The sequence below is a fragment of the Olsenella profusa genome (assembly GCF_016900315.1).
In the GTDB taxonomy this organism is placed as follows: Bacteria; Actinomycetota; Coriobacteriia; order Coriobacteriales; family Atopobiaceae; genus Thermophilibacter; species Thermophilibacter profusus_A.
Genome location: NZ_JACSNQ010000010.1, coordinates 1 through 56,236 on the forward strand (window position 1 = coordinate 1; position 56,236 = coordinate 56,236).

Genomic DNA, 56,236 nt, shown 5'->3' on the forward strand with positions numbered 1-56,236 from the left:
GGACCCGGCAGGCCCCGGCGCCCTCGGAGGCGAGGTCCTTCTCGCCGAGGTCCTTCTCGCCGGGCGCGGAGACGATCCCCGTAGCGCAGCGCCACGCGAGCGAGCGCTCGAGGGCGGCGCAGGAGCGGTCGTAGAGGGCCTCGAGGTCGAGCCCCGAGCCCCAGACCTGCGCGGCGAGCTGGGTCACCTGCGCGATGGAGAAGACCCGCTTGAGCGCGCAGACAAAGACGAGCGACGCCACGTGGCGGCGGGTGTAGCGCTTCTTGCGCGGCGCCGGGATCACGCCCTGCTTGACGTAGTTGTTGACCATCGAGCCGGTGACGAGGGTCTCTCCGGGGACGGCCATGAACTCGAGCTCCTGGGAGACAAGCGTCAGCAGCTGGTCAAGGTAGAGCTCGATCCGCGGCAGCTCGTGGATGCGCGAGAGGTGCACCGCGGAGAGGCGCGCGGCGAGCGTGGCGCGGGCCTCGTCGGTTATGGGTCGGGCCTGGGGGGCACGGTTCTTCTCGGCCATGTTCCTCCTGTGAAGTCGGGCCGCCGCCGGGCTGCCCGGGTGCCGAATACCGAAATCCATGTAATCTAGTATTGAGAACTACATTTAGCGGCTATAGTCATCTCACATGATACCGACCGGGACGCGGGACGTCACGTCAGGTCGGGGCGCCCGGGGCGCAGATCCGCCCGCCGTCACCGACGCCCGCCCGCGCCCGCTGGAGGGAGACCCATGAACGAACAGCGCATCGCCGTCATCACGGACACCGGGACCGACACGCCCGCCGACTTCGTCGCCGCCCACGACGTGCGCGTGGTGCCGCTGCGCATCAACTACTCCGACGGGTCCACCTACGAGAGCGGCGTTGACATCACGCCCGGCGAGCTCGTGGCGCGCCTTGCCGACGAGGTCCCGAGCACGTCTCTGCCCTCGCCGATGCGCATCCAGGAGACCTTCGAGGCCGCACGCCGGGACGGCTACGTGGGCGCGGTGTTCGTGGCCATCTCGTCGGGGCTCTCGGCCACGTACGAGACGGTGGGCATGGTGGCGCGGCAGATGGAGGCCGAGGGCTTCCCCGTCGTGGTGGTGGACACGCGCAGCATCGGCGTGGCTGCGGGCCTCGTGGTGATGGAGGCCGTGCGTCAGGTGGAGGCGGGCATGCCGCTCTCCTCGCTCGGCAGCGTGCTTGCGGCGGTGAGCGAGCGGACGCACGTGTTCTTCTCTGTCCAGAACCTGGACTTCCTGCACAAGGGCGGCCGCATCACGGACGCGGCGTGGCGGCTGGGATCCATGCTCAACATCAAGCCGGTCTTCACCTGCGACGCGTCGGGGAAGTACGTGGTGGCGAAGAAGGCCCGCGGCTGGAAGCGCGCGCTCGACGAGGAGGTGCGCCTGGCCGTGGCGGCCGCGCGCGGGCAGGAGCGGGTGCGCCTGGCCGTCTGCAGCTACGACGACGAGGCCACGCTCGACCGCCTCGAGGAGCGGCTGCGCAGCGAGGTCGGCGCCGTGAGCGAGGTAGTCGAGGTGCTGCGCTCGGGGATCTCCGCGGACCTGCTGGTGCACACCGGGCCGAGCCTTGCCGGCGTGGCCGTGATGGGCTGCTAGGGGGCGGGCTTCTCGCCGGACGCGCGGGGCGGGGCGGTAGCGTGCCAGCGGCCCGCGTGACCGCCGCTGCGCTCCGGCCCCGCCGCTACAGCGTCTCCACCATGCGGGCGACAATCTTGGCGCAGTGGTTGGCGGCGGCGCGCTCGAAGGTGGCGTAGTCGCCGGCCTGGCCCTCGGTGCCGGGCTTGTCGGAGATCGCGCGCACGATGGCGAACGGCACGTCGTTGAGCACGGCCACCTGGGCGATCGCGGCGCCCTCCATCTCGCAGCAGAGCGCGCCGAAGCCCTCCACGATGCGCCGGCGCGTGGACTCGTGGCAGACGAACTGGTCGCCGGACGCCACGCGACCGGGCAGGGCCTTCACCTCGGGCGCCTCCGCCGCGGCCGCCGCGAGCGCCGCCTCGCGCATGTGCTCGTCGGCCACGAACTCCACCGTCTCGCGCCCCGGGATGAGGCCGGGCACGTACCCGAGCGCCTCCACCTCGAAGTCGTGCTGCACGCAGTCGGTGGCCACCACGAGGTCGCCGATGTCGAGGCGCGCCGCATCGAGTGAGCCCGCGATGCCGGTGTTGATGAGGTGCGTGACGCCGAAGCGGTCGGCCAGGGCCTGCGCGCAGACGGCGGCGTTCACCTTGCCGACGCCGCACTTGACCACCACCACGTCCTTCTCGCCAAGGCGGCCGGAGCAGAACTCCATGCCCGACGCATGCGTGACCTGTGCGTCCGCGAGCTGCTCGCGGAGCAGCTCCACCTCGACGTCCATCGCGCCGATGATTCCGATCCTCATGTCTCCTCCTTGCCTCTGACTCCGGCCGCACCGTTCCTGGACGTTTCTGTCAGCCATTCCGTCCGGAAACGGTGTCCCGTTCCCGGCCCGCACCGTTCCCGGACGTTCCGACCGGACAAACCGTCCTAAAACGGTACGCCTCCGCTCGTTGTACCGTTTCTGGACGTTCCGACCGTCTAAACCGTCCGAGAACAGTACCCCGTTCCTCGGTCGCACCGTTCCTGGACGTTTCTGTCAGCCATTCCGTCCGGAAACGGTGTCCCGTTCCCGGCCCGCACCGTTCCCGGACGTTCTCGCGGCCCAAACCGTCCGAAAACGGTACGCCCGCCGCCCGCCAGGAACCCCCTACCCCTGCGGGTAGGCGAGGTGCGCCTCGTCGATGTCCGTCAGCGTGTCCGCCACGTAGCGACGCGCCCACCAGCGCGCCATCGGGAGGTCGGAGTCGTGCCAGTTGCCGCAGTCGCGCGGCGCTGCGCCGGGGACCTCCCCCTCAAAGTCGCGGATGAACTCGAAGCACGCGCGCACGAGCGGCGCCACCTCGGCAGACGTGCGCTCGCCCCAGAGCAGCAGGTAGAAGCCGGTGCGACAGCCCATCGGCCCGAAGTAGACCACCTGGTCGGCCCACTCCGCGCTGTTACGCAGGTAGGTCGCGCCCAGGTGCTCGATGGCGTGGACGGCCGCCGTGTCCATGACCGGCTCGCGGTTGGGCGCGGTGAGGCGCAGGTCAAAGGTGGTGACCGCGGCGCCGGTGGCCGGGTCCACGTCCACGCGGCTCACGTAGACGCCCGGCTCCAGGGCCAGGTGGTTGACGGTGAAGCTGGCAATCTTCTCCATGGGACCTCCGAGGTCGAGGGCTTCGGCGGACCTGCCCGCCTGGTTCTTCTCGCCCCTAGTGTAGCTTCGCACGACGGGAAGAACTTGGGACAAACTGGAGGCAGCCCCGTGTTCTAGGTGAGGGCACAAGGTGGGAGGTGCGATGACTCGGCGGGTGGTGAGGGACGACGCGTTCCTGCGGCGCGCGATGCGCGACCACGGGGCGACGGTGCTGCGGCTGGCGCTTGCGCAGACCGGCTCGCGGGCGGACGCCGAGGACGTCTACCAGGACGTCTTCGTGGCACTCGCGTGCTGCGGGACGAGCTTTGCGGACGACGACCACCTGCGGGCCTGGCTGCTGCGCTCCACCACGAACCGCTGTCGTGACCTCGCGCGCTCCTGGTGGCACCGTCATGCGCAGCCTCTCGACGCGCTCCCGGCCGAGGCGGCGCAGCCCGCGACGGACGAGGGCGCGGCATCCGGCCCCACCTCGGTCGAGCTCTGGGCCGCTGTCCGGCGCCTGCCGGAGCGCTACCGCTCCGTCGTCCACCTGCGCTACGTGGAGCAGCTGCCGACGGACCAGATCGCCACGGCGTGCGGCATCAGCGAGTCCGCCGTGCGCACGCGCCTCTCTCGCGCGACTCGGAAGCTGAGGACCTACCTGGGAGGAACAAGATGAGCGAGAAGAACCTGGAGCAGATGGGCCGCCTCTTCGAGGGAGTCGAGCCCACCGACGAGCTCAACGAGCAGGTCCTTGCCCGCGTGCACGAGCTCAGGGCCGCCGAGGCCGCCCGCGTCCACGAGCGGAGGCCGCACGTGACGCGCCGGGCCGCGCTCGCGGGCGCCGCGGGTTGTGCCGTGGTAGCCGGGTTGGCGCTGGGGCTGCCGGCACTTCTCGGCACGGCGGCGGGCGGCAACTCGTTCGGCCTTGCCATCGCGCAGGCGGCCGAGGGAACGGGGGTCACCGTGACCTCGGGCCCGGACGGCCTCATGCCCTACGAGAACGACACGCGCGCCGCCTTCTCCCTCAAGCTCAACCTGAGCGCGGTCGGCGGGAACATCAGCTCGGTCACGTATCGCATCGAGGGAAGCCCAGTCCTGACCAACGAAGGCCCAGACGCTCGGACGCACTCTGAGTACCCTGCGGTGAGCATGGCGCAGGGGAGCACGCACGCGGCCTCGGGGAGCGGCGTGGGAAATCCGGCCAACGTCATCGGCGAGGCGCGCCAGCAGCTCTCGATTGAGAGGTGCGACGCCGTCACCGTGGACTACGCGCAGCGCGAGGGCACGAGCGACTACCAGCCCACCGACGACGTCCTGAACTTCGTCAGCGTGTACGGCCGCGACGGCGTCTGGGAGGTCGACCCCACGCTCCGCCTCATGCGCGCGTGGCTTGACCTTGTCGTGCTCCCCATCCCCGGCACCGAGGACGGCCCGGCCGAGGGAGAGACTATCGAGGAGTTCCGTGAGCGCGCCCGCGAGCTCGCCGCCGAGGTCCTTCCCGAGCGCGAGGCCGCCCACCAGGCGTTTCTCGACTCCTTCAACGACATCGCCGCGGATGACGCCACGTTCTACGCATGGCTGCGCAACGTCTACGTGTCAGGGTTCGAGCTTGCGGCGGCTCAGCTCGCCGAGGCGCGCCTCGTGGCGGACGTGTCGTTTGACGACGGCTCAGAGGCCACGCGCTCCTACCGCGTCACGCTGGCGGACGGCCACGAGCAGACGCTCGCCGACCGCTTCGACGCGCTCTGCGAGCTCGACGGCAACGCGGGCGTGGAGCAGGCGCGCAGCCAGCAGGTCCCGTGGGTCAGCCTGCCCACCCCCACCGACGAGCAGGTGGCGGCGGACGCCCGCCTGTCCGCGCCGATATTCGTGATCGAGGACGTCACGGAGCCGTAGGCGCCAGGCGACGGTCCAGGACATGGAAGCGCCGTCTGGCTCCTACGCCTGCCCAGCCGACAGTCCGCAGCCCAAAAGTGACGCCTGGATCCTGTGGCAGCGCCCGCCCCCGGCGAGAAGAGCCACGAGCCCCGCGAGCCTCCCCTACAGCGCGCTCGCCAGCCAGCTCGCGCCGGAGAGCGCGCGGACCACCTTGTCCTGCGCCGTCGAGAAGACCACCTCGGGCAGTACGTGGATCTGGACCTCGCCCTGGACACCGTAGGCCGTAAACGACGTGAAGACCACGCCCGTCTCGAAGGCCGGGTCGAGCTCGCCGGCCAGCACGCGCGCCACCGTGGCGCGCACCTCGGCCGCCACGGCGTCGAGGTCCGCCCCCGGCACCACCGCCAGCGGCACCTTGCAGCAGCCGACCGTCCAGTCGATCTCGTGCGTGAGGGCGGTGGAGCTGAGGACGGAGTTGGGGATCACCTGCACGGAGCCGCCGCGCGTGCGCACCGTGGTGGAGCGCCAGTTGACGTCGGTCACCTCGCCGGTGACGCCCCCGACGGTCACCTGGTCGCCCGGCTGGACGGCCTTGCTCACCATGAGGCTGATGCCGCTGACGATATTGGAGATCGTGTCCTGCATGCCAAGGGAGATGGCCAGGGAGACCACGCCGAGGGCGGTGACAAAGCCCGCCGGGTCCACGCCAAAGACGGGCTGCAGCACGCTGAGCAGCGCAAGCACCCAGATGAGCACGCGCACGATGTTGATGAAGATCGAGGCGCTCGGCAGGCTGGAGGCATCGAGCACCCGGTGCATGAGGCGCACCACCACGCGCTGAACCACCAGGGCCACCACCACGGCAACGGCAAGCATGACCGCCTTGCCCACGAGCGCGCCCGCGTTGATCTGCAGCCCAAAGAAGTCCATGGCGTCCCCCTACCCCTCAATCTTCACGATGGGCGCAAAGCCCTTGAGCAGCTTCTTCGTCTTGCCCGTGCGCGTGAAGCGGACCTCGATGGTGTCGCCGGAGGCGGCGAGCACCACGCCCGGGCCGAAGGTCTTGTGGGAGACCTGGTCGCCGGGGGCAAAGCTCGCGGCAGCACGGGCGGCGTCCGGCTTGGGGCCGGCCGGGGCCTCCCGGCGCGGCGTCACGGGGCGAGAAGAACCTCCCGTCGAGCGCGTGCGCGACCCGAAGACGTTGCCGCCGTAGACCGCGGACCCGCGCCCGCTCCCGAAGGTGCCGTGGCGGTCCCCGCGCTTCTCCCAGCCCACGCCGGTGAAGCCCGAGGACCCCACGCCCACGCGCTCCACGTCGGCGTCGGGGATCTCGTTCAGGAAGCGGCTCGGCGGGTTGGCCTGCACGGAGCCGTAGGTGCGCCGCGTGGTGGCGTGCGTGAGGTAGAGCTTCCTGCGGGCGCGCGTGATGGCCACGTAGGCCAGGCGCCGCTCCTCCTCCACGGCCGCCGGGTCGCCCTCGTAGGAGGTGTGCGGGAAGATCCCCTCCTCCATGCCGGCCACAAAGACCACCGGAAACTCCAGGCCCTTGGCCGAGTGGATCGTCATCATCGTCACCGCGTGGCTCTGCCCCGCCAGCGAGTCGAGGTCGCTTCGCAGCGCGAGCCACTCGATGAGCGCCGGCAGCTTCTCGGAGGCCACGGGCGGCCTGAGCGAGGCAGGCGCCGGGCCCCCGTCCCCAGCGGGCGAATCGCCTTGGCGAGCGAGCAAAGCGAGCGCTGAGCCCGCTGGGGACGGGGGCACGGTGCCGGACGGCTCAAGTGCCCCGGTAGCCGCTGCGCTAGCGGCGGACTCGCCGTCGAGCGCCCCCGCCGCCCGCAGCTGCGCCAGGCTCTCGAGCGTCTCCGCCGCGTCGTGCGTCTCGTCGAACTCGGCGGCCACGCCCATAAACTCCTTGATGTTCTCGATGCGCCCGTCGGCCTCCACGCTGTGCTCGGCCTCCAGCGCGCGCACCAGGCCCGAGCGGTCCACGATGGCGTCCACCACGTCGGCAAGCTCGCCGGTAAAGTGGCGCCCGGCCTCGATCACGCCGGTGAACTCCGCGAGCGCCGAGCGCACCTTGGCGCCCAGAAGGCCCGTCTCGGCCACCGCCATCTCGCATGCCGAGAAGAACGAGATCCCCTCGTCGGCCGCGAGCTGGCGGATCTTGTTGATCGAGGTGGTGCCCACGCCGCGCCGCGGGGTGTTGACCACGCGCAGCGCCGCCACGTCGTCGTCCGGGTTCACCACGAGCTTGAGGTAGGCCATGACGTCGCGGACCTCGGCGCGATCGAAGAAGCGCGTGCCGCCCACGATCTTGTAGGGCACGCCCGCGCGCAGGAACATGTCCTCGAGGATGCGCGACTGCGCGTTGGTGCGGTAGAAGACGGCCATGTCATCGTAGCTCGTGCCGCCGTCGTGGAGCCTCTCGATCTCCGAGCCGATCCAGCGGCCCTCGTCGCGCTCGTCGGAGGCCTGGAACACGTGGATCTTCTCGCCGTCCCCGGCGTCAGTGAACAGGCGCTTGGGCTTGCGCCGCGCGTTGTTGGCTACCACGGCGTTGGCCGCGTTAAGGATGTGGCCCGTGGAGCGGTAGTTCTGCTCGAGGCGCACCACGTGGGCGTCGGGATAGTCCTTCTCGAAGTCGAGGATGTTCTGGATGTCCGCGCCGCGCCAGCTGTAGATGGACTGGTCGTCGTCGCCCACCACCATGAGGTTGCGGTAGCGCGCGGCCAGGAGGTTGGTGATCGCGTACTGGACGTGGTTGGTGTCCTGGTACTCGTCCACGCTGATCTGGCGGAAGCGGTCCTGGTAGCGCGCGAGCACGTCCTCGTGGCGGGAGAGCAGCTGGTAGGCCTTGACCAGCAGGTCGTCGAAGTCCAGCGCGTTGGCCTTGGCCAGGCGCGTCTCAAGCGCGCGGTAGACCCGCCCCGCGGCACGGTCGGCCGGGTTCGACGAGCTCTCCAGCTCCTCGGGCCCCACCAGGGCGTTCTTGGCGGCGGAGATCTTGGCGCGGATGCCGTTCAGCGGGAACTGCTTGGCGTCGATGTCGAGGTCCGCCATGATCGACTTCACCAGGCGGCGCGAGTCGTCGTCGTCATAGATCGTGAAGTTGGGGCGGTACCCGGCGAGCTCCGGATCCTCCCGCAGCATCCGCACGCACATGGCGTGGAACGTGCAGACCCACATGCCACGCGTGCCGCCGGCCGGAAGCAGCGCCTCCAGGCGCTCGCGCATCTCCGCGGCGGCCTTGTTGGTGAACGTGATGGCCAGGACCTGCCACGGGCGGACGCCCTCGTCGGCCACCATGTGCGCGATGCGATACGTGAGCACGCGCGTCTTGCCCGAGCCGGCGCCGGCAAGCACCAGCAGCGGCCCGCGCGTGCACTCCGCCGCCTCGCGCTGGGCGGGGTTGAGGCCGTCCAGGCTGATGACGGGCGCGGCCGGGGCCACGGGGGTGCTGGGAAACAGTGACGTCTGCTCAGGGCTCATCTGCACGGGGTTCCTCTCGCTCGTTCTTCTCGCCCTACGAGTGTAGCGGGAGGGGAGGACAAGAGTCCCCGCGCACAGGAAAACACGGCGAGAAGAACCTCGGGGAGCCCGCCGCCTCACGCGCTTAGAAAACAGCGGCCGATGCGCGCCCGGTGCCCGACCTTGCTTTCAAAAGGAGGGCTGACGCACGCCGCAGGCAGACGGCCGCTTTAAAAACGAGGCCCGATGCACACCGGACGCGCCCGCCGCTTACAAAATCACGGCTGACGTACTTCTCGCCCTGCAACGGTCACGACTTTGAAAGCACCTCGGTCACCGGACGCCGCACCGCCCCCAAATTCGTAAGCAGCACCGCGACGTCAGGCCACCTCGTCCCCAAATTCGTAAGCAGCACCGCGACGCCAGGCCACCTCTCCCGCGATTTTCCAAGCAGGAGACAAGGAATGCCCCACGCCCGGCCCTACGAGCTCCGTGCCTTCTTGTCCTCGGCATCGCCGATGGAGATGTCGCGGTCGTAGGTAATGCTGTAGGCGAGCTCGAGGGCGCTGAGCAGCTCGCCGACGTCGTGGTCGCCGAGCTTGCTTAGGCTGTTGGCGAGGTTGGAGACGCCGTTGGAGCTGTGGTCGCGTGCGTAGGCGCGGCCCTGCTCGGTGCAGCTGGCAATCACGCGGCGGCGGTCGGCGGGATCGGGCTCGCGGACGATGAAACCCTTCTCCTCCAGGGAGTCAAGGATACGGGTCATGCGGGGACGGGAGTAACCGAGGGTCTTGGCGAGGTCGGAGGGGTTCATGCCCGCGTCCTGGCGCGAGAGGTACTCGAGGACGGGATCCTCCCCCATCGACATGCCATAGGCGGTGCCGATGGAGCCCTTGGCAATACCGCGGGAGTACATGATGAGCTTCTTGGCTGCGTCCTCGTAGTCCATGCCCGAACGACTCGCCTCCTTCGCCTGACGGGAGGCGGCCGTCGCCTCTACTCCAGCTTGTGATTTGTTAATGGTAGCAATATTTTCCCCCGTCAACAACACGCTCACCTCCCCGAGAGCACCGAGAAGATGGTCTCCGCAAAGCCGTCGTGGTCGTTGTCGCAGGCGGTCACGTGCGCGGCGGCGTCCTTCACCTCGCCGGGCGCGTTGGACATCGCCCAGCTCTCGGGCACGGCGCGCAGCATGTCGATGTCGTTTCTGCCGTCGCCGATGGAGAGGGCGCCGGAGACGTCCACGCCGAGGTAGGTGCAGACGGCACGGATGCCCTCGGTCTTGCTCGCGCGGCCGTCCATGATCTCGCAGAGGATCGGCGAGGAGCGGACCACGGCTAGACTCGGGAAGGCGGCGCCCACCTCGCGCTCCGCACGCTCAATCGCGGCGGGCTCCCCCGCCAGGAGGAACTTGTGGAGGCCGCGCCCCGAGAAGTGCTCCTCGAGCGAGCCCTCGACGGAGCTCACGCCCACGATGCGCTCCTCGCGCATCACGCGCGGGTCGGAGCGGTCGCTCACCACCCAGGTGTGGTAGCCGTAGGCCATGCAGGTCACGTCCGGCACGTCGCAGGCCACGAAGTCGCGCACCTCGAGGGCGCAGCCGAGCGCGATGGGACGGCTCAGGAGCTCGGCACCCGCGGCGTCGAGCACGTAGGCGCCGCTGTAGCAGACCACGGGGCCCGCGCTGCCGAGCCCGCGACGGATCTCGGAGAGGGCCTCGGGCATGCGGGCCGAGACGAGCACCAGCGGAATCCCCGCCTCGGAGAGGGCGCGGGCGGCCGCGGCGGTGCGCGGCGTCACGCGGTGCGCGGCGTCAAGGATGGTGCCGTCGACGTCGGAGAAGACCACCGACGGGCGCCAGGAGGGGGCGCCTGAGGCGACCGGCGCGCCGGGAACGTCAGGGGTGCTCATGAGCGCGTCGCCTCCTTAGAGGGGCCGGCGGCCACGGACGCGGCGGGGTCGCCGCCCTTCTTGCCGGGCACGTCCTTCTCGCCAGACGCGCCCTTCTTATCGGCCGCGGCCTTCTTGCCAGCGGCGGCCTTCTTACCGGTAGATGCCGCGGCCTTCGGCTTCTTGGTGATATCCACGCCCGCGGCCGCCATCAGGGCCTGGACGTTCTTCTTGGCGTTGGTGGTGCCCACCTTGAGCACCAGCGCCACCACGGCCCCCACCACGAGCAGCACCACGCCGAGCACGCCAAAGCCGGTGCCGCCCCCGCCGTAGAAGCCCCAGTAGCCCACGATGAAGCCGGCGGCCACGAGCGAGTAGCCCAGGCGCAGCCAGACGTTGAGGCGCTGGATAGCGTCGGTCTGGAGCTTGGCCTCGCGAATGAGGTCGTCGCGGGTCCATTTGGAGGTGTCGAGCGACTTGAGCGGTGTCATGGCTGCTCCTTAGGTGGGTGAGGCGGAGGCGAGAAGAACCCGGGTGGATGTCTAGCGGAGCGCCCGGGCCGCGAAGGGGGATCCGCGACCCGGGCAGGTACTACGTTGCCGTACGGGACGGCGGGCTGGTCAAGAGCTGGAAGCCCTTAGGCGGCCGTGGCGATCGTGGCGGCACCGAAGAAGCCGCACAGGGCGCCGAGGAAGGCGATCACGAGCAGGATGAGCATCGTGATGATCGGGCTGACCTTCTTCTTGGCCATGAGCCACCAGCAGAAGATCGTGAAGATCAGGGGCAGCAGCTTCGGGTAGATGCCGTCAAGGGTGCCCTGGAGCGTGCCGCCGCCGGGCAGCGTCAGCGCCGTGGAGATGGAGACCCAGGTGGCGTCGACGGCGCCGATGACGATGGTGCCCACCATGACGATGGCCTCACGCAGGGCCTGGGCGTTGGGGCCGACGAGGGCCTCAACGGCGTCGCCGCCGAGCTTGTAGCCGCGGTAGTACGCAAGACGCATGCCGAAGTAGGCAAGGAGGTTCCAGACCACGATGTAGAAGATCGGGCCGAGCACGGAGCCGCCCTGGGACAGGCCCATGGCGATGCCGAGCAGAATCGGGATCAGCGTGCCGACGATGAGGGAGTCGCCGATGCCGGCGAGCGGGCCCATGAGGCCGGCGCGGATGCCGTTGATCGTGTCGTCGTCAACGGGCTGGCCGTTGGCGCGAGCCTCCTCGAGGCCCACGGTGACGCCGACGATCATGGTGCCGATCTGCGGCTCGGTGTTGAAGAACGCCGAGTAGGTCTGGAGGGCCTTGGTCTGGTCCTCCTTGTTGTCATAGAGGTCCTCGACGATCGGGAGCATGGAGACCAAGTAGCCGAAGGTCTGCATGTGCTCCTGCGAGAAGCACGTGAGGTTGCCGTAGTACCAGTTGCGGAAGGACTTGGCGAGTGCCTTCTTGGAGACCTTGCGCTCGCCTCCCTGAGCGGCGGTGGTGTCAGCCATTAGATGTCCTCCTCTTCATCATCGTCGGAGGCCGCGGAGAGCGCGGGACCGGCAGCGGAGACCTTGTCGAGCTTCAGGCGGAGGCTCGTGATCTCATAGTTGATCAGGGCGAAGAAGCAGGCGATCGCGGACGCAGCGATGAGGTTGCAGCCCATGACCGCGGCCAGCGTGAAGCCGAAGAAGAACGGCAGGAAGTCGGTGGCCTTGGTGATGACCTGCTTCAGCAGGATGGCGATACCGACGCAGGGAAGCAGCGAGCCAACGGCGAAGAGGGTCTTCATGGGTACGCCGTCCATCGGCAGGCTGGCGAGCAGGTTGTTCACGGCGTCGCCGCCGAAGTAGACGAGCAGGAAGGTCGGGAGGAACGAGCAGATGATGTGGGAGATCCAGGGCAGGACCATGTCCACGAGGTAGAGCTTGTGGGTGTCGCCCTTCTCGAGCCACTTCCAGCCCATGGCCTGCCAGGCCAGGTTGATCGTGGCGGTGCCGTAGAACAGGATGGCGCCGAGGGTGCCGCAGGTGGCGCCGAGCGACGTGGCCAGGGCCGCGGCCTCAGTGCTGCCCGCGTCGAGGCCCTGGGCCTTGACGGCGATGAGGGCCAGCGGGATGCCGATGTAGCAGGCCGCGCGGACGTCAGCGGAGACGGTGCCGCCGGGGGTCACCAGCGCGATGTAGACGACCTGGATGGCCATGCCGACGAGGATGCCGTCGGTGACGTCGCCCAGGATGATGCCCACCACCAGACCGGCGACGAGCGGGCGTCCGAGCGTGTAGTTGCCGATGGACGTGCCGCCCATGCCCGGCATCGAGGCCAGGCAGGCGAACAGTCCAAGCAACGCAGCCTGGAACATGTTGATTACCATACGTACCACCTTTCCCGTGTCCGTGCCCCTCCCCCGAGGGGCTATCTCACGCGCGCCCTCGGGTTGGGCGCGCGCTGAACGACTGAGTGCCGTGGACTAGGCCGTGAAGCCAAACTGGCCGCGGAACTTGTCCCAGGTGCCGGTCTCCTTGTCGGGGATCAGACGGAAGTCGACGGTGTAGCCCTTCTTGGAGATGGACTCGAGGGCCTCGGCCTCCTCCTGGGTGATCGACTGGTTGTTGCCGATCTTGGTGGTGCCGGGGCGGTCGTTGCAGGGCCCCACGATGACGGTCTTGACGTCATCAGGCACGAAGCCGAAGTTCACGAGGATCTCGGCCATGTCCACCGGGTTCTTGGTGATGAGGAAGTAGCGGGTCTTGGAGTCGCGGACGGTCTGGGCCTTCTCCTTGAAGTGCTCCATGGTCCAGACGAAGGTCTTCTTGTCCGGAGCGGCGCTCTTGTAGGCGCTCTTGAGCACCGGGTTGGACGCCGCGGCGTCGTTGACGGCGATGATGCCGTCGCAGGGATACTCGACCGCCCAGCGGGTGACGGTCTGGCCGTGGATCATGCGGTCGTCGATGCGAACGAACGAAACTGCCATCTTGCGTTTCCTTTCTATCGTCTGCGGGGACCTTCCCCGCCCTACGTGCGTCGTCCTTCTCGGCCCTTGGGGCCTCTGGGCAGCGGGTGCCCGGACTTAGAGGTCCTCGTCCTCGTCGTCGGAGGAGAGGTCAAGCTCCACGGCGCGCTGGGCCGCCTGGCCCTCGGAGACCATCGAGTCGCAGAGGCCGTCGAGGTCCTCGGACTGCAGGTCGAAGGCCGCGGTCAGGGCCATCGGGACGTTCATGCCGCCGAAGGCGCGCGTCTTGGCGAGAAGCCCGTGGGAGGCGAGGGTGTTAAGCGCGTTGGTGAGCGGCGAGCCACCGATGAGGTCGCCAAGGACGAGCACCTCGTCGTCGGCCGTGATCGGAGCGATGACCTGCTCGAGCTCGGAGACGTACTCCTCCGCGCCCTCGCCGTCGCGCAGGCTGCAGCTCAGGATGTCGTCGCGCTTACCCACCAGCATGTCGAGCACGCTGTGCAGCCCCGGCGCGAACGTACCGTGGCTGACCAAGAGCAGATACCTCATGTGGTCTCCTTCCGTTGGGCCACCTGTCCCGCGCGGGCTGCGCGGGCTCTCATCCGCGCGGCGCACCGCACGGCTCGTTGGTTTTGATTGTTGCTGTTAACTATTAACGACACAACAGAAATAGTTGTCAGCGGTAACTAATCATCGGTTAACGGTAGCAACTATTACCGCTGAGCGGATTTGCGCTGGTTGCGAGGGGTGTGTTACGAACGTTCAATCGTAAAGTGACCGGCGCGTTACGGTCGGCTGCACGAGGCATGGTTGTGACGCCGCTGGCGGGGCACAGGGACGCCGTTGGGAATCCCGTTAGGAATCGCCGCACCTTAGCGCTCCGGCCGCCCCTCACGTTAGAAATCGCCGCGTCTTAGCGACTCGCTCATCCGTTCTGTTGGGAATCGCCGCATCTTAGCGCTTCACCCGCCCGTTACGTTAGGAATCTCCGCATCTTTGGTCCGCGCGGGCAAAAGGTGCCGCAATTCCTAACCGAACAGGCACCCAACGACAAAAGGCACCGCAATTCCTAACAGCCACCCGCCAGGACACCGCGGCGCCACCAGGGCACCAAGCTCGCCCGGACACCGCGAAAAACCAGGCGAGCAGAACCTCCCGCCCCGGCCCGCCTCCTACAGCCAGCGGCCCACGAACCCGAGCACGGCGTCCCAGTAGCGACCGGGATCGGCGAAGACCGCGCAGCAGTGGCCGGCGCCCGCAAAGCTCACGAGCTCGTGGCCGCCGCCCGCGGCGGCAAGCTCACGCGCCATGTACGGCGGCACCACGCGGTCGGCCTCCCCGTGGATCAGCAGCACCGGCACTCGCGTGCGCGCAAGCGCGTCGACGGGGCGGGCCAGCATGAGGTCGTAGCCGCCCGGCACGTGCATGAGACGTCGCCGAGCGAGGTCGATCATGGGATGGGCGGCCACGGCGGGCGTGCCGAGCGAGCCTGTCTCCACCACGTTCTCGGCGGCGCGCCAGAAGTCGGTGTAGGCGGAGTCGCTCACGCAGGCGCGGACCTGCTGCGGGAGGTCCTTCTCGCCGCAGGCCATGAGGCAGGAGGCCGCTCCCATGGAGATGCCCGCAAGCAGCACGCGGGCGCCGTCGCCCGCACGGCCCACCACCCAGCGCGCCCAGGCAACGAGGTCGCGGCGGTCGAGCCAGCCGCAGCCAACCCAGTCGCCGGCGCTCTCCCCGTGGGCGCGCAGGTCCACCAAGAGCAGGTTGAAGCCGGCCTCGGCGTAGCGGCGCGCGTAGGTGAGGCCGGCGCGCCAGCTGTCCGTGTAGCCGTGGACGAAGATCACCCAGCGCGGAGAGCCCGAGTTGCACGTCAACGCGCGGCCCACGAGGAGGGCGCCGTCGTCGGAGGTCACCTCCACGCGCTCGAAGCGGCCCTGCCCGCCGGCGCCGACGAGCCAGTGCCAGGTGCGGTCGGCCTCCTCGGCGCGGTCCCACTCAAGGACGCCGGCGGCCTCGCCGGAGAGCCCCGGCGACATCTCGCGCACGCGCACGTCCCCGCCGCCGCCCAGGTACGGGCCAAGCTCCTCCTCGCCCGCGCGGCGCTGCGGGCCCAGGACCACCGGCAGCAGGCGCGGCACCAGCACCGAGGCCGCAAGCCCCCGCGCCCACGAAAACGCGCCGCCGAGCGCGCCACCTCTTCTGCCCATGCGCACCTCCCATGTCGACTGCCCCGAGTATAGCGAGAAGCCCGCGCGCCGCCCCGACCAACCCGCGCCCACAGGGTACGTACACCCGCCACCCAGGGTACGTACACCGCCGCAACCCCAGGGTTCTTCTCGCCAACTCGTCTACCTGCGGAAACGTCGGGCGGCCCGGCGAGAAGGACGTCGGGGAGTGTACGTACCCTAAAGCGGGGTGTACGTACCCTGCGGCGGGCGGGGCGGACGGGGCGGACGGAGGCGTACGGGCCCCGCGGCGGCCCGCCCGTGGCGGCGGCTCGGCCGTGGTCGCGGCCAGGCCAGACTGCGGCCGCCAGCCAACAACCGGGCCGGACCCGTCTACAGCGCGGCGAGCAGGGCCTCGCAGCCGGCCAGCACGTCCTGCCAGGTGGCCTCGAAGTCCCCGGTGTACCAGGGGTCGGCCACGTCACGGGGACGGTCGGTCCAGTCCAGCAGGCGGCTCACCTTGCCGTCCGGGTCCCCGTGCAGGATGCGCGAAAGGCCCCAAGCGTTCTCCGCGTCCATATATATGATGTGGTCCCAGTCCACGTACTCGTCGCGCCGGACACGGCGGGCGCGGTGGCTGCCCACGGGGAAGCCCTTCTCACGGAGCTTTGACACGGTGCCCGGGTGCGGCGGGTTGCCGAGCTCCTCCGAGCTCGTGGCGGCGGAGTCGATCACGAACTCGTCCTCGCGGCCCGCCCGGCGCACGAGCTCCTCCATCACGAACTGCGCCATCGTCGAGCGGCAGATGTTGCCGTGGCAGACGAAGAGGATGCGGGTCCTGGGCATGCTACCTCCTGCGCCGGCCGCGACCGCGCTGGTCGGGCATCTTGAGGTGCTGCGAGCCCACGCCGGGGCGCACCGGGCGGCGCTGGCCCACGGCCATGCGGTAGCGCTCGCGCTTGCGGCGGCGCGTCCGCCAGCTCGCCAGCAGGCCGATGGTCACGAACACCGCCACCGCCACGGCCACCGCGATCACCATGTGCACCGGGTCGGAGAGCCACCAGATCACGAAGGCCAGGATGGAGAGCTCCATCGCACGGGCCGCGACCACGTCCACGCTGCCGAGCTCGCGCCCGTCGAGCGAGAGCGCCACCGTCCCGAGCGCCTGACCCTGCTCAATCGGCGCCTGGAACGAGCTTGCGCCCTCCTCGGTGCCCTCCCACGCCGGCGTGGCCGTGAGGTCGGCAAGGGTGGTCCCGCGCGGGACCGTGGCCACCACGTCACCGGTGGCCAGCGCGTCCACGGCCTCGCCGTCGTCCGAGAGCGTCACCTCGGCGGAGGACACCACGTCTCCGGAGCTCACCACGGCACCGGTCTGCCACGCGCCGAAGCCCCACTCGAGCATCGAGCGCATGTCGTAGAAGTTGGGAGTCACCCCAGAGGCGTCGGGGGCGTTCTCGGCGCCCAGCACCACGCCCACGAGGTCCATGCCGTCCTTGCTCGCGGCCGCCACCAGGCAGCGCCCGGCGCGCTCGGTGTAGCCGGTCTTGGCGGCGGTGACCACGCCGTCGCCCAGGTAGACGGGCCCCTCGGGGTTCAGCATGAAGTCGGTGCTCCTCAGTGTGCGCGCGGGGTTTCCCGAGGTGGCGGGCAGATCCCACGTCTCGCTGCCGGCGATCTCCGTGAACTCCGGGTACTGCAGCGCCGCCTCCAGGATCAGCGAGAGGTCGCGTGCCGTGGTGTAGTGGTCGTCATCCGGCAGGCCGCACGGGTTGGCGAAGTGCGTGCCCGTGCAGCCCAGCTCGGCGGCCTTGTCGTTCATCATGCCCACGAAGCTCTGCCAGTCGCCGGCCACGGCGCGGGCCAGCACGTAGGACGCGTCGTTTCCGGAGGGCACGAGCAGGCAGGCGAGAAGGTCGCGCACGCTGAGCGTCTCCCCGGCCACGAGGCCCGCCACGGAGCTGTCGGAGGTGACCTCGTCGAAGTCGGAGGCCTCCACGGTGACCTGCTCGTTGAGGTCGGCGTTCTCCAGCACCACGAGGGCCGTCATGACCTTGGTGGTGGAGGCGGGCTCGCGGCGCTCGTCGGCGTTCTTCTCCAGCAGGACGGTGCCGGTGGTGCGGTCCACGAGCAGCGCCGAGGGCGAGGAGACCTCGGGCGGCTCGGCGGCGGAGTAGGTGGTCTGCTCGGCGGCGGCCTCCTCGGCGCGCGCCGGGGCGAGCGGCAGTGCCGTCAGCGTGAGCGCGCAGGCAAGGGCCAGGGCAAGGGTGGCCCAGAGCGGGCGCGCCTGGCGCGGGCGGAACGCGCGAAGGGTTCTTCTCGCCAGCTCGGGCGCCGAGGACGCCGCCGTGCTCACCGTACGCATCACGCCTCGCCCCCGACCAGCGCGAACCAGGCTATGACGGCCACGCCGAGCACGATTCGGTACCAGCCGAACGGCTTGAAGTCGTGCCGGCGGACGAAGCCCATGAGGAAGCGGATGGCCAGCAGCGAGACCACGAAGGCCACCACGCAGCCCACGACGAGGACGGCGGCCTCCATGCCCGTGGGCACGTTGCCCGCGAGGAAGTACTTGACGAGGCGCAGGCCGCTCGCGCCGAACATCACGGGGATGGCGAGGAAGAAGGTGAACTCGGCCACCGCGGTGCGCGAGCAGCCGAGGATGAGGCCGCCGATAATCGTGGAGCCGGAGCGCGAGGTGCCGGGCACGATGGAGAGCACCTGGAAGACGCCAATGCCGATGGCGGTCTTCCAGTCGAGCTCCTCGAGGGTCTTGACGCGGGCGTCGGAGTCGGCGAGCTCGGAGAGGGTGGGAGGCGTGGCCGGGGCGGGCGCGGCAAAGTGGCGGCCGCCCCGGCGGGGCCTACCGGCAGGGGCGGCCTCGGCGAGAAGGGCCTCGGCCCGACGCTCGCGCACGGTCTCGATGATGATGAACGCGATGCCGTAGACGATGAGCGCCGCGGCGATGATGAAGGGGCTACCGAGGTGCTCCTCCATCCAGTCGTTGAGCGGGATGCCGATCACGGCCGCGGGCAGGCACGCCACGATCGTCTTGGCCCACAGCGTCCAGGTCTGCCGCCTCTCGACGGCGGTCTTGCTGGGCGAGAAGGGGTTCAGACGGTGGAAGAAGACCACGCACACGGCGAGGATCGCGCCCAGCTGGATGACCACGAGGAACATGTTCCAGAAGTCCTCGGAGACGTCCATGGTCAGGAACTGGTCAAGCAGCAGCATGTGGCCCGTCGACGAGATGGGCAGCCACTCGGTGATGCCCTCGACGACACCGAAGACCGCCGCCTTCACGAGCTCGATTACGTCCACGATTCCCTCCTCGTCCCGCGTGGCGCCCCTCTGGGGGGCGTGCCCGGCACGCGGCAACAGCAAACCTTCAGACAGCCGTCCCATCATCGCGCGCCCGGGAGGCGCGGCCGACCGGTAACCATGCCCGCCACCGAAAAACTATGCCGTTCGGCGAGAAAAGACTCAACTTCGCACACGGGAGGGCACGTTGGGGCATAAGGGAGCCAGGACGCGAGCGCGTCCACGGAACCAGACGTGAAGGGAGCTCCCATGGCCGACACAACCACCACCTACCAAGACCTCGGCTACGACAAGATCTTCGTCTCCCTGGACGGCTCGGATGAGCAGGACAAGGTGCTCGACCGCGCCATCGTCATGGCCGCAAACGACAACGCCGAGCTCTACATCGGGCACGTCATCGACTCCACGGCGCTCGAGGCGGCCGGGACCTTCCCGGTGGACATCGTGCCCACGCTGGAGAAGAGCTTCCGGGAGTCCATCGAGGGCAAGGTCGCCGAGGCGCAGGCCAACCCGGACATCAAGAAGGTCGAGGTCATCGTTCGCTCGGGCCGCATCCGTGAGACCCTCAAGGACGAGATGCTCGACGTCATCCAGCCCGACCTCGTGATCTGCGGGGCGCGCGGGCTCTCCTCGATCAAGTACGCGATCCTGGGCTCCATCTCCACGTTCCTCACCCGCAACACGGACTGCGACACGCTGATCATCAAGTAGCGCGGCGGGCGCGCGGGCGGCGCGACGGGGGGCGGCGCGACCCCTCGGCAGGCGGCGCGGCGGGCCCAGACACGTGACAGGGACTCCCCCAGGCGGCGGCCCCGGCGTAGACGCGCCAGGGGCCGTCGCCGTTGCGTACCGGGGCGAGCTCCACGGCGAGCTCGGCCGAGACATCGCGAGCTCGGCCGCCGCTGCACATCCGCTCGGCCTCCGCCGCACGTCCGCACTCATGGAGGAAACGTGAGCTTACGCTAAGCACGGTAGAATAATTAAATCTGTAGAAACCGCACCGCCCGGTGCGAACGAACGCCCGCCTCGTTGGTGCGGGACCACACGACCGTGGAGGCCCTCATAGCTACGTCAGACACACGCTCCCCCTGGTGCGCCCGCGGAGCAGGCATCGTCGCCGCAGCGCTGGTCGCGGCCCTCGGGCTGGGGATGTCCGCACCGGTAGCAGCGCTTGCGGACGAGCAGGGCGGCAGCTCGGACTCGAGCTCGAGCTCTGCCGAGCTCGACCAGGCTCAGAGCAAGATCAACGACGTCAACGCCGCCTACGAGGACGCCGTAGCCCGCGTCGAGGAGCTCCAGGGCCAGATTGACGCCAACGAGCAGCGAATCTCAGATCTTGAGGGACAGCTCCCCTCGGCTCGCGGCCGTGCCGCGGAGTCCATGCGCACCCTCTATAAGATGCAGCAGAGCAGCGGCGGGCTCGTGGAGCTCATCCTCTCCGCCGGCAACTTCTACGACCTGCTCTCCACGGTCCAGTACCTCGACGTCATCCAGTCCCACAGCACCGACGCGGTGAACGAGCTCGCGTCGATCTCTCAGGAGCTCGAGCAGACGCGCGCCTCGCTGGACGCCCAGATGCAGGAGGCCGAGGATGAGCGCGCCAAGGCCGAGGAGGCCCTGGCCGAGGCCGTGGCGGCACGCCAGCAGCTCGAGGCGGAGATCGCCGCGCAGGCCGCCGCCGAGGAGGCCGAGCGCCAGGCGGCCATCGAGCAGGCTCGCGCCGAGCTCGAGGCCGCGCAGGCCGCCGCCGAGCAGAACAGCTCGGAGGGCGGCGGGGAGCCCACCTTCGTCACCGAGTCCGGCAACCAGGCGGAGGTCGAGGTGCCGGCGAGCCCGGACCCCGGGACCGTCGACTGGGACATGGGACGTGACGACTTCATCGCCACCTGGACGGCACGCATCGACGCCTACCTGGCAGGCTCGCCGCTCGCGGGGCAGGGGGCAACGTTCGCGGAGGCCGCCTGGGAGTACGGCTGCGACCCGCGCTTCTCGCCGGCCATCGCCATGGTCGAGAGCTCGCTCGGACGCTACTGCTTCCTCCCCTACAACGCCTGGGGCTGGGGAAGCTCCAGCTGGAGCAACTGGGAGGATGCCATCTGGGACCACGTGGCCGGGCTCGCCTCCATCTACGGCGGCCACCTCACCTACGCGGGCGCGCAGATGTACTGCCCGCCCAACGCCGCGCAGTGGTACTCGAGCGTGCTGGCAAACATGGAGCGCATCTAACGGGGCTCCGTCGCGGCCGCGGGCTCCGTTCGTCACAGCCAACCTCACAGGTAGTCTGAGTTTTCTGAAAAAAGCTCCTCGTCAATTGGGCAAACGCTCACCTCGCCCTGGAAAAGAGAGACTACCTGTGAGGTTCTCTCCCTGTGAGGTTCTCTCCCTGTGAGGTTCTCTCCCTGTGAGGTTCTCTCCCTGTGAGGTTCTCTCCCTGTGAGGTTCTCTCCCTGTGAGGTTCTCTCCCTGTGAGGTTCTCTCCCTGTGAGGTTTTCTTCCGCGAGGTCCTTCTCGCCGGGCGAGAAGGACCCTTGTTCTGTTAGAAATCCCCGTACCTTTGGCTCGTGCGGGCAAAAGGTACGCCAGTTTCTAACCAAACAGGGTCCCAGCGGCAAAAGGTGTCGCGATTCCTAACGGCGCCTCAGAGCGGCCGCCCAGATTGACAGCCAGGGCGGACGGCGCTCGGACCAGCCGCCCAGATTGGCAGCCAGGACGCCCCAATCGTTGCCGGCCCCGGCCCGACCGCCCCCAGGTCCTTTCTCGCCCAGCGGGGCTAGGTGATGAGAAGGTCCCTCTCGCCTGACGGGCTAGGCGGTGAGGTAGACCATCGCGATGATTAGCACGAACCCCACGATCTCGGCCGGGGAGAACGCCGTGCCCAGCCACACCACCGTGGCGAGCGTCGCCGTGACCGGCTCGATCGTGCCGAGCAGGCTCGCGCGCATGGAGCCGGCGTCCTTCACGCCCTGCAGGTAGAGCGCGTAGGCGCCGAAGGTCCCCAGCACCACGCAGCCCACGAGCACCGCCACCGCCACGCCGTCGAGCGCCGGCATGTGCTCCCAGGGCCGGTAGACAGCCGAGAGAATGACGCCCGAGACGAGGAAGGCCAGGCCGTTCACCGTGAAGTTGCCCCAGCGCGCCATCGGGGCGGCCGGAAGGATCGAGAGGCATGCGGCGGCCGCGGCGCAGGCGAGCCCCCACGCAAGGCCTGCGACAGGAAGGTTCAGCTGCGCCGGGTTGCCGCCCGTTGCCACCAGGTAGGTCCCCGCCAGCGCGAGCACCACGCCGAGCGCCTCTCGGCGGCGCGGCCGGCGGCGCATCTTCAGGCAGACGTAGCCGAGCACGAGCACCATGCCCAGGCTCTGCATGATCGTCGCGGTGGCCGAGTTGGTCCAGCTGATCGCCTCGAGATAGGCCACCTGCGAGAAGAGGATCGCCCCCAGGCTCACGCCCAGGATGGCGAGAAGGTCGCGCGGGCTGTGGAGCACGCCGGAAAGCTGCGCGCGGCCGCGCGCCGTGAGCGCCGCGGCAATCAGGAAGAGCCAGCACGCGGCGAGCTCGCGCACGCACACGAGCCACAGCGGGTCGATGGCGTAGGCGTCCATGAGCCACTTGGAGACCGTCCCGTTGAGGCCCCAGAGCGTGCCGCCCACGAGCGTGGCCACGATGCCGCGCCGGATGCGTCGCCTCCGCTCAAGGTCCTTCTCGCCGGGATGGCGGCTTTCTTTCTGCTGGCTGTCGGCTGCCTGCAAGGTCTCCTCGGCCACGCGTCCCCCTCCTCCGGAATGTGCCCGCGATAGCCTAGCACGTCGCCCGCCGGCGTGGAGGGGTCGTCCGGGCAGGCGCGGGGCGGGCAGGTGTGAGGTAGGCAGGCGCAGGACCGGCGAGGTGAGGGGGCTGCCGCACGTCTGAGGTCACGTCTGTGCACAGGCTGCCGGCACCCCCGCTCCACAATTGCGCATCTGTGGTGGCGAGAAGAACCCTCCGCTCGAAAATCGCGCCTCCTGTGCGCTCAGATGGCGCTCAAACCGGACAAATCCCGCTCAGGACCACACAGTTCGCCTTCTGTGCAACGCCGATGCACGGCGCGCGGCGTCTTCCGCGCGCCGGCCCCGCGACCGTGGGGTATCCTCGACTCTGTGAACACGAACCCGGGAGGTCCCCATGCCTGACGTCACCACAACCGCAACGTCCACAGACGCAACGCCCGCAGCCGACGGCCGCTTCGCCGCGCCCGATCCCGCGCTCGCCGTCGGCACGCGCCACGCCGGCTTCACCGTCGAGCGCGTCGAGCCCGTGCGCGAGCTCTCCGGCCAGGCCTACCTCATGCGCCACGACGCCACCGGCGCCCGCGCGCTGTGGCTGGCCTGCGCCGACACCAACCGCGCCTTCGCCATCAGCTTCAAGACCCCGCCTGCCGACGACACCGGCGTCTTCCACATCCTCGAGCACTCGGTGCTGTGCGGCTCGCGGCGCTACCCGGTGAAGGAGCCCTTCGTCAACCTGCTCAAGACGAGCATGCAGACCTTCCTCAACGCCATGACCTTCCCGGACAAGACCATGTACCCGGTGGCGTCCACCAACGTGACCGACCTCGAGAATCTCATGGGCGTCTACCTGGACGCGGTGCTGCACCCCGCGATCTACGTGCGCCCGCGCATCTTCGAGCAGGAGGGCTGGCACCTGGAGGCCGACGAGGCGGGCGACCTCAGCTACAACGGCGTGGTCTTCAACGAGATGAAGGGCGCCCTCTCCGACCCTGACGACGTGCTCTACCAGGAGCTCAGCCGATCGCTCTTCCCGGACACCGCCTACGGCCACGAGTCCGGCGGCAACCCGCGCGCCATCCCCACCCTCACCTACGAGGCCTTCCTCGACTCCCACGCGCGCCACTACGCGCTCCCCAACAGCTACGTGGTGCTCTACGGAGACCTGGACGTGGACCGCGAGCTCGCCCTCATCGACGAGCGCTTCCGCGAGGCGGCGGAGGTCGCCGGCGAGAAGGACCACGCGGCCACGACCCCCGCGCCCACCGTCGGCGCGCCCAACCCGCTCGACCTCCAGGCGCCCGTGCGAGCCGCCCGCCGCGAGGTCCGCATGGCGACGGCCCCCTCGAACTCCGAGATCGGCCTCTCCTACGTGCTCGGCACCGCTGCCGACCGCACGCGGGTGCTCGCCGTGGACGTTCTTCTCGACGCGCTCTGCGGCTCCAACGAGGCCCCGCTCAAGCGGCGCGTGCTCGACGCGGGCCTGGCCGACGACTTCTCCGCGACGCTCGTGGACGGCGTGCTCCAGCCGCAGGCGATGTTCGTGCTGCGCGGCCTCAGGCCCGGGGCGGGCGAGAAGTTCCGCGCGCTCGTGGAGCAGGCCTGCGCCGAGCTCGCCGAGGGCAGCATCGGGCGCGACAAGCTCGAGGCCGCGCTCTCCCAGGCGGAGTTCAACCTGCGCGAGGGCGACTGGGGCGGCTACCCCGACGGTGTGGCGCTGGCCATCACGGCGATGTCGAGCTGGCTCTACGACGACGAGCGCCCGCTCGACTACCTGCGCTACGAGGACGCCCTGGCCGAGCTCAAGGCGGGGCTTGACGAGGGGCTCTTCGAGCGTCTCCTGCGCGAGCTCGTCTGCGAGAGCGCGCACTGCGCAGAGGTGGAGATCGTGCCCGTCGAGGAGGGAAGCTCTGCCGAGGAGGCAGCCGAGCTTGCGGAGATCCGCTCGCGGATGGACGAGAGGGACCTCGAGGCCGTGCGGGCCGAGGTGGCAGCCCTGCGCGCCGAGCAGGAGGCCCCGGACGCGCCGGAGGCCCTGGCCACGCTCCCGCAGCTCACGGTGGCCGACGTGGAGGACCCGGCGCCCGAGCCCGCGCCGGCGGACGCGGAGGCGCCGCTTCCCTGCATAGCCCACGAGCTCAACACCCACGGGATCGACTACGTCTACCACTACTTCGACCTGCGCCGCCTGGACTTTGCCGACCTGCCCTACGTGGGCGTGCTCTGCGACCTGCTCGGGCGGCTGGATACGGCGCGCCACACGGCCTCCGAGCTCGACACCGCCATCGAGACCAACCTCGGCAGCCTGGACTTCTTCTGCGAGACCTACTCCCGCGACGACGACCTCTCCTACGCCGCGCCCACGCTCGTGGTGGGGGGCTCGGCGCTCGGCGAGAAGGTCGACGCGCTCGCCACGCTGCCCGCCGAGGTCTGGGGCACCACGCGCTTCGACGACCTCGACCGCGTCAGAGACGTCCTCACCCAGCGAAAGGTTGCCCTCGAGCAGTACTTCGTGAGCTCGGGTCACACCGCGGCGGCCACGCGGGCCAACACGTACTTCTCGTCCGCGGCGGTGGCGGCAGGCGCCATGAGCGGACTGGACTACTACCTCTTCCTGCGCGAGCTTCTCGGCAGCTGGGAGGAGCGGTCGGGCGCGCTGCCGGCGCGCCTGGGCGAGCTCGCGCGGCGCGTCTTCACGGCCGACGAGGTCACGGTGAGCTTCACCGGTTCTGCCGCCGACCGCGCGCGCTTCTGGGAGGCGGGCGGCTCGCTCGGGCTCGTCGCGACGGGCGAGGCGGCCCACCGGCTCGCCGTGCCGGCGCCCACGCCGAGAAACGAGGCCTTTATCATCCCCTCCGACGTGAGCTACGTGGTGCGCGCGCTCGGCCCGAGCGCGGCCGACGCCGGGACGCTCGGCTGCTGGCAGGTTGCCTCGCGCGCGCTCTCCTACGACTACCTCTGGAACGAGGTCCGCGTGAAGGGCGGCGCCTACGGCTGCGGCTTCCGCCACACGCGCGAGGGGCTGAGCGCCCTGTGGTCCTACCGTGACCCGTCCGTTGACGACACGCTCGCCCGCTACGACGGCGCGGCGGCCTGGCTTGCCGACTGGCAGCCGGGCCAGGCCGAGTTCGAGGGCTACGTGGTCTCCACGGTGGCGGCCCACGACGCGCCGGTCAAGCCCCGGCAGCTGGCGCGCCGCCAGGACGTGGCCCGCTTCGGCGGCCGTGCGGCGGGGTGGCGAGACGAGCTGCGCGCGCAGGAGCTCGCGGCCACGCCGGCGCAGGTGCGCGCGCTTGCGGCGGCGCTCGGCGACCCCGCGGCCACGCGCTGCGTCTGCGTCTTCGGCGGCCGCGACGCCATCGAGGCGAGCGGCGCAGGCTTCGACAGCGTGACAGAGCTCATCCGATGAGGGGGCACAGGGCGCTCCTCTCCCTCCTTGCCACCGCGGGAATCCTTGGCATAGCCACCCTCGCGGGCATGCTCCTGCGGGCAGCCCACCTACAGCAGGCAACGATCGTCATGGTCTACGTGCTCGCCGTGATCGGCGTGGCCCTCGCCACGCCGGGAGGCGCGTGGTGCCTCGTCGCGTCGGCCCTCTCCGTCCTTGCGTTCAACTTCTTCTTCGCGGCGCCGACCCTGTCGCTCACCGCGCTCGACCCGGCCATGCCGGGCACCTTCGCGGTCATGTTCGTGGTCGCGCTCGTCGCCGGGCGCCTCGCCGACCACCTCAGGACGCAGGCGAGTGAGGCGGAGGCCGCACGGGCGCGAACCCAGGCGCTGCTCGAACTCAGCGGCGACCTCCAGGACCGCACCTCGTCCGACGGGGTCGTGGCCGCCCTGGCGCAGGGGACCGCCCGCATCCTCGGACGCTCCCTCGTGTGGTACCCGTGCACGGGCCCCTCCCTCGGCGACGCCACGCCCTTTCCGCTCTCCCCGGGCACGTCCGTGGTCGAGGAGCGCCCCGCCGCGCTGCGCGCGCTCGCCAACAGGGGGCCCGTCGGGGCGACCACCGAGCTCTTCGGCTCCGCGTCGGGGCTCTACCTCCCCGTCGGCCCCACCGAGGCGCCCTACGGCGTCGCCGGCATCGTGCCCGCAGGTGACCTGTCCCCGGAGGCCGTCGAGCTCTGGCGCACGAGCTGCCGCCTCGCCGCCCTCGCCCTCGAGCGGGTGGACGCCGTCGCGGCGCGCGAGGAGGCGTCGGTCCGGGCGCGAGACGAGCGCACGCGCGCAGACCTCCTCCGCTCCATCTCGCACGACCTCCGCACCCCGCTGACCTCCATCTCGGGAAGCGCCGACGTCCTTCTCGCCGTGGGGGACTCGCTGCCCGACGAGCGCCGGCGGGCCATCCTCCTCTCCGTCAGGGACGACGCGGAGTGGCTTCGGCGGACGGTCGAGAACCTCCTCACGGTGACGCGGCTCGAGGACGGGGGCGTCCGTCCCCAGGCAGACTGCGAGCTCGTCGACGACCTCGTCGAGGAGGCGTTGCGCCACGTCTCGGCTGACGACGGGCACGCCGTCTCGTTCGAGCGCCCCACGGAGACGCTCCTCGTGAGGGCCGACCCCTCCCTCGTCGTCCAGGCCCTCGTCAACCTCGTCAACAACGCCCTCGCCCATACCCCGTCGGGCACGAGCGTCACCATCTCCGCCGCTCGCTCGGAGGATGGGGTCGACATCGTCGTGGCCGACGACGGGCCGGGCATCCCGGACGGCGAGAAGGACCGGGTCTTCGAGGCCTTCCACACCTCCGGTGGCTCGCTGCCTGACGGCACTCGGAGCGTCGGGCTCGGCCTCTCCGTCTGCAGGGCCGTCGCCCGCGCGCACGGCGGAGCCATCTCCGTCCGCGACCGTTCTCCGCACGGCTGCGCCTTCACGCTCACGCTCCCTCCCGAGGAGGTACCCGATGTCCACTAGCCACCCGTCCCCGCTTGTCCTCGTCGTCGAGGACGACCCCGCCATCTCAAGCCTCGTGTCGACGGCCCTCGAGGCCCAGGGGTGGTCCCCGGTCGTCGCCCGTGACGGGCGGGAGGCGCTCACCGCGGCGGCCGAGCGCGACCCAGCCGTCATCCTGCTCGACCTCGGCCTCCCCGACATGGACGGCGTCGAGGTCGTACGACGTGTGAGGTCATGGTCGGAGAGCCTGCCGATCATCGTCGTCTCTGCGCGCTCCGAGGACGCCGACAAGATAGGCGCGCTCGACGCGGGGGCCGACGACTACCTCGTCAAGCCGTTCTCCGTGGCGGAGCTCCTCGCGCGCGTGCGCGTGGCGCTCCGCCGCTCCGCCCACGGCGAGGGGCCCTCGCCGTCCGCCCCCGTCTTCGTGAACGGCCCGCTCGAGGTCGACTTTGCGGCGGGCCTCGCTCGGCTCGACGGGGAGGAGCTCCACCTCACGCCGATCGAGTGGCGCCTGCTCGTCCTTCTCTCCCGCAACGCGGACAAGGTCCTCACCCACCAGTACCTCCTGAGCCACGCCTGGGGCGAGGGGCAGACGGGGGATCTCGCCTCGCTGCGCGTAATCATGGCCTCCCTGCGCAAGAAGGTCGAGCGCGGGGGCGCGGGGGCGCGCTGCATCCAGACCCACGTCGGCGTCGGCTATCGGATGCTGCGCCTGGACCCCACGGCGCCCCACGGCGCCGACCCCGCCCACGACCAGCGGTCTTAATGTCCTCTTTATCTTGCGTTTCCCCAGCTTAACGGCATCTTTATGCTTGGGCCGTGTCATTGCGGCCGCGTCGCAGAAAGACGCGCGCGCGTTCCGGCGGCGGCACTAGTCTCTCCTCACGTAAGGCCGCGTGACCCGCGCGGCGAGGATTCAAGAGAGAGGGGGCCCACGTTGGAGGAGACGACCGGCTCCGCGCCCGTCGCGGTACGGCAGCTCACCGCCGACATGGTCTTCTCGGCCCTCGGCACGTCACCCGCCGGCCTCACCCAGGCCGAGGCGGAGACGCGCCAGGCCAGGCAGGGGAAGAACCTCATTGAGAGCGAGAAGGGACGCTCGCCCATCCTGGCGTTCCTTTCGAACTTCACGCACCTCATGGCAGTGCTGCTCTGGGTCGCCGGCATCATCGCCTTCGTGGCGGGGATGCCCGAGCTCGGGGTAGCCGTGTGGCTCGTCAACGTCATCAACGGGTGCTTCAGCTTCTGGCAGGAGTACCGTGCGGGCAAGGCCACCGACGCCCTGAAGAAGATGCTCCCGTCCTACGTCAACGTCATACGCGACGGCCAGGAGCAGAAGATCCTCGCAGAGGACCTCGTCCCGGGCGACGTGATGTCGCTCGCGGAGGGAGATAAGATCTCAGCCGACGCGCGCGTGGTACGCGCGTCTGACCTGCAGGTAAACCAGTCAACGCTCACGGGCGAGTCAAACCCGGTCCGCAAGACCGCCGACGCCGTGCTCGAGGAGGACCTCACGCAGGCCGAGACCCCCAACCTCATCTTTGCGGGCACGTCCGTCTCGGAGGGCAACGGCCGCGCGGTGGTGACGCGCATAGGCATGGACACGGAGTTCGGCAAGATCGCCCACCTCACCCAGAGCATGGAGGAGTCCGAGAGCCCGCTGCAGCTGCAGCTCAACCGGACGACCAAGCAGATAACCGTGTTCGCAAGCTGCATGGGCATCCTGTTCCTCCTGCTCGACACCTTCTTCGTGGGCAGCGGGTTCGCCCCGGCGTTCATCTTTGCGCTCGGCATGGTGGTAGCCTTCATCCCGGAGGGCCTGCTCCCCACGGTGACGCTGTCGCTCGCCATGGCGGTCCAGCGCATGAGCAAGCGAAACGCCCTCGTCAAGAAGCTCAACTCCGTCGAGACCCTCGGATCCACCTCGGTCATCTGCACGGACAAGACGGGGACCCTCACCCAGAACGAGATGACGGTAAACCACCTCTGGACCGTCTCCCACGAGTACGAGGTGACTGGGGTCGGGTACGCCCCCAAGGGGGAGGTGCTCTGCGACGGGAGGCGCGTCGAGGCCGCGGATGACGACGACCTGCTCCTGCTCGTCTCCGGCGGGGCCCTGTGCTCCAACGCCCGCCTGCTCGAGCCCGAGGAGGAGGGCGGGCGCTACACCGTGCTCGGCGACCCCACCGAGGCATGCCTCCTCGTGTCTGCGCGCAAGGCGGGGATCGAGCCGACCGAGCAGGAGCGCTCGTGGCCGCGAGTCCGCGAGCTGCCCTTCGAGAGCCGCCGCAAGCGCATGACGACGATCCACCAGCTTTCCGAGCCCCTCGACGGCGCAAGCCGCGTGGCCTTCGTCAAGGGCGCCCCCAACGAGATCGTCCGCCTCTCGACGCGGGCGCGCGTGAACGGCGAGTCCGTCGAGATGGCCGACGACCTGCGCGAGAAAATCATGGCGGCCAACGACGCCTACGCTGCGGACGGCCTGCGCGTCCTCGCCGTGGCCTATCGCCCCCTGCTCCCCACGGACGAGAGCATCCCGTCATCGCCGAGCGAGTACGATCCCGACAGCATCGAGCGCAACCTCACCTTCGTTGGCCTCGAGGTCATGCAGGATCCCCCGCGGCCCGAGGTGGCCGAGGCGGTGGCCCAGTGCCACCGAGCGGGCATCCGCGTCATAATGATCACCGGTGACTACGGCCTCACCGCCGTCTCGATTGCCCGCAAGATTGGAATCGTCCAAGGGGAGCGGCCGCGCGTCTTCTCGGGCGTCGAGCTCGAGAAGACGAGTGACGAGGAGCTGCGCGAGGCGCTCAAGGGCGAGGTCGTCTTCGCCCGCATGGCGCCCGAGCAGAAGCTGCGCGTGGTCGAGAACCTCCAGCAGATGGGCGAGGTCGTGGCCGTCACCGGCGACGGCGTCAACGACTCCCCCGCCCTCAAGAAGGCCGACATCGGGGTCGCCATGGGAATCACGGGCACCGACGTCGCCAAGGAGGCCGCCGACATGGTCCTCACCGACGACAACTTCGCCTCGATCGTCCACGCGATCGAGGAGGGGCGCGCCGTCTACGCCAACATCCGCAAGTTCATGCTCTACATCCTCAACTCCAACGTGCCTGAGGCGGTCCCGAGCGCGGTGTACCTGCTCTCCGGGGGTGCGGTCCCCCTCCCGCTCACCACGATGCAGATCCTCACCATCGACCTCGGCACCGACATGCTCCCCGCGCTTGGCCTCGGCTGCGAGGCCCCTGAGGCCGACGTCATGGACCGACCGCCGCGCAATCCCAAGGAGCCGCTGCTCAACGGCACCGTCATGCGCAAGGCGTTCCTCTGGTACGGGATCATGGGGAGCCTTGCCTCCGTGGCGGCGTTCCTCTTCGCCCAGATTGAGGGCGGCTGGCTCCCCGGGCTGACCATGTTCGGCGTCGGCGCCGACCTCGACCCGGTCTACGTCCACGCGACCACCATGTGCCTCGCCGCCATCGTGTTCACGCAGATCGGCCAGGTCCTCAACTGCCGCACCGAGACCGCGTCAGTCTTCTCGCGCGGGATTTTCTCGAACCGTCAAATCAACATAGGCATCGTGTTCGAGGTGTGCCTGATCGTGTTCATCACCCTGTTCCCGCCGTTCCAGGCCATCTTCCACACCGGGCCGCTCGGGCTCACCGACTATATCTTCCTCTGCTGCCTGCCGCCCATCGTGCTCGCGGTCGAGGAAGCTCGCAAGGCCCTGTTCCGTCACGTCAGGAGGCGTCGCGCCGAGCGCGCGGGCGCCGAGGAGAGGTAGGTATCCATGAACGTAATCGTAGTGGGCGCGGGCCACATGGGTAGGGGGCTCGCAGAGAGGCTCTGCCGACAGGGGCACAACGTTACCGTCATCGACCGTGACGTCGAGGAGCTTGACGAGCTCAGCGAGGGCTTCCGCGGTGAGCGCGTCGTGGGCGTGGGGTTCGACCGCGAGGTGCTCGCACGGGCCGGGGTCGAGCGCGCCAGCGCCGTCATCGCCTGCACGTCCTCCGACGAGGCCAACATCGTCATTGCCCGCGTCGCGCGCGGCACCTATCGCGTCCCCCGCGTGATCGCGCGGCTGTACGACATCTCCAAGGCGGAGGCGTACCGACGCCTGGGCATCCAGACCATCTCGACCACGGACTGGGGCATCCGTCACGCGTGCGAGCTGCTCACCTACCAGGAGATGGACACGGTACTCGAGGTGGGGTCCGGGGACGTGCAGCTTGTGCGCACCGACGTGCCCGCGCTGCTCGAGGGTAGGCCGGTGCGGGAGCTCAGCGTCCTCGGCGAGATCCAGGTCGTCGCCATCTCGCGAAACAACGAGACCTTCCTGCCGACGCTTGGGACGGTTCTCGAGCACGGTGACGTCGTCTACGCCGCCGTCGCGTCGAGCGCCTCCTCGAAGTTCGCTCACATTCTCGGCCGGATCGGATAGGGGGAGCCATGAAGATCATCATTGTCGGCGGGGGCAAGACGGGCACCTACCTCGCGTCACTGCTCGCCGAGGACGGGCACGACATCAGCGTCATCGAGTCGGACAAGCGTCTCGCCGCACGGCTGCGCGGGCACGGGGTGGCGTCGAGCGTCATCCTCGGCAACGGCGCCGACCCCTTCACCCTTGAGCGCGCCGGCGTCATGAAGGCCGACGTGGTCGTGGCCGCGACCGGCTCAGACGAGGTCAACCTCGTTGTCTCGACGCTTGCCAAGATGGAGTACGGGGTCGGCCGCGTGGTCGGCCGCGTGAACAACCCGGCCAACGACTGGATGTTCGACGAGAGCATGGGCGTCGACGTGGGAATCAACCAGGCCGAGATCCTCGCCCGCTCCGCCCAGGAGGGGCTCGACCTCAAGGACGTGTTCACGATCCAGAAGCTCGGCAAGGACGGCCACGCCGTGGTGCGCGTGGAGGTCCGCCCCTCCTCAAAGGTGGTCGGGACGGCCCTGCGCGACGTCGACCTCCCCGGCAAGACCATCCTCATCGCCGTCGAGCGCGGCGACAGCATCATCGTCCCCAAGGGAGACACGCGCTTCGAGGCCGGCGACAGGATCATAGCCTTCACCGACAGCGAGGGCCGCGCGCGGCTCCATCGCTCGTTCCAGTAGTCCCCTCCTCGCCTAGGGGTGCCCGCCCCTAGGCGAGGAGGTCTTCCAGCCCCAGCTTGGGGACGCAGTGGGTCCCGTCAGGCTCCCGCCAGTACGCGAGGCCGTGGTCGGTGTCCGCCCCCTCGAGGCGGACGCGCTCCCCCCTTGCCCCAACGGCGAGCACGAGCGCGGGAACGAGGCCCTCGGGAAGCCCGAGCTCCCCCGCGAGGCCGTCGTCGAAGCTGCGGAGCATGCAGCAACCCAGCCCGCGGGCGCAGGCGGCAAGGGCCATGGTCTGGGCGGCGATCCCCACGTCGATGAGCCGGACCGGGTTGGACGAGAGGCTGTCGGGGAGGCAGGCCACCACGTAGCCGCGAGGCTGCTCGTCCCCGACGGGGCCGTCCCAGTCTCGCAGGAGCGCCGCCCACCTCAGGTGGTCGAGGACCGCCTCGCACGCCTCCCTCCCGGAGACCACCTTGAAGCGGACGGTCTGCATGTTGTTACCGCAAGGGGCAAGACGGGCGGCGTCTACGAGCGCCTTCAGCTCGCCCGCGCCCAGCCAGTCGCCCGAGAAGCGCCGGTAGCTCCTCGAGGCAGCCACCAGCCCCTGGAAGTCGGCTCTGTCCATCTCAGTCTCCCTCCCCGCGCTCGGCCCACAGTGGGCCGTCGATAAGGCCAAGGCGCACGCAGGCGTTCCAGAGCCCGTCGGCGTCCACGTGGTCGGTCACGTAGGTCGCGGCCGCGCGGGCCGCCTCGCCGCCGTTGCCCATGGCCACCGACGTGCCCACCACGCCGAACATGTCCACGTCGTTGCCGCCGTCGCCGAAGGCCACGCACTCGCGAGGGTCCAGCCCCAGCTCGTCCATCATGATCTTGACGCCCACGTCCTTGCCGCCGTCGCGCGGGATCACGTCCACGAAGAGGTCGCTCCAGCGCGTGGTCTTGCAGTGGCTCGTGGCGTCCAGCAGCACCTGCTCCTCGCCGGGGGCGAGAAACGCGTTCAGCTGGTAGACGTCGTGCGTGAGCGCGCGGGTGATGTCGCGCGCCTCGTAGTGGTTGTGCGCGATCTCCGCAAGCGCCCGTACGCGCTCGTCGACCTTGTTCACGTACATGCCATCGCGCTCCATGAAGAGGCAGGTGTAGAGACCGTCTTGGACCTGGCGCACCGTGGAGGCCACGTCGTCGGGGTCAAGCGGGTTGGAGTGGACCACGCGGCCCTCGTACTCCACGAGCTGCCCGTTGAAGGTGACGAACCCCGCAAACCCCGTGAGGTCCACCAGGTCGAGCAGGTAGCTCGTGCGGCCGGTGGCCAGCACCGGCAGGATGCCCGCCGCGCGCAGGCGCCGCACCGCCTCGCGGGTGGACTCCGGCTCCACGCCGCGCGCGTTGCTGAGCATCGTGCCGTCCACGTCCAGAAACACCGCGCGAACCGGCGCAGGGGTCCCCCACGAGCCCGGCGTCACCTCAAGGTTCTTCTCGCCCATGCACCCTCCTGAGAAAGACACGACAGACCGTCCGGCCGAATCGTCACATGCCGGCCGCGGCGATGGCGTCGACGGCCTCGCGCAGCCGCTCGGGCGGCATCACGAGCGCCATGCGGACGTAGCCCTCGCCGGACGGGCCGAAGCTCGCGCCCGGCGTCACGATCACGCCGGAGCGCTCCATGAGCTCCAGCGCAAAGGCCGTCGAGTCCTGCCGGCCGCCCGGGATGCGCGCCCAGACGAACATCGAGCCGTGCGCGTTGGGGCGCTCCCAGCCGATGGCCTCCAGGCCGTCGCAGAGGGCGTCGCGGCGCTCCTGGTAGAGCAGGCGCTGACGCTCCACGGAGTCGCGCGGGCCGGTGAGCGCGGCGATGGCGGCGTCCTGCTCGGGGTAGAACATGCCGAAGTCGATCTGGCCGCGAAGCTTCCTCGCGGCGGCCACCACGTCCGGGCGGCCCACCAGGAAGGACAGGCGCGCGCCCGTGACGTTGAAGGACTTGGAGAGCGAGAGGAACTCGACGCCCACCTCGAGCGCGCCGGGATATGACAGGAAGCTGCCGCCAGCCGGCCCGTCGAAGACGATGTCGGAGTAGGCGTTGTCGTGGATCACGATGAGGTCGTGCTCGAGCGCGAAGGCGATGACCTCCTCGTAGACCTCCGGCGTGCCCACCGAGCCCACGGGGTTGGCCGGCAGCGAGACGATGAGGTAGCGCGCCGCGTCGGCCACCTCCTCCGGAACGTCGGCCAGGTGCGGCAGGAAGCCGTGCTCGGCCGTGAGGCGGTAGTAGGCGGGGCGCGCGCCGGCGAGCAGCGTGGCGTTCTGGAACACGGGGTAGCACGGGTCCGGCACCAGCGCCACGTCACCGGGGTTCACGAGCGCGGCGCACACGTGGACGAGGCCCTCCTGCGTGCCGCGGCAGCTCATCACCATGTCGGGCATGATGCCGTCCACGCCGTAGCGGTCCTTGTAGTAGGCGCAGACGGCCGCGAGGAGCTCGTCCTTGTCATGCAGGGAGTAGCGCCAGTTGGCCGGGTCGGCCGCGGAGGCGAGAAGGGCCTGGACCACATGGGCCGGCGGCTCGAAGTCGGGCGTGCCCACCGAGAGGTCGTACACGCGGCGGCCGGCCGCCTCCAGCTCGCGACGGCGCGCGTTGAGCGCGGCGAACACCTCGTCGCCAAACAGGTCAAGACGCTGAGAGAACTCCATGGCACCCCTCCGACGTTTCGGGACTTACGCGGCGCGGGGCCCGCCCGCACACGCACCTCACACTCTATCCCAACCGCCGCGCCGACGCGGCGGGAGGAGTCGCGCAATGAAGGCGGTGCCCGCCCGCCGACGCGCCTGCCGTTCGTCGGGCCGTTCGCGGAGCCTCTACAATTTTTTGAGGAAATGCTTTTTGGAGAAGCATTTTCCCTACCTGCGCCGATATGGGTTATCGACAACATTCAGCAGGTTATCAACAATATATTGTGCTAATGGGGGCGTCCGACCACTACTAGTTGTGTCATAGTAGAGCGCAGCACCAATCCGTCAACCCGGGCGCGCCTGAGCGGGCGCGCCTCTTCATCGAGATCGAGAGGCCAGCCATGAAGATCATCAAGCGCAACGGCTCAGAGGTCACCTTCGACATCTCCAAGATCGAGAACGCCATCCGCGCGGCCAACGCCGAGGTCCCCGAGAGCGAGCGCCTCACCGAGCGCGAGGTCAAGTTCGCCTCCCTGAACGTCACCGACGAGTGCATGGAGGCCGGTCACACCGTGACCGTCGAGGAGGTCCAGGACCTCGTCGAGGACCAGCTCATGGCGCTCGACCACTTCGAGGTGGCCCGCAAGTACATCATCTACCGCTACGTGCAGAACCAGAAGCGCCACAAGAACACCACCGACGACAAGATCCTCGCGCTCATCGAGTGCAACAACGAGGAGGTCAAGCAGGAGAACTCCAACAAGAACCCCACGGTGGTCTCCGTCCAGCGCGACTACATGGCCGGCGAGGTCTCCAAGGACCTCACGATGCGCGAGCTGCTCCCCGCGGACATCGTCGAGGCCCACAACGAGGGCATCATCCACTTCCACGACGCCGACTACTTCGCGCAGCACATGCACAACTGCGACCTCATCAACCTCGAGGACATGCTGCAGAACGGCACCGTGATCTCCGGCACCATGATCGAGAAGCCCCACAGCTTCTCCACTGCCTGCAACATCGCCACGCAGATCATCGCCCAGGTGGCCTCCTGCCAGTACGGCGGCCAGTCCATCAGCCTCGCGCACCTCGCGCCCTTCGTGGACGTCTCCCGCCAGAAGATCCGCCGTCAGGTGGAGGCCGAGATGGAGGTCATCGACGCCCACCCCAGCTCCGACAAGATTGACCAGATCGTCGAGCGCCGTCTGCGCGAGGAGGTCGCCCGCGGCGTCCAGACCATCCAGTACCAGGTGGTCACCCTCATGACCACCAACGGCCAGGCGCCGTTCATCACGGTCTTCATGTACCTCAACGAGGCCAAGAACGAGCAGGAGAAGGCCGACCTGGCCCTCTGCATCGAGGAGATGCTCAAGCAGCGCTACCAGGGCGTCAAGAACGAGGCGGGCGTCTGGATCACGCCGGCCTTCCCGAAGCTCATCTACGTGCTCGAGGAGGACAACGTCCGCGAGGGCACCCCGTACTTCTACCTCACCAAGCTCGCCGCCAAGTGCACGGCCAAGCGCATGGTGCCGGACTACATCTCCGAGAAGAAGATGAAGGAGTACAAGCTCTCCAAGGGCGAGACCGAGGGCAACGGGGACTGCTACACCTGCATGGGCTGCCGCTCCTTCCTCACGCCTGACCGCTCGGGCAACGGCTTTGACAACGTGGCCAAGGCCAAGAACTACGAGCCCGGCAAGCCCAAGTACTACGGCCGCTTCAACCAGGGCGTCGTGACCATCAACCTCGTGGACGTGGCGCTCTCCGCCCACCAGGACATGGACGAGTTCTGGAAGATCTTCGACGAGCGCCTGGAGCTCTGCCACCGTGCGCTGCGCTGCCGTCACGAGCGCCTGCTCGGCACCACCTCGGACGCTGCGCCGATCCTGTGGCAATACGGCGCCCTGGCGCGCCTCGACAAGGGCGAGAAGATCGACAAGCTCCTCTACGGCGGCTACTCCACGATCAGCCTTGGCTACGCGGGCCTCTACGAGTGCGTCAAGGCCATGACCGGCCACAGCCACACCGACAAGGAGGCCACACCGTTCGCCCTGGCCGTCATGCAGCACATGAACGACAAGTGCGCCGAGTGGAAGGCCGCCGAGGACATCGACTACTCCCTCTACGGCACCCCGCTCGAGTCCACCACCTACAAGTTCGCCAAGTGCCTGCAGCGCCGCTTCGGCATCATCCCGGGCATCACGGACAAGGGCTACATCACCAACAGCTACCACGTCCACGTGACCGAGGAGATCGACGCCTTCACCAAGCTCAAGTTCGAGTCCGAGTTCCAGCGCCTCTCCCCCGGCGGCGCCATCTCCTACGTCGAGGTGCCCAACATGCAGGACAACCTCGAGGCCGTCATCTCCGTCATGCAGTACATCTACGACCACATCATGTACGCCGAGCTCAACACCAAGAGCGACTACTGCCAGGTCTGCGGCTACGACGGCGAGATCAAGATCGTGGAGGACGACGGCAAGCTCGTGTGGGAGTGCCCGCACTGCGGCAACCGCGACCAGTCCAAGATGAACGTGGCCCGGCGCACCTGCGGCTACATCGGCACCCAGTTCTGGAACCAGGGCCGCACCGAGGAGATTCGCGACCGCGTGCTGCACCTGTAGGCTTTCCGCGGGCCCTGGGAACAAGGTCCGGCGCTCAGACAGCTTCGCCGCGCTGCGCGCGGCTGCAGAACTCGCGGCGGACCTTGTTCCCAGGGCCCGCCGCGAGTCTTTCTGTGCAGCGCACGGGCGCGCCTGTCGCGGCCCGCACGTTCTTCTCGGTTGTTCTAGTCTGGTTGTCCTTCTTGGTTGTCCTTCTTGGTTGTCCTTCTTGGTTGTCCTTCTTTGTGGGAGGGTGCTGTGGAGCTTGAGGTCATCGACTGTCCGCTCTCCGTGTGCAAGGTGGCGGACTATGCCGGCGTGAGGCTGGAGGAGCCGTTCACGTTCACGGGGCGCACGGATGCGGAGCGCTCGCTCGTGTGCCCCACGGGGTCCGTGCCCGCAGGCACGCTCGCCGAGGCGCGCGTGGGCATCTTTGCCGTCTCCACCTTCGACACCGACTACGTGCTCGTGAAGGAGAGGGACCTCGAGCGCGCGACCTGCGTCCTTATGGGCGCCGGCTACGTCGTGCTACGGTAGGGCGGGAGGCCAGATGAACTACGCGAACATCAAGTACTGCGACATCGCCAACGGGGTGGGCGTGCGGACTACGCTCTTCGTCTCGGGCTGTCGCCTGCGCTGCCCGGGCTGCTTCAACTACGAGGCGTGGGACTTCGACGCCGGCGAGCCGTTCACCGACGAGGTTGCGGAGCACGTCATGGACTCGCTCGACGCACCCTACGTCGACGGGCTCACGATCCTCGGCGGCGAGCCGATGGAGCCCGAAAACCAAGAGGGGCTCGTCGGCTTTCTCGAGGCCGTGCGGGAGCGCTTCGGGCACGCCAAGAGCATCTGGCTCTTCTCGGGCCACACGTGGGAGCAGCTGCGCCCGGGCGGGGCGTGGAACCTCGGGGACGTGACCGACCGGCTGCTGGACACGCTCGACGTGCTGGTGGACGGGCCCTTCGTCCAGGACCTGCACGACATCACGCTGCGCTTCCGCGGCTCCTCAAACCAGCGGCTCATCGACGTGCCGGCCACGCTGACCTCGCCGGGGGACGACGTGGTGTGGTGGCACGACGACCCGGTCTTCTCCACGCACACGATGGACTAGCCGGGAGCCCGCTAACGGAGCGTACGAACCCGCTGGGGAGGCGGACGCACGACGTGGCAAGCGTATCCCAGCAGGCGGGCGGTATCAGCAGCCGCCAGGCGGCCCCAAGACACCGCCCGCAGACACATTCTGAAACCTTCACAAGGCTGCGACTCGCCGAGCTGCGTCGTCAGCCAGCGGCAAGCCATCCGCACGGCAGCCGTTCCCGCCTGCTGATACCCTCCTTCGAACCCGAGCGAAGGAGGAGACGCCATGACCACGAGGCAATACGGCGAGAAGGACATGCCGCTGTTCACCGTTCCTTACTCACACATGGACGAGCGCGACGAGGCCCTCTATTACGGCACGCTCGACGAGCTGCTCACCTACGCCAACCAGGCTCTTGGCATCCTCGACGAGCCGTCGGTGTCCCTGCATGGTGACGACGAGAGGCTCCTTGGGTACGGCGCGGTGGTGAGCGAGGAGCTCTGGCGGCATCGCTGGGTCATCGATGACTTCGTGGGAACAAACCCGCTCGGGGTGACGCGCGAGCATCTGGAGGTGGCTCGGCTCTGGCGTCATGCGGTGCACGACATCTTCACCTGCATCGACGCAAACGCGGACTATGCGCTCTACATGAACGGTCGTCGAGTCTTTGCCGTCGGCGCGATGCGGGGGGACGCCGATAGCCACGTCCATGCCATCCCCTCGCTCATGCTGCTCACGCTGCTGCCCTTTCGGGGCGGAATCGTCACGGACAGCAAGACGTTCCACCTGAGCAGCGAGCCCGCCCCCGGCGCTCTTCCGCTCATCGCCCGGCAGGCGAGCGAGCTCATGGGCGCAGGCGTCGTGTCGACGGCGGCGCAGCTCGTTGCCTACGAGCGGGCCCATCGCGGCGAGAGCCAGATCTCCCGCTCGTGCCAGCGAGCCATAGACGCCCATCTGGCACAGCTGCGGCACCTCGGGGAGCCGTCCGGGACGGACCAACATGACGAAGGCCGGGCAGCGGCCCGGCCTTCACGTAACGACACCTTGGGCTCCTGACGCGCCGAGGGGCCACCCTATGATGGCCAAAGAGCTACCTCGCGGACTCCGCAAGCTGCTCGGCGGCCTTGTCCACGCAGGTCAGGGCGTTGAGACTCCTCGGGTAGCCGATGTAGGGCACCAGCTGCGAGACCACGCGGTAGAGGAAGTCGCGATCGTTGCCGAGGCTCATGTTGCCCGTGGCGTGGGCGGTGGCCTGCGGCTCGCAGCCGCCCTGCGCCACGATGAAGCAGAAGGTGATGAGCTCGCGGTCCTTGTCGCCAAGGCCGCCGCGGGTGTACCAGTCACCGAAGCAGTGACCGGCAAGCCAGCGGTTCACGTGCGCGCGCTCGGCCGGGCCGGACTTCCAGCTCTCGCGCATCCCCTCGCCGAAGTAGCGCACCTGGACCTCGTTGCCGGCCGCGACGCGCGTCTCGGCGGTCGTGGTGGCCTGCGGCTCCAGCGGCAGCTCCACCCCGCGGGCGAGAAGGACCTCGTTGGTCGCGCGCAGGAACGGCAGGACACGCCCGATGCCGAGGTAGGCGCTCGCCTGGTAGACGACCTCCCTGAGCTCCACGGGCGTGACGCCGGCGTTGAGGGCAGCCTCGGCCATGAGGGTAAACTCGTCCACGCCCTGGCAGCCGAGCAGCGCGGCCAGGATGGCCAGGAAGCGCTCACGGTCCGGCAACTGGGCGGCCGGCTCGTTCACCACCTCGTCGAAGGCGAAGTTCTCGAAGCGCTCCACGAACTCCGGGTCGGTCTCGGCGAGCTCGGGGGTGCGCCCGGGCAGGATGTGCTCGCGGTAGGCCAGCGCGGCCTCGCTGATCTTGGGCTCGTACGCCATGTCTTCTCCTCTCTCAACAGGGGGCGGAGGCGCGACGCCCCCGCCGCGGCTACGCCAGCTGGCCGTAGACCTCGTCGTCCACGGGCTCGAGCCACTCGGCGCTCGCGCCCTCCGCCGGCACCGCAAGCGCGATGTGCTGGAACCAGCTGTCGCGCGCCGCACCGTGCCAGTGCTTGACCTCGGGTGGGATGCTCACCACGTCGCCGGGGTGCAGCTCCTGGGCCTCCTTGCCCCACTCCTGGTACCAGCCGCGGCCGGCCACGCAGATGAGCACCTGGCCGCCCTTGTGGTGGACGTGCCAGTTGTTGCGGCAGCCCGGCTCAAAGGTCACGTTGCTCGCGCCGAGCTGGGGGTCGCCGAGCGGCGCCAGGTAGCTCTGGCCGATGAAGTAGGCCGCATAGGCGTCGTTGGGGTCGCCCTTCGGGAAGATCGGGCTCAGCTCGGACTCGGTGATGTTGTCAGTTGCCATGGTCTTGCTCCTCTCCCGCCCTGCCGGACGGTCACTTCCTGAACGTCCCTATCGATACGAGCGCTCGTAGATGCCGGCGATGTCCTCGTCGGTGGTCTCGCCGGGGTCGCACGCAAACAGCGCGCCCATCGTGGCCCGCGCACACCGCGCGAGCTCGAGGGCCTCCTCGTGCGTGCCCGTGAATCCGTAGTCGCTCATCTTGAGGTCGGCCACGCCGCAGGCCTCCTGCAGGGCGCGCAGGGCGTCGAGGAAGTCCTCGGGCTTCTCGGCGTCCGTCTTGCCCAGGGCGCGCGCCATCTCCACGAAGCGCTCGTCGCACACGTGGTGCCCAATCCAGAACCTGAAGTACTCCAGGGAGATCATCGTGAGGCCCGCGCCGTGCGGCAGCTCCGGGTGGTACGCGCTCATCGCGTGCTCCATCGAGTGCTCGGACGTGCACGCCGAGAAGTCCATCGAGTAGCCGCTCATCGTGTTGGCAAAGGCCACGGCCGTGCGCGCCTCGAGGTTCCCGCCGTCGGACACGGCAGTCGGCAGCCAGCGGCCGATGTTCTCAATGGCGGCCATCTGCACCATGTCGGCCATCGGGTTGGTGGCGTTGGAGATGTGACCCTCAAGGCTGTGAAAGAGCGCGTCGAAGCCCTGGTAGGCGGTGAAGGTGGGCGGCACGGAGAGCATGAGCTCCGGGTCCACGATGGCCAGCGTCGCAAAGAGGTTTGCCGAGCCCACGCCGATCTTCTCGTGCGTTTCCACGTTGGAGATCACGCCGGCGGAGTCCACCTCGGAGCCGGTGCCGGCCGTGGTGGTGATGGCCACCCACGGCAGCTCGGGGTTCACAAGCGGCAGGCCCTTGCCCGTGGTGCCGCCCGCGTAGTCCCAGAGGTCGTCGGAGGGCTGCGGGGCGAACATCGCCATCACCTTGGCGGAGTCCATGACCGAGCCGCCGCCGAGCGCCACCACGAAGTCCACGCCCTGCTCGCGCGCGAAGAAGGCGCCCTCCTCGGTGACCTGCTTGGTGGGGTTGGCGCCCACCTTGTCAAAGACCACGGTCTCCACGCCGGCGGCGTGCAGCTCGTCCAGGGTGCGGTCCAGGTAGCCGTTGGCGCGGGTGGACCTGCCGTTGGAGATGACCACCATCGCCTTCTTGCCCGGCAGCGCCTGCTCGTGCAGGTGGTTCAGCTGACCCGGCCCAAAGAGCACACGAGTGGGTGCGTAGGCGTTAAACGTGTTGCGTGCCATGTCTCTTCCCTTCTCACAAAGATCGGAATGTCTTGTTTCCGGCTGCCCCCCGCGGGGTGTCCCGTCTTTCACCGCCCCGTCTAGGACACGACGCGCTGGGCCCAGGCCACGGCCCGCCCGGTGGAGGCGGCTGCGTCGTGCCCGGCGATTGCCAGCCCCTCGGCGACGGTCGCCTGCGGGTAAGCGCGCCTGAGGTCCGTGACGGAGCTGCCCATGCCGCTCCCCTCGTTGGTGCAGAGCGGCGCGATGACCTTGCCCGCAAGGTCGCAGGCGTCGAGGAAGGTGCGCACCGCCATCGGGCAGGTGCCCCACCAGTTGGGGTAGCCCAGGATGATGACGTCGTAGTCCTCCAGGCTCGGAGGCGCCGCGGCAAGCTCCGGGCGCGCCCCCTCGACGAGCTCGCGCTTGGCCACGTCCGTGCAGGCGTAGTAGTCCTCCGGGTACGCGACGGCCGGCTCGATGCGGTAGGTGTCCGCCCCCAGCGCGTCGGCGATCGCCTCGGCCAGCACCTCGGTGTTGCCGCGCGGCAGGCCCACGATGCCACCCGACACGTAGTTCTGCCCCGGCCTCGAGAAGTACGCCACCAGCGTCTTTCCCATGCTCGCTCCTCTCTCGGGTTTTCCAACCCTCTCTAGGAGCAGCATAGAATCATCTATTCTTATGAGCAATTCCGATTTATCGGGTTTTGATAAGCAAAACTAATCGTTTAGTGGCGCCCCGTCATCAAGTGAACGAGACCCGGAGTCGGCCCCGTCCCCCGGCGAGAAGGGCGCTGCTGAGGCCCCGCCGCCTGGCGAGAAGGACGTGGAGGCAGCGCTGTCGCCCTCCGAGAAGAGGTCCTGCAGGATCTGCCCAAGCTCCTCGACGGCCGGCGTTGAGCGCTCGCGCAGCCAGAAGGCGTAGTACTCGTGCCGCAGGTGCGCCCCGTCGGCGCCGTAAAGCGGAATCCGCCGGATGACGGAGCCCGTGCGCCCCTCGCGCCGACGCGCCTCCACGGGCAGGAAGGCGCGCCCGCCCGCCACCGTCATTCTCGCCTCGTCGAGCGTCCGGGCAAAGACAACGTCGCAGTGGAAGCCCATCGTGTCCTGGAAGTAGGCACGCTCGACCTCCTCCTGGTCCGGCGCGGCAATGAGCACGCAGGTCCCGCCGGCGAGGTCGGCCGTGGTCACGTGGTCGCGCCAGGCGAGCGGGCTCGCCTCGGAGACCTCCACGTAGTCGTAGCCCACAAAGAGAGGCAGGTTCACCGCCTCGGGGTAGAGCGTCCGCCGCCGGTCGGAGAAGGTGATGTCCACCTGGCCGGAGCCCAGCAGGTCGCGCAGGGTGTCGTGGCTGCCCGCCACGCTCTCCACCGTCATGCGCGGGTGGCGCCGCACAAAGGCCGCCACCGCGCCGGCCACCTCCCAGCCCTCGTAGCGGTTGAGGTAGCCCAGGCGCAGCACGCTCGCCTCTCCGCTCGCGAGGTCGGCCGTCTCCCGACGCAGCGCGTCGACCTCGTCTAGGATGGCCGAGGCGCGCCGGAAGAAGTGCTCGCCGGCGGGGGTGAGCGTGAACGAGCGCCCCTCGCGGTGCAGAAGCTCCGCACCGAGGTCGCGCTCGAGGGCGCTCACCTGCTGCGACACCGCGGACTGGGAGACGAAGCTCTCCTCAGCGGCGCGCGTGAAGCTGCCCGCGCGCACCACGGCGCAGAAGTAGCGCATCTGCCTGAGCAGCATCTCTTCCCTCCCCCGGCGTTCTTCTCGACGGTCTCTCGCGCTCTTTGACGTTCCCCTGGCCGCTCCTTCGACGTTCTTCTCGCCGCGCAGGCCGCTCACGTAGGACGCCCGCGGCCTCCCGCTACGCGCCGAAGACGTGCTCCTCCAGCCGCCCGAACGCCTCCTGGACGCGAGAGAGCGGCAGCGCAAGGTTCATGCGGATGTGGCACGGGCCGTGGAAGGCGCGCCCATCCTGCCAGTCCACGCCCACGCGCCAGCCGGCGCGCAGCAGCTCGTCGATCGAGCGCCCGTGCTCGGCGCACCAGGCGGTGCAGTCGAGGAAGAGCATGTAGGTGCCCTCGGGCCGCGCGCAGCTCACGCCGGGCAGGCGCTGCTCGATGAAGTCGCACGCCCAGTCCACGTTGCCGGCGATGACCTGGTTGAGCTCGTCGGCCCACGCCTGGCCCTCGGGCCCGTAGGCGCCGATGAGGGCGTGCTGGGAGAGCACGTTCATGCTGTTGTAGTGGGTCTTTGTGCCCTTTGACTCCACGCGGTCGCGCAGGTAGTCGCTGTAGATCACGTGGTAGCTGCCGATGAGGCCCGCCAGGTTGAAGGTCTTGGACGGCGCGTAGAGGGCAATCGTGCGCATCCGCGCGTCCTCGGAGACGGTCTGGGTGGGGACGTGCGTGACGCCGGGGCGCACGATGTCGGACCAGATCTCGTCGGAGATGACCACGCAGTCGTGCGCGCGGAAGAGCTCCATCGCGCGCTCGACCTCCCAGCGCTCCCAGACGCGGCCGCAGGGGTTGTGCGGCGAGCAGAAGATAGCCACGTGGATGTGCTCCTCGGCGAGGCGGCGCTCCATGTCCTCGAAGTCCATCCGCCAGACGCCCGCCTCGTCGCGCACGAGCGGCGAGTGGACGATGCGCAGGCCGTTGTCCTCCAGCGCGTGCGTGAAGCCCACGTAGGTGGGGCTGTGCACGAGCACCGGGTCGCCCGGGGCCGCAAACGAGGTCACCGCCGAGACCACGCCGCCCAGCACGCCGTTCTCATAGCCGATGTGCTTGGGCTCGAGGTCACCCACGCCCTTGCGGATGCGGTGCCAGTCAATGATGGCCTGGTAGTAGGCATCGCTCGGCGAGAAGTACCCGAAGGTGGGGTACTTCAGGCGCTCCTCGACGGCGCGCGTGATCGAGGGCGCCACGGGGAAGTTCATGTCTGCCACCCACATGGGGATGGCGTCGAAGCCCTCGTCCGGCGCCGGGTAGGCCGAGCCCGCCGCGCCGATGGCGTCCACGGCGAGCGCGTCGTGCCCGCGGCGGTCGAGGATCGAGGTGAAGTCGTAGGTCATGAGGGGCCCTCTCGTCGTGGTTTTCCTCTGCTAGGATACCCTCATTCACGACGCCTGGCCCCCAGAGGACGCCGTGGCATGTGGCTTGTCTTCTTCTCGCCATGCGGCGGCCTCTCCAGGAGGGGCGGCCTGCTACGTTACGATGTGGCGTGCGTTAGAAATCGGGGTACGTTGTGCTCGCCGGCTGCGTCGACGTTAGGAATCTGGGCGTGCTGCGCCTAGAGACGGATGGCCCGTTAGGAATCTTGGCATGTTGCATTCGCCGGTCACGCCAGCGTTAGGAATTGCAGCAAGTTATGCCCGGAGAGGGACAATTCGTTAGGAACCCGGGCATGTTTTGGTCATGCGACCATAACATACGGCGATTCCTAACCCGTCGCGCCGCCGCAGCCACAACATGCGGCGATTCCTAACGCGTCAGAACGCCACGGCTACAACACGCCAAAATTCCTAACGGCCCCGCGCTCGGCCCCGCGCCCTGCCAGCCCCGCGCACCCTCGGTGCACCTGCCGGATAGACGCCACCGGACGGGCGGCCGAGAAGGTCCGCCGCGAGTTCCTGCCGAGCGCCCTTCTCGGCAAGCTACCTGAGCGCCGGACCTTCTCGGCCGCCCGCCAACCCCGGAGCCTCTAGCCCAGGGCCTCCACGATCTTGTCGCCCATCGCGGCGGTGCCGAGCACCTGCTCTGCGGGCGTGACGTCGTCGGCGATGTCGGCCGTGCGCCAGCCCTCGTCGAGCACGCGCGTGACCGCGGCGGCCAGCTCGTCGGCGGCCTCGTCCATGCCGAAGCTGTAGCGCAGCATGAGCTCCACCGAGAGGATCTGCGCGATGGGGTTGGCGATCCCCTGCCCGGCGATGTCGGGCGCCGAGCCGTGGCTCGGCTCGTAGAGGGCCGTGCCGTCGCCGAGGCTCGCGGAGGCGAGCATGCCGAGCGAGCCCGTGAGCATCGAGGCCTCGTCGGAGAGGATGTCGCCAAAGGTGTTCTCGGTCACGAGCACGTCGAACTGCCGCGGGTTGGCCACGAGCTGCATCGCCGCGTTGTCCACATACATGTCTTCCAGGCGCACGTCCGGGTACTCGCCCGCGATGCGGTGCGCCACCTCGCGCCACATGCGGGAGGTGTCGAGCACGTTGGCCTTGTCCACCGAGTGCACCACGCCCCGGCGACGGCGCGCCGCGTCGAAGGCCCAGCGCACCACGCGGTCGACCTCGTACTCGGAGTACTCCAGGATGTCGCGCGCGTACTCGCCGCGGGTGCCGCCCACGCCGGCGCCCTCGACGCCCATCGTGCGTTCGTGCCCGCCGAAGTAGAGGCCGCCCGTGAGCTCGCGGACGATGATGAGGTCCACGCCGGTGAGCACCTCGGGCTTGAGCGTGGAGGCGCCGATCAGCGCGTCGAACATGCGCACCGGGCGCAGGTTCAGGTAGAGCCCGAGCTCCTTGCGGATGGCCAGGAGCCCCTGCTCCGGGCGGACGGAGCCCACCTGGGTGTCGGTCCACTTGGGCCCTCCCACCGCGGCGAGAAGAACCGCGTCGGAGGCACGGGCTGCCTCGAGCGTGGCGGGCGGCAGCGCGGAGACGGGACCGCCGGCCTCGGTGGTGGCGTCGATGGCCGCGCCGCCGATGAGCTGGTCCTCGCAGACGAACTCGACGTCGTGGCGCGCCCCGATGGCGGCGAGGACCTTCTTGGCCTCGGCGATGATCTCAGGCCCGATGCCGTCACCGGGCAGGGTGCAGATGCGGTAGGTCTTGGATGCCATCGCTAGTTCCTGCCCTTCTCGGCCATCACGCGCTTGGTGCGCGCGACGAGTCCGCCGTCGTTGATAATCTCCTGGATGAAGGGCGGGAACGGCTGCGCCTGGAACGTGGCGCCCGTGGTCTCGTCCGTGATGGTGCCGGTGTCGGCGTCCACGGAGACGACGTCGCCCTCGGAGATGGCGTCGGCGGCCTCCGGGCACTCCAGGATGGGCAGGCCCATGTTGATCGAGTTGCGGTAGAAGATGCGCGCGAAGCTCTTGGCGATCACGCAGGAGACGCCGGCCGCCTTGATGGCAACGGGCGCGTGCTCGCGGGAGGAGCCGCAGCCGAAGTTCTCGTCGGCCACCACGATGTCACCGGGCTTGACGCGCGTGGTGAACGTGGTGTCGAGGTCCTCGAAGCAGTGCTTCGCGAGCTCGGCCGGGTCCGACGTGTTGAGGTAGCGCGCCGGAATGATGACGTCGGTGTCGATGTCACGTCCGTAACGGAAGACCGTTCCTCTGAACTGCATGGTGTTCCTTTCTGTGAGGCGCCCGGGTCGTGGGACATGTCCCGTGCTCAGACAGCTTGCTGCGCAAGGACTGCGCGCGGGGCATGTCCCACGACCCCGCGAAGACGTGCAGAAAACCAAGACGGTAAGAGGGCACGCCGAGCCGGACCGCCGTCGCGGGCCGCCTCGCCCTGCCCCGCCGCCGCTACGGGGCCGGCGACCGGGGCCCTTCTCGCCCAGCGACTTTTGCGAAGCAATGAGCTGGCGAGAAGGGCCCGGTCGCCCGACCCTCGTTACAGGTCGCTCGGCAGGGCGATGTGGCCGGCGACGGCCGAGGCGGCCGCGACGGCGGGGCTCGCCAGGTAGACCTCGGAGGTGGGGTCTCCCATGCGGCCGACGAAGTTGCGGTTGGTGGTGGACACGCACTTCTCGCCCGCCGCGAGGATGCCCATGTAGCCGCCCAGGCACGGGCCGCACGTGGGCGTGGAGACCACGCAGTGCGCGTTGATGAAGATGTCCATGAGGCCCTCGTGCACGCACTCGAGCCAGACGCCCTGCGTGGCCGGGATCACGATGCAGCGCACGCCGTCGGCCACGGTGCGGCCGCAGAGCACCTCGGCGGCGGCGCGCATGTCCTCGATGCGGCCGTTGGTGCAGCTGCCGATGACCACCTGGTCGATCTTGACGTCGCGGCTCTCGGCCACCGGGTGGGTGTTGGAGGGCAGGTGCGGCCAGGCCACCATCGGCACGATGTCGGCGGCGTCGATGTGGATGACCTGCTTGTACTGGGCGTCCTCATCCGGGTGGTACTCGACGAAGGCGCGCTGGGTGCGACGGCTCACGTACTCGCGGCAGGTGTCGTCCACCTCGAAGAGGCCCGCCTTGCCGCCGGCCTCGATGGCCATGTTGGCGATCGTGAGGCGGCCCTCCACGCTGAGCGCCTCGATCGTTGAGCCTGCGAACTCCATCGCGCAGTAGAGCGCGCCGTCGACGCCGATCAGGCCGATCACGTAGAGGATGATGTCCTTGGCGGAGGCGCCGGCGGGCAGCTCGCCGTCGACGACGATGCGGATGGTCTCGGGCACCTTGAACCAGGCGCGCCCGGTGGCCATGCCCACGCCGGCGTCGGTGGAGCCCACACCGGTGGAGAAGGCGCCGATGCCGCCGTAGGTGCAGGTGTGGGAGTCGGCGCCGATCACGAGGTCGCCGGGCACCACGATGCCGCGCTCGGGCAGGAGGGCGTGCTCGATGCCCATGCAGCCCTGCTCGAAGTAGTGGGTGATGCCCATCTCGTGGGCGAAGTCGCGCGTGACCTTGGTCTGCTCGGCGCTCTTGATGTCCTTGTTCGGCGCGTAGTGGTCCGGCACGAGGCAGATCTTGTCTCGGTCGAAGACGCCGGCGCCGATCTCGCGCACCGTCTTGATGGCGATGGGGGCGGTGATGTCGTTGGCGAGCACGAGGTCCAGGCCGCACTCGACGAGCTGCCCCGGGACCACCTCCTCGAGGCCGGCGTGCGCCGCCAGGATCTTCTCGCCCATGGTCATGGGACGTGCCATGTCTCTCCTTCCGTAGACCGGCGGTTACTTGCCCGCCTTGGAGCGGGTGGTCTGGATCATGCGGTTGATGGCGTTGACGTAGGCCTTGGCGCTCGAGACGATGATGTCGTTGTCCGCGCCGCGGCCGGTGTAGACGCGCCCGTCGTCGGCCGTGATGCGCACCGTGACCTCGCCGATGGCGTCGATGCCGCGCGTGACGGCCTTGACCGCGAACTCCGCGAGGTCGCCGTGGACCGCCACGACCTTGTCGATGGCCTGGTAGGCGGCATCGACGGGGCCGGCGCCGGTAGCGCAGACCACGTGGGAGACGCCCACCTCGTCAGTGATGGTGGCCGTGGCCGTGGGGATCAGCGGGTCGCCGCAGGAGACCTGCAGGGCGTCCAGGGTGTAGACCGCAGCCACGTCGCGCTGGCGCTCCTGGACCATCGACTCGAGGTCCTCGTCGTAGACCTCCTTCTTCTGGTCAGCGATCTCGAGGAAGCGCTGGTAGATCTCGTCGAACTCGTCGTCCGGGAAGGTGTAGCCCAGCTCGCCGAGGCGGTGACGCAGCGCCGCGTGGCCGGAGCGCGCCGAGAGGATGATCTCGGAGCCGGCGGCGCCCACGTCGGCCGGGTCGATGATCTCGTAGGTGTCGCGTGCCTTGAGGACACCGTCCTGGTGGATGCCGGAGCTGTGCGCGAAGGCGTTGGCGCCCACGATGGCCTTGTTGGCCTGCACGTTCATGCCCGTGATGCGGCTGACGAGGTGGCTTGCGCGCGTGAGCTCGGTGGTCACGATGTCGGTGTGGGCGTCGAGCTCGTCCCCGTGCATCCTGATGGCCATGACGACCTCCTCGAGCGCGGTGTTGCCGGCGCGCTCGCCCAGGCCGTTGATCGTGCACTCCACCTGGCGCGCGCCGTTCTTGACGCCCTGGAGCGCCAGCGCCGTGGCCATGCCGAGGTCGTTGTGGGTGTGCACCGAGACGATCACGTTCTCGATGCCGATGACGTTGTCGCAGAGGCTCTTGATGCGCGCGCCGAAGTCCTCGGGCAGCTGGTAGCCCGTGGTGTCGGGGATGTTGACGACGGTGGCGCCGGCGTTGACGGCGGCCTGGATCACGCGGATCAGGAAGTCCTGGTCGGCGCGGCCCGCGTCCTCGGCGTAGAACTCGACGTCGTCAACGTACTTCTTGGCGTAGGAGACGCAGTGCGCGGCCCGCTCGATGCACTCCTCCTCGGTGATGCGCAGCTTCTCCTTGAGGTGGCTCGGGGAGACGCCGAGTCCCGTGTGGATGCGCGGGCGCTTGGCGCACTTGAGGGCCTCCGCCGCGCGGTCGATGTCCTTGTCCACGGCGCGCGTGAGACCGCAGACCACGCAGGAGTCCCCGGCAAGACGGCCGATCTCCTGCACGGAGCGGAAGTCGCCCGGGCTGGAGATGGGGAAGCCCGCCTCGATCACGTCCACGCCCATGCGGATGAGCTCCTGGGCAATGACGAGCTTCTCCTCGGTGTTCATCGACGCGCCCGGGCTCTGCTCGCCGTCGCGCAGCGTGGTGTCAAAGATATGGATCTTCCTGGTCATGGCTCAAGCCTTTCTCTTGGCGCCCTTCGGGTGGCCCGTGCCGGGCAGGCTGTGGCTGCGAGGTGCAAAAAGAAGTGCCCCGTCTCCCGCGGGAGGCGGCGGCACGGCAGCGCGCGCTGGGGGGGTGCGTGACCCTAGCGCGCGCAGGCTAGCGTAAGTCGGTCGGTCCCGGCCAGAAGCAGGCTCCGGCTGTCGAGAAGGGCGAGCGCGAACGCGCACTCGCAGACTCGAACGTCAGCAGCCTCATGCCGTGCCATGCTGGGACCTCCCTCGCTCTCGCACGCCCCCTCCGGGCGTGGTTGGTGCGCACTATCGCACAGTTGACGTCGCGCGCGAGAAACGGTTTTGTAACGGTAACAATCTGGTCCGCGGGCGGTCGGCAGCGCGGGCTGGGCGGCGGCGCGAGACGAAGGGACAGTCCCTTCGTCTCATTCTGCGCCGGGAACCCTCGCACGCTACAATGACGGCGAGAAGAACCTCGGAGGGAGCGCCATGATCCGCCTCATTGCCAGCGACCTTGACGAGACCCTGCTTGACGACACGCACCACGTGCCCGAGCGGGTGCGTCGCGCGGTGGCAGCAGCCCGCGAGCGCGGCGCGCGCTTCGTGCCCGCCACCGGCCGGCCGTTCGGCTCCGTCGACGTCACCCTGAGCGAGCTGGGGCTGCTTGGGACACCGGGCGAGTACGTGCTCTCCTTCAACGGCGGCGTGATCACGGAGAACGCGGAGCGCCGGCCGCTCACCAGCTGCAGCCTGCCGCGAGACCGGGCCGAGGCGCTCTACGAGTTCGGCGTGGCACACGAGCTCTGCATGCACGTGAACACGCTCGACCCCGTCTACCTCTACCACTACGTGCCCGAGGAGCGCGCCTACATCGAGGGGCGCATGAACATCGTGGAGACCCACGAGCCAACCCTCGACTTCCTCTACGCCGCGGGACACGTAGTGGTCAAGCTCATCTACATGAGCCTCGACATGGGCTACCTGCGCCACGTCCGGGACGAGCTGGACGCCGCCGGGCTCACGCGCGGCCTCGACGTCTACTACTCCGGCAACCGCTACCTAGAGTGCAACGCGCCGGGCGTCAACAAGGGCGCCGGGCTCATGGAGCTCGCGCGGCGGCTGGGCGTGGCGCGCGAGGAGGTCATGGCCATCGGCGACAACTCCAACGACGTGTCCATGATTCGCGAGGCGGGCGTGGGCGTCGCGGTGGCAAACGCGACCGAGGAGGCCAAGGCAGCGGCGGACTACGTCTGCCAGGCAGACAACAACGCTGGCGGCGTGGCCGAGGCCATCGAGAAGTTCGTGCTGGAGGCGTAAGGGCGCGGGGGCCGGCCGCGTCGGCCGCCGGTCCTTCTCGCCGTGCCAGCCGTCGCCTGCCGTGCCGCACGTCGCCTTCCGGCCGTCGCCATCCGCCCTTCGGCCTTCGGCCTCCGAGGGTACGTACACAATTGTAAATTTGATTAATCCCCCAACAACCTCTCTAGCTGGGGTTTCTTTGAACGAGCCTCAAAATGCGGCCCGAAATTGTGTACGTACCCTCCCGGCGGGCTTGTGTACGTACCCTTCCGGCAGGTCCGCTCAACCGCAGGGTTCAGCGACGGCACCGAGGAAGGCCGTTCGGCCGACCGCTCGACCGACCGCTCGACCGACCGCTCGACCGAGAGGGGCCGTGCCACGCCCCCGCGGGGAACACTTTCCTCACGGTCTGAGCGGACGATCGGAGCGAGCGAGGCGGTGATCCCCATGCAGGGAGGCGTTGCGCGGCAGGTGGGTGCGGACTTCCTTGGGACGGCAGCCTCGCTGGCCGCTGCCGTCGTTTTGGGGACGAGGGCCCCTGGGGGCCTTGGCGTCATCGTCGTCCCGCTACTCGGGACGGCGCTCATGTACTGCTTTCGCCGCTTCGTGGCCGGACAGGGGGCGACGCTGCACGGCGCGCTGGCCCAGAGCCTCCTCGGCTTCTACCTCGTGCACGTGACGAGCAGCCTCGCGGGCGCTCCGGCCTCCCTCCTTGCGGGTGCCCTCTTCTGCCTGGGCGTCGCCGCCTTCCGGGCGTGGGCAAGACGGCCGCCGCGCGAGCGGCCCTGACGGCCTTATGCCCAGGCGGCTCGGCCCATCGTGCGGAAGCGCTCAATCATCTCCCCCGTGAGGCTCGCGCGGTCGCCCACGCGCTCGAGCGGCATCTCCGCGCGCGTGAACCAGCGGGCCTCCTTGAGCTCGAGGTGGTCCACGGCCAGCTCGGAGGCGCCGTCGACCTCGCACCAGAAGCCGGCGAGCAGCGTGTCCGTGAAGCCCCACGGCTGGCTCTTGTAGAAGCGCAGGTTGCGCACAGAGAGTCCGACCTCCTCCCTGACCTCGCGGCGCACGGTGTCCTCGAGCGGCTCGCCGATCTCGGTGAAGCCGGCAACGAGCGCCCAGAGCGCGGTGGTGCGCCCGGCGTAGCGCGTGAGCACGATGGCGTCGTCGGCCGGGTCCGCGGCCTGCCGCACCACGGCCACGATCACGCCCGGGCAGATCTTGGGGTAGACGATCTGCGCGCAGCTCGGGCACACGATCTCGCGGCTCGACGGGGCGAGCTCGGTGGCGTGCCCACAGCGCCCGCAGAAGCGGTTGGCGCGGTACCAGCGGTTTAGCTGGGACGCCGTGGCCGCGGCAAAGAGCAGGTGCTGAGGCTCGGCGCGGCGCAGCCAGTTCACGGATTCGTAGGCAAAGCCCGCCGGCGCGGCCACGCGGTCGTCAAGCGCCAGGAAGAAGCGGGCGGCGCCCAGCGAGAAGAGGTAGGTCACGCGACGGGGCCGACGGCGGTAGTCACGCGCGCGGGGCAGGTCGAAGACCTCCCCGGAGTCGCCGGCGTCGGCGTCCGCCGCGCCCACGTGCGTCACGCGTGCCAGGCACGCGCCGTCCGAGAAGTGCAGCAGGTAGTCCTCCGGGCGCGCCTCGTGCGGCTCGAAGTGGTTGTCCAGCGCGTAGGTGGCGTCAAGCTCGTGAATCACGGGTTCTCCCCTCAGACAAGGCGGGGCGCCTGAGGCGCCTCCGTTGGCACAGGTCCCGAAGCGCAGGGCAGCCCGCGGGCCGTCCTGGAGCCATCATAGGCAAAGCCCGTCCGCAAGAGCACGGTCGCCCTCAGGCAGCCGCCCTGTCCCGGGCGCAGATTCACGTCAGTTCGTCCTTCTCGCCACGTCGTTTTGCCGTAAACTTAAGAACGGGCTGGCCCGTCGGGCCGCACCCGAGCTCTGTCCGGCCTGAGGGGCCGGACTCACACGCGTCGGCGCACGGGGCGTCGGCGAGGGAGTTCAGGAGAGGAGCATTACATGCAGTATTCCGCAGAAGTCGAGAATATGTGCCCCGTCGCCAAGGGCGCATATCACGGCCCCGCGCCCATCCCCGAGGAGGGCAAGTGGGTCCAGGCCATGGAGATCAAGGACATCTCCGGCTACACCCACGGTGTGGGCTGGTGCGCGCCGCAGCAGGGCGCGTGCAAGCTGAGCCTCAACGTCAAGGACGGCGTCATCGAGGAGGCCCTCGTTGAGACCATCGGCTGCTCGGGCATGACCCACTCCGCCGCCATGGCCGCCGAGATCCTGCCCGGCAAGACCATCCTCGAGGCCCTCAACACCGACCTCGTCTGCGACGCCATCAACGTCGCCATGCGCGAGCTCTTCCTCCAGATCGTCTACGGCCGCACCCAGACCGCCTTCTCCGAGGGCGGCCTGCCCGTCGGCACCGGCCTCGACGACCTCGGCAAGGGCCTGCGCTCCATGGTGGGCACCACCTACGGCACCAAGGCCAAGGGCGCCCGCTACCTCGAGCTCACCCAGGGCTACGTCACCCGCCTCGCGCTCAACGACAAGAACGAGATCATCGCGTTCGAGTTCCTGAACCTTGGCAAGTTCACCGACGCCCTGAAGGCCGGCAAGTCCCCCGAGGACGCCATCCAGGGCGCCATGGGTCACTACGGCCAGTGGGACAACGCCGTCAAGTACATCGACCCGCGTACTGACGAGGAGACCCACACCGTCGAGTCCACGTTCCCCGTTCACGAGTAGAAAGGGAGGGATAACCTAATGGCTGTTACGTTTGAGGGCTACGAGCGCCGCATCGACAAGATCAACAAGTGCCTCGCTGAGAACGGCATCTCCTCCCTCGAGGATGCCCTGCAGCTCTGCCAGGACAAGGGCATCGATCCCCGCGAGATCGTCGCCAACACCCAGTCCATCGCCTTCGAGAACGCCAAGTGGGCCTACACCCTTGGCTGCGCGCTCGCCATCAAGAAGGGCGCCAAGAGCGCCTCTGAGGCCGCCTCGATCATCGGCGAGGGCCTGCAGGCCTTCTGCGTCCCCGGCTCCGTGGCCGAGGAGCGCAAGGTGGGCCTGGGCCACGGCAACCTGGGCGCCATGCTGCTCGGTGAGGACACTGAGTGCTTCGCGTTCCTGGCCGGCCACGAGTCCTTCGCTGCCGCGGAGGGCGCCATCGGCATCGCGATGAACGCCAACAAGGCCCGCAAGAAGCCGCTCCGCGTCATCCTGAACGGCCTCGGCAAGGACGCCGCCCAGATCATCGCCCGCATCAACGGCTTCACCTACGTGAAGACCAAGTTCGACTACTTCACGAGCGAGCTGCACGTCGTGGAGACCATCCCGTACTCCGACGGCCCGCGCGCTGAGGTCAACTGCTACGGCGCCGACGACGTCCGCGAGGGCGTTGCCATCATGTGGCACGAGAACGTCGACATCTCCATCACCGGCAACTCCACCAACCCGACGCGCTTCCAGCACCCCGTGGCTGGCACCTACAAGAAGGAGCGCCTCGAGGCTGGCAAGAAGTACTTCTCCGTGGCCTCCGGCGGCGGCACCGGCCGTACGCTGCACCCGGACAACATGGCTGCCGGCCCCGCCTCCTACGGCATGACCGACACCATGGGCCGCATGCACTCCGACGCCCAGTTCGCCGGCTCCTCCTCGGTGCCCGCGCACGTCGACATGATGGGCCTCATCGGCATGGGCAACAACCCCATGGTCGGTGCCACCGTCGCCTGCGCCGTCGCCGTGAACGCCGCGCTGAACGAGTAGCACGCGCGCTGCTGACCGACGGGCTCCGTCGGTTTCCGGCCCCCGTGGCACCTTGCCGCGGGGGCCTTTTTTGCCGCGCTTGTAGCACGTCTCAGGGCCGCCATCGGCTGGGCCTGCTTTGAGAATCGCGGCCGTTGCGCCCCTGGGCACGCCGGGTGCTTTCAAAATGGCGACTGTTGCGTCTACGACCCCTCCGGGCGCTTACGAATTCACGCCCGTTGCGGCATCCGG

Annotated in this window: 52 protein-coding genes; 19 read left to right on the forward strand and 33 right to left on the reverse strand. The window is 69.0% G+C overall.

What is annotated here, in order from left to right; genetic code table 11:
* A partial coding sequence (locus H9X80_RS05690; protein WP_204793378.1) for a DUF1836 domain-containing protein occupies positions 1–514 on the reverse strand: 514 nt, incomplete at its 3' end.
* Between the two features lie 210 nt (positions 515–724).
* On the opposite strand from H9X80_RS05690, the gene H9X80_RS05695 reads away from it, so the two are divergent.
* Positions 725–1,597 carry a DegV family protein gene (locus H9X80_RS05695; protein ID WP_204793379.1) on the forward strand — a complete coding sequence of 291 codons (873 nt, stop codon included), beginning with the start codon at positions 725–727 and terminating at the stop codon, positions 1,595–1,597.
* Between the two features lie 85 nt (positions 1,598–1,682).
* On the opposite strand, the gene H9X80_RS05700 is transcribed toward H9X80_RS05695, so the two are convergent.
* Positions 1,683–2,384, reverse strand: a complete 702-nt coding sequence (locus H9X80_RS05700; RefSeq protein ID WP_204793380.1) for a 5'-methylthioadenosine/adenosylhomocysteine nucleosidase — start codon at positions 2,382–2,384, stop codon at positions 1,683–1,685.
* A 345-nt stretch (positions 2,385–2,729) separates the two neighbouring features.
* Positions 2,730–3,218: an S-ribosylhomocysteine lyase gene (locus tag H9X80_RS05705; protein WP_204793381.1), complete on the reverse strand. Its 489-nt coding sequence runs from the start codon at positions 3,216–3,218 to the stop codon at positions 2,730–2,732.
* 142 nt (positions 3,219–3,360) lie between these two features.
* Between H9X80_RS05705 and H9X80_RS05710 the strand changes: the two genes are divergently transcribed.
* Positions 3,361–3,876, forward strand: coding sequence for an RNA polymerase sigma factor (locus H9X80_RS05710; RefSeq protein ID WP_204793382.1), 516 nt, complete (start codon positions 3,361–3,363; stop codon positions 3,874–3,876).
* Positions 3,873–5,096: a hypothetical protein gene (locus H9X80_RS05715; protein ID WP_204793383.1), complete on the forward strand. Its 1,224-nt coding sequence runs from the start codon at positions 3,873–3,875 to the stop codon at positions 5,094–5,096. Before H9X80_RS05710 ends, H9X80_RS05715 begins: the two co-directional genes overlap by 4 nt.
* 144 nt (positions 5,097–5,240) lie before the next feature.
* Here the strand turns inward: H9X80_RS05715 and H9X80_RS05720 are convergent, their stop codons facing one another.
* The 13 genes from H9X80_RS05720 to H9X80_RS05780 all read right to left on the reverse strand — a co-directional run bounded on the left by H9X80_RS05720 (position 5,241) and on the right by H9X80_RS05780 (position 18,850).
* Positions 5,241–6,008, reverse strand: a complete 768-nt coding sequence (locus H9X80_RS05720; RefSeq protein ID WP_204793384.1) for a mechanosensitive ion channel family protein — start codon at positions 6,006–6,008, stop codon at positions 5,241–5,243.
* Between the two features lie 9 nt (positions 6,009–6,017).
* A complete protein-coding gene (locus H9X80_RS05725; RefSeq protein WP_204793385.1) occupies positions 6,018–8,567 on the reverse strand; it encodes an ATP-dependent helicase in 2,550 nt (849 codons plus the stop codon).
* A 460-nt stretch (positions 8,568–9,027) separates the two neighbouring features.
* On the reverse strand, positions 9,028–9,492 hold the full coding sequence (locus tag H9X80_RS05730; protein WP_204793386.1) for a MarR family winged helix-turn-helix transcriptional regulator: 465 nt from the start codon (positions 9,490–9,492) through the stop codon (positions 9,028–9,030).
* A 104-nt stretch (positions 9,493–9,596) separates the two neighbouring features.
* A complete protein-coding gene (locus tag H9X80_RS05735; RefSeq protein ID WP_204793387.1) occupies positions 9,597–10,454 on the reverse strand; it encodes a Cof-type HAD-IIB family hydrolase in 858 nt (285 codons plus the stop codon).
* Positions 10,451–10,924, reverse strand: a complete 474-nt coding sequence (locus H9X80_RS05740) for a hypothetical protein (protein ID WP_204793388.1) — start codon at positions 10,922–10,924, stop codon at positions 10,451–10,453. Before H9X80_RS05740 ends, H9X80_RS05735 begins: the two co-directional genes overlap by 4 nt.
* A gap of 146 nt (positions 10,925–11,070) precedes the next feature.
* Positions 11,071–11,922 (reverse strand): PTS system mannose/fructose/sorbose family transporter subunit IID, encoded by an 852-nt coding sequence (locus H9X80_RS05745; protein ID WP_204793389.1) that lies wholly within the window; start codon positions 11,920–11,922, stop codon positions 11,071–11,073.
* Complete coding sequence (locus H9X80_RS05750) at positions 11,922–12,785, reverse strand: PTS mannose/fructose/sorbose/N-acetylgalactosamine transporter subunit IIC (RefSeq protein ID WP_204793390.1); 864 nt, start codon at positions 12,783–12,785, stop codon at positions 11,922–11,924. Before H9X80_RS05750 ends, H9X80_RS05745 begins: the two co-directional genes overlap by 1 nt.
* A gap of 96 nt (positions 12,786–12,881) precedes the next feature.
* Positions 12,882–13,385: a PTS system mannose/fructose/N-acetylgalactosamine-transporter subunit IIB gene (locus tag H9X80_RS05755; RefSeq protein ID WP_204793391.1), complete on the reverse strand. Its 504-nt coding sequence runs from the start codon at positions 13,383–13,385 to the stop codon at positions 12,882–12,884.
* Between the two features lie 96 nt (positions 13,386–13,481).
* Positions 13,482–13,913: a PTS sugar transporter subunit IIA gene (locus H9X80_RS05760; RefSeq protein WP_204793392.1), complete on the reverse strand. Its 432-nt coding sequence runs from the start codon at positions 13,911–13,913 to the stop codon at positions 13,482–13,484.
* Positions 13,914–14,536: 623 nt separating this feature from the next.
* On the reverse strand, positions 14,537–15,571 hold the full coding sequence (locus H9X80_RS05765; RefSeq protein WP_204793393.1) for an alpha/beta hydrolase: 1,035 nt from the start codon (positions 15,569–15,571) through the stop codon (positions 14,537–14,539).
* 351 nt (positions 15,572–15,922) lie between these two features.
* Positions 15,923–16,375 (reverse strand): low molecular weight protein-tyrosine-phosphatase, encoded by a 453-nt coding sequence (locus H9X80_RS05770; RefSeq protein WP_204793394.1) that lies wholly within the window; start codon positions 16,373–16,375, stop codon positions 15,923–15,925.
* 1 nt (position 16,376) lies between these two features.
* Positions 16,377–17,894: a D-alanyl-D-alanine carboxypeptidase family protein gene (locus H9X80_RS05775; protein WP_204793395.1), complete on the reverse strand. Its 1,518-nt coding sequence runs from the start codon at positions 17,892–17,894 to the stop codon at positions 16,377–16,379.
* On the reverse strand, positions 17,894–18,850 hold the full coding sequence (locus tag H9X80_RS05780; RefSeq protein WP_204793396.1) for an undecaprenyl-diphosphate phosphatase: 957 nt from the start codon (positions 18,848–18,850) through the stop codon (positions 17,894–17,896). Before H9X80_RS05780 ends, H9X80_RS05775 begins: the two co-directional genes overlap by 1 nt.
* A 249-nt stretch (positions 18,851–19,099) precedes the next feature.
* On the opposite strand from H9X80_RS05780, the gene H9X80_RS05785 reads away from it, so the two are divergent.
* The gene (locus H9X80_RS05785) at positions 19,100–19,561 is read left to right on the forward strand and encodes a universal stress protein (RefSeq protein ID WP_204793397.1); all 462 of its coding nucleotides are present in this window, start codon (positions 19,100–19,102) and stop codon (positions 19,559–19,561) included.
* Positions 19,562–19,999: 438 nt separating this feature from the next.
* Positions 20,000–21,076 (forward strand): coiled-coil domain-containing protein, encoded by a 1,077-nt coding sequence (locus H9X80_RS05790; protein WP_239471695.1) that lies wholly within the window; start codon positions 20,000–20,002, stop codon positions 21,074–21,076.
* Positions 21,077–21,120: 44 nt separating this feature from the next.
* Here the strand turns inward: H9X80_RS05790 and H9X80_RS05795 are convergent, their stop codons facing one another.
* Both H9X80_RS05795 and H9X80_RS05800 read right to left on the reverse strand, forming a co-directional pair.
* Positions 21,121–21,444, reverse strand: coding sequence for a hypothetical protein (locus H9X80_RS05795; RefSeq protein ID WP_204793398.1), 324 nt, complete (start codon positions 21,442–21,444; stop codon positions 21,121–21,123).
* Between the two features lie 210 nt (positions 21,445–21,654).
* Complete coding sequence (locus H9X80_RS05800) at positions 21,655–22,614, reverse strand: DMT family transporter (protein ID WP_342590878.1); 960 nt, start codon at positions 22,612–22,614, stop codon at positions 21,655–21,657.
* Positions 22,615–23,011: 397 nt separating this feature from the next.
* Here H9X80_RS05800 and H9X80_RS05805 point away from each other — a divergent pair, with 397 nt between their 5' ends.
* The 6 genes from H9X80_RS05805 (at position 23,012) to H9X80_RS05830 (ending at position 32,619) form a co-directional block, all read left to right on the forward strand.
* On the forward strand, positions 23,012–26,023 hold the full coding sequence (locus tag H9X80_RS05805; protein WP_204793399.1) for an insulinase family protein: 3,012 nt from the start codon (positions 23,012–23,014) through the stop codon (positions 26,021–26,023).
* Entirely contained in the window at positions 26,020–27,525 is a 1,506-nt protein-coding gene (locus tag H9X80_RS05810; protein ID WP_204793400.1) for an ATP-binding protein, read from the forward strand. The genes H9X80_RS05805 and H9X80_RS05810 overlap by 4 nt, the downstream gene beginning before the upstream one ends.
* Complete coding sequence (locus tag H9X80_RS05815; protein ID WP_204793401.1) at positions 27,515–28,273, forward strand: response regulator transcription factor; 759 nt, start codon at positions 27,515–27,517, stop codon at positions 28,271–28,273. Before H9X80_RS05810 ends, H9X80_RS05815 begins: the two co-directional genes overlap by 11 nt.
* Before the next feature lie 171 nt (positions 28,274–28,444).
* Entirely contained in the window at positions 28,445–31,291 is a 2,847-nt protein-coding gene (locus tag H9X80_RS05820; RefSeq protein WP_204793402.1) for a cation-translocating P-type ATPase, read from the forward strand.
* Positions 31,292–31,297: 6 nt separating this feature from the next.
* Positions 31,298–31,951 (forward strand): potassium channel family protein, encoded by a 654-nt coding sequence (locus H9X80_RS05825; protein WP_204793403.1) that lies wholly within the window; start codon positions 31,298–31,300, stop codon positions 31,949–31,951.
* Positions 31,952–31,959: 8 nt separating this feature from the next.
* Entirely contained in the window at positions 31,960–32,619 is a 660-nt protein-coding gene (locus H9X80_RS05830; protein ID WP_204793404.1) for a potassium channel family protein, read from the forward strand.
* Between the two features lie 28 nt (positions 32,620–32,647).
* Here the strand turns inward: H9X80_RS05830 and H9X80_RS05835 are convergent, their stop codons facing one another.
* From H9X80_RS05835 to H9X80_RS05845, 3 genes are read right to left on the reverse strand one after another with little or no spacing between them, the layout of a single operon-like run.
* On the reverse strand, positions 32,648–33,226 hold the full coding sequence (locus H9X80_RS05835; protein WP_204793405.1) for a nitroreductase family protein: 579 nt from the start codon (positions 33,224–33,226) through the stop codon (positions 32,648–32,650).
* Between the two features lies 1 nt (position 33,227).
* Positions 33,228–34,082 (reverse strand): Cof-type HAD-IIB family hydrolase, encoded by an 855-nt coding sequence (locus H9X80_RS05840; protein ID WP_204793406.1) that lies wholly within the window; start codon positions 34,080–34,082, stop codon positions 33,228–33,230.
* 43 nt (positions 34,083–34,125) lie between these two features.
* Positions 34,126–35,286, reverse strand: coding sequence for a pyridoxal phosphate-dependent aminotransferase (locus H9X80_RS05845; protein WP_204793407.1), 1,161 nt, complete (start codon positions 35,284–35,286; stop codon positions 34,126–34,128).
* Positions 35,287–35,666: 380 nt separating this feature from the next.
* On the opposite strand from H9X80_RS05845, the gene nrdD reads away from it, so the two are divergent.
* From nrdD to H9X80_RS05865, 4 genes are all read left to right on the forward strand, one after another.
* Complete coding sequence (gene nrdD, locus H9X80_RS05850; protein WP_204793408.1) at positions 35,667–37,889, forward strand: anaerobic ribonucleoside-triphosphate reductase; 2,223 nt, start codon at positions 35,667–35,669, stop codon at positions 37,887–37,889.
* A 237-nt stretch (positions 37,890–38,126) separates the two neighbouring features.
* Positions 38,127–38,405 (forward strand): ACT domain-containing protein, encoded by a 279-nt coding sequence (locus H9X80_RS05855; RefSeq protein ID WP_342590879.1) that lies wholly within the window; start codon positions 38,127–38,129, stop codon positions 38,403–38,405.
* Positions 38,406–38,418: 13 nt separating this feature from the next.
* Entirely contained in the window at positions 38,419–38,979 is a 561-nt protein-coding gene (nrdG, locus tag H9X80_RS05860; protein WP_204793410.1) for an anaerobic ribonucleoside-triphosphate reductase activating protein, read from the forward strand.
* A 252-nt stretch (positions 38,980–39,231) separates the two neighbouring features.
* Positions 39,232–40,002, forward strand: coding sequence for a hypothetical protein (locus tag H9X80_RS05865; protein ID WP_204793411.1), 771 nt, complete (start codon positions 39,232–39,234; stop codon positions 40,000–40,002).
* Positions 40,003–40,036: 34 nt separating this feature from the next.
* On the opposite strand, the gene H9X80_RS05870 is transcribed toward H9X80_RS05865, so the two are convergent.
* From H9X80_RS05870 to H9X80_RS09270, 11 genes are all read right to left on the reverse strand, one after another.
* Positions 40,037–40,825, reverse strand: coding sequence for a carboxymuconolactone decarboxylase family protein (locus tag H9X80_RS05870; protein WP_204793412.1), 789 nt, complete (start codon positions 40,823–40,825; stop codon positions 40,037–40,039).
* Positions 40,826–40,874: 49 nt separating this feature from the next.
* A complete protein-coding gene (locus tag H9X80_RS05875; RefSeq protein WP_204793413.1) occupies positions 40,875–41,294 on the reverse strand; it encodes a cupin domain-containing protein in 420 nt (139 codons plus the stop codon).
* A 48-nt stretch (positions 41,295–41,342) separates the two neighbouring features.
* Positions 41,343–42,530 (reverse strand): iron-containing alcohol dehydrogenase, encoded by a 1,188-nt coding sequence (locus H9X80_RS05880; RefSeq protein ID WP_204793414.1) that lies wholly within the window; start codon positions 42,528–42,530, stop codon positions 41,343–41,345.
* 80 nt (positions 42,531–42,610) lie between these two features.
* Entirely contained in the window at positions 42,611–43,129 is a 519-nt protein-coding gene (locus H9X80_RS05885; protein ID WP_204793415.1) for a flavodoxin, read from the reverse strand.
* A 99-nt stretch (positions 43,130–43,228) separates the two neighbouring features.
* Positions 43,229–44,242: a LysR family transcriptional regulator gene (locus tag H9X80_RS05890; RefSeq protein ID WP_204793416.1), complete on the reverse strand. Its 1,014-nt coding sequence runs from the start codon at positions 44,240–44,242 to the stop codon at positions 43,229–43,231.
* A 121-nt stretch (positions 44,243–44,363) separates the two neighbouring features.
* Positions 44,364–45,572: a MalY/PatB family protein gene (locus tag H9X80_RS05895; RefSeq protein WP_204793417.1), complete on the reverse strand. Its 1,209-nt coding sequence runs from the start codon at positions 45,570–45,572 to the stop codon at positions 44,364–44,366.
* 629 nt (positions 45,573–46,201) lie between these two features.
* Positions 46,202–47,332 (reverse strand): 3-isopropylmalate dehydrogenase, encoded by a 1,131-nt coding sequence (gene leuB / locus H9X80_RS05900; protein WP_204793418.1) that lies wholly within the window; start codon positions 47,330–47,332, stop codon positions 46,202–46,204.
* A 2-nt stretch (positions 47,333–47,334) separates the two neighbouring features.
* Positions 47,335–47,841, reverse strand: coding sequence for a 3-isopropylmalate dehydratase small subunit (leuD, locus tag H9X80_RS05905; protein ID WP_204793419.1), 507 nt, complete (start codon positions 47,839–47,841; stop codon positions 47,335–47,337).
* A 272-nt stretch (positions 47,842–48,113) separates the two neighbouring features.
* Positions 48,114–49,376 (reverse strand): 3-isopropylmalate dehydratase large subunit, encoded by a 1,263-nt coding sequence (gene leuC / locus H9X80_RS05910; RefSeq protein WP_204793420.1) that lies wholly within the window; start codon positions 49,374–49,376, stop codon positions 48,114–48,116.
* A 24-nt stretch (positions 49,377–49,400) separates the two neighbouring features.
* Positions 49,401–50,936, reverse strand: coding sequence for a 2-isopropylmalate synthase (locus tag H9X80_RS05915; RefSeq protein WP_204793421.1), 1,536 nt, complete (start codon positions 50,934–50,936; stop codon positions 49,401–49,403).
* A 134-nt stretch (positions 50,937–51,070) separates the two neighbouring features.
* The gene (locus tag H9X80_RS09270; RefSeq protein WP_275100702.1) at positions 51,071–51,193 is read right to left on the reverse strand and encodes a hypothetical protein; all 123 of its coding nucleotides are present in this window, start codon (positions 51,191–51,193) and stop codon (positions 51,071–51,073) included.
* Between the two features lie 235 nt (positions 51,194–51,428).
* On the opposite strand from H9X80_RS09270, the gene H9X80_RS05920 reads away from it, so the two are divergent.
* A complete protein-coding gene (locus H9X80_RS05920) occupies positions 51,429–52,256 on the forward strand; it encodes a Cof-type HAD-IIB family hydrolase (protein ID WP_204793422.1) in 828 nt (275 codons plus the stop codon).
* Positions 52,257–52,682: 426 nt separating this feature from the next.
* On the forward strand, positions 52,683–53,024 hold the full coding sequence (locus H9X80_RS05925; protein ID WP_204793423.1) for a hypothetical protein: 342 nt from the start codon (positions 52,683–52,685) through the stop codon (positions 53,022–53,024).
* Positions 53,025–53,029: 5 nt separating this feature from the next.
* Here H9X80_RS05925 and nudC read toward each other — a convergent pair whose 3' ends face one another.
* Complete coding sequence (nudC, locus tag H9X80_RS05930) at positions 53,030–53,929, reverse strand: NAD(+) diphosphatase (protein WP_204793424.1); 900 nt, start codon at positions 53,927–53,929, stop codon at positions 53,030–53,032.
* Positions 53,930–54,247: 318 nt separating this feature from the next.
* On the opposite strand from nudC, the gene H9X80_RS05935 reads away from it, so the two are divergent.
* Both H9X80_RS05935 and H9X80_RS05940 read left to right on the forward strand, forming a co-directional pair.
* Positions 54,248–54,982, forward strand: a complete 735-nt coding sequence (locus tag H9X80_RS05935) for an iron-sulfur cluster assembly scaffold protein (RefSeq protein WP_204793425.1) — start codon at positions 54,248–54,250, stop codon at positions 54,980–54,982.
* An 18-nt stretch (positions 54,983–55,000) separates the two neighbouring features.
* Entirely contained in the window at positions 55,001–56,005 is a 1,005-nt protein-coding gene (locus H9X80_RS05940; protein WP_204793426.1) for a GGGtGRT protein, read from the forward strand.
* Positions 56,006–56,236: the final 231 nt, after the last annotated feature.

Bases quoted from the DNA above. Each gene is read 5' to 3' on its own strand.
- H9X80_RS05695 (WP_204793379.1), top strand. From the start codon at position 725: ATGAACGAACAGCGCATCGCCGTCATCACGGACACCGGGACCGACACG.
- H9X80_RS05700 (WP_204793380.1), bottom strand. From the start codon at position 2,384: ATGAGGATCGGAATCATCGGCGCGATGGACGTCGAGGTGGAGCTGCTC.
- H9X80_RS05705 (WP_204793381.1), bottom strand. From the start codon at position 3,218: ATGGAGAAGATTGCCAGCTTCACCGTCAACCACCTGGCCCTGGAGCCG.
- H9X80_RS05710 (WP_204793382.1), top strand. From the start codon at position 3,361: ATGACTCGGCGGGTGGTGAGGGACGACGCGTTCCTGCGGCGCGCGATG.
- H9X80_RS05715 (WP_204793383.1), top strand. From the start codon at position 3,873: ATGAGCGAGAAGAACCTGGAGCAGATGGGCCGCCTCTTCGAGGGAGTC.
- H9X80_RS05720 (WP_204793384.1), bottom strand. From the start codon at position 6,008: ATGGACTTCTTTGGGCTGCAGATCAACGCGGGCGCGCTCGTGGGCAAG.
- H9X80_RS05725 (WP_204793385.1), bottom strand. From the start codon at position 8,567: ATGAGCCCTGAGCAGACGTCACTGTTTCCCAGCACCCCCGTGGCCCCG.
- H9X80_RS05730 (WP_204793386.1), bottom strand. From the start codon at position 9,492: ATGGACTACGAGGACGCAGCCAAGAAGCTCATCATGTACTCCCGCGGT.
- H9X80_RS05735 (WP_204793387.1), bottom strand. From the start codon at position 10,454: ATGAGCACCCCTGACGTTCCCGGCGCGCCGGTCGCCTCAGGCGCCCCC.
- H9X80_RS05740 (WP_204793388.1), bottom strand. From the start codon at position 10,924: ATGACACCGCTCAAGTCGCTCGACACCTCCAAATGGACCCGCGACGAC.
- H9X80_RS05745 (WP_204793389.1), bottom strand. From the start codon at position 11,922: ATGGCTGACACCACCGCCGCTCAGGGAGGCGAGCGCAAGGTCTCCAAG.
- H9X80_RS05750 (WP_204793390.1), bottom strand. From the start codon at position 12,785: ATGGTAATCAACATGTTCCAGGCTGCGTTGCTTGGACTGTTCGCCTGC.
- H9X80_RS05755 (WP_204793391.1), bottom strand. From the start codon at position 13,385: ATGGCAGTTTCGTTCGTTCGCATCGACGACCGCATGATCCACGGCCAG.
- H9X80_RS05760 (WP_204793392.1), bottom strand. From the start codon at position 13,913: ATGAGGTATCTGCTCTTGGTCAGCCACGGTACGTTCGCGCCGGGGCTG.
- H9X80_RS05765 (WP_204793393.1), bottom strand. From the start codon at position 15,571: ATGGGCAGAAGAGGTGGCGCGCTCGGCGGCGCGTTTTCGTGGGCGCGG.
- H9X80_RS05770 (WP_204793394.1), bottom strand. From the start codon at position 16,375: ATGCCCAGGACCCGCATCCTCTTCGTCTGCCACGGCAACATCTGCCGC.
- H9X80_RS05775 (WP_204793395.1), bottom strand. From the start codon at position 17,894: ATGCGTACGGTGAGCACGGCGGCGTCCTCGGCGCCCGAGCTGGCGAGA.
- H9X80_RS05785 (WP_204793397.1), top strand. From the start codon at position 19,100: ATGGCCGACACAACCACCACCTACCAAGACCTCGGCTACGACAAGATC.
- H9X80_RS05790 (WP_239471695.1), top strand. From the start codon at position 20,000: ATGTCCGCACCGGTAGCAGCGCTTGCGGACGAGCAGGGCGGCAGCTCG.
- H9X80_RS05805 (WP_204793399.1), top strand. From the start codon at position 23,012: ATGCCTGACGTCACCACAACCGCAACGTCCACAGACGCAACGCCCGCA.
- H9X80_RS05810 (WP_204793400.1), top strand. From the start codon at position 26,020: ATGAGGGGGCACAGGGCGCTCCTCTCCCTCCTTGCCACCGCGGGAATC.
- H9X80_RS05815 (WP_204793401.1), top strand. From the start codon at position 27,515: ATGTCCACTAGCCACCCGTCCCCGCTTGTCCTCGTCGTCGAGGACGAC.
- H9X80_RS05825 (WP_204793403.1), top strand. From the start codon at position 31,298: ATGAACGTAATCGTAGTGGGCGCGGGCCACATGGGTAGGGGGCTCGCA.
- H9X80_RS05830 (WP_204793404.1), top strand. From the start codon at position 31,960: ATGAAGATCATCATTGTCGGCGGGGGCAAGACGGGCACCTACCTCGCG.
- H9X80_RS05835 (WP_204793405.1), bottom strand. From the start codon at position 33,226: ATGGACAGAGCCGACTTCCAGGGGCTGGTGGCTGCCTCGAGGAGCTAC.
- H9X80_RS05840 (WP_204793406.1), bottom strand. From the start codon at position 34,082: ATGGGCGAGAAGAACCTTGAGGTGACGCCGGGCTCGTGGGGGACCCCT.
- H9X80_RS05845 (WP_204793407.1), bottom strand. From the start codon at position 35,286: ATGGAGTTCTCTCAGCGTCTTGACCTGTTTGGCGACGAGGTGTTCGCC.
- nrdD (WP_204793408.1), top strand. From the start codon at position 35,667: ATGAAGATCATCAAGCGCAACGGCTCAGAGGTCACCTTCGACATCTCC.
- nrdG (WP_204793410.1), top strand. From the start codon at position 38,419: ATGAACTACGCGAACATCAAGTACTGCGACATCGCCAACGGGGTGGGC.
- H9X80_RS05865 (WP_204793411.1), top strand. From the start codon at position 39,232: ATGACCACGAGGCAATACGGCGAGAAGGACATGCCGCTGTTCACCGTT.
- H9X80_RS05870 (WP_204793412.1), bottom strand. From the start codon at position 40,825: ATGGCGTACGAGCCCAAGATCAGCGAGGCCGCGCTGGCCTACCGCGAG.
- H9X80_RS05875 (WP_204793413.1), bottom strand. From the start codon at position 41,294: ATGGCAACTGACAACATCACCGAGTCCGAGCTGAGCCCGATCTTCCCG.
- H9X80_RS05880 (WP_204793414.1), bottom strand. From the start codon at position 42,530: ATGGCACGCAACACGTTTAACGCCTACGCACCCACTCGTGTGCTCTTT.
- H9X80_RS05885 (WP_204793415.1), bottom strand. From the start codon at position 43,129: ATGGGAAAGACGCTGGTGGCGTACTTCTCGAGGCCGGGGCAGAACTAC.
- H9X80_RS05890 (WP_204793416.1), bottom strand. From the start codon at position 44,242: ATGCTGCTCAGGCAGATGCGCTACTTCTGCGCCGTGGTGCGCGCGGGC.
- H9X80_RS05895 (WP_204793417.1), bottom strand. From the start codon at position 45,572: ATGACCTACGACTTCACCTCGATCCTCGACCGCCGCGGGCACGACGCG.
- leuB (WP_204793418.1), bottom strand. From the start codon at position 47,332: ATGGCATCCAAGACCTACCGCATCTGCACCCTGCCCGGTGACGGCATC.
- leuD (WP_204793419.1), bottom strand. From the start codon at position 47,841: ATGCAGTTCAGAGGAACGGTCTTCCGTTACGGACGTGACATCGACACC.
- leuC (WP_204793420.1), bottom strand. From the start codon at position 49,376: ATGGCACGTCCCATGACCATGGGCGAGAAGATCCTGGCGGCGCACGCC.
- H9X80_RS05915 (WP_204793421.1), bottom strand. From the start codon at position 50,936: ATGACCAGGAAGATCCATATCTTTGACACCACGCTGCGCGACGGCGAG.
- H9X80_RS09270 (WP_275100702.1), bottom strand. From the start codon at position 51,193: ATGGCACGGCATGAGGCTGCTGACGTTCGAGTCTGCGAGTGCGCGTTC.
- H9X80_RS05920 (WP_204793422.1), top strand. From the start codon at position 51,429: ATGATCCGCCTCATTGCCAGCGACCTTGACGAGACCCTGCTTGACGAC.
- H9X80_RS05925 (WP_204793423.1), top strand. From the start codon at position 52,683: ATGCAGGGAGGCGTTGCGCGGCAGGTGGGTGCGGACTTCCTTGGGACG.
- H9X80_RS05935 (WP_204793425.1), top strand. From the start codon at position 54,248: ATGCAGTATTCCGCAGAAGTCGAGAATATGTGCCCCGTCGCCAAGGGC.
- H9X80_RS05940 (WP_204793426.1), top strand. From the start codon at position 55,001: ATGGCTGTTACGTTTGAGGGCTACGAGCGCCGCATCGACAAGATCAAC.